Origin of the sequence: Marinobacterium arenosum, assembly GCF_019795155.1 — a bacterium.
In the GTDB taxonomy this organism is placed as follows: Bacteria; Pseudomonadota; Gammaproteobacteria; order Pseudomonadales; family Balneatricaceae; genus Marinobacterium_C; species Marinobacterium_C arenosum.
Genome location: NZ_JAILYN010000020.1, coordinates 1 through 57365, shown reverse-complemented (window position 1 = coordinate 57365; position 57365 = coordinate 1). Strand labels below are relative to the sequence as shown.

Here is a 57365-nt window from a genome sequence, read left to right as displayed (position 1 = left end):
TACGCCTCGGAAGGGGTGCTGCGCGTGACCACCGATCAGGGCACCTGGGTGGTTCCGCCCAGCCAGGCGGTTTGGATACCCGGCGGCATCCGGCACCAGGTGACAGCCGAGACCGATTGCACGGTCCGTCACCTGCATATCGACCCGACTGCGGCGGCCCGGTTGCCTGGGCAGTGCAGCGTGCTGGAGGTGTCGTCGCTGCTGCGTGAACTGATTTTGCGGGTCAGCCGGTTTGGCCGCCTGTATCCGGCTGATGGCCCGGAGCAACGGCTGGTGGCGGTCTTTCTCGATGAGCTCGGCGCGCTTCAGCCGTCGCTGCTGTACCTGCCGTTGGCGCAGGATCGCCGGGTTCGGCGGGTGATGGATGGCCTGATGCGCCAGCCCGATTCGGAGAAGGGCCTGGATGAGTGGGCCACCGAGGTGGGCGCCAGTGGCCGTACCCTGGCGCGGCTGTTTCAACGCGAGACCGGCATGAAATTCAGCGAATGGCGTAAGCAACTGCGGCTGCAGGAGGCGGTCAACCGCTTGGCGCGCGGCGAGCCGGTCACCGAGGTGGCGCTGGCGTTGGGCTACCGCAGCCCCAGTGCCTTCGTGGCGATGTTTCGCAAGACGCTGGGCAGCCCGCCGGGGCAGTATTGCCGCGATTGATTTTCTAGAGTTGTAAGTTAACAGTTTTGAGTTAACAGATAAGTGGCCCGTGGCGGGCGGCTGCTATCGCTCGAACCAGCCAAAGGACGCACAAAGCGAACCGCGATGGTGAAGATTCCGACGGAGCTGAACAATCCTGAATCTTGCCAGTTAGCGATCTATTAGCGCGTCGTCACCGTCGTCGAACTGGCATTGTGCCGTTTGAGAATCTCTTCGATCTCCGGCTCGGTTGCATCGGCGATCATCACTTTGATCTGCAGGTTGTCCTCATCGACGAAGATTTGCTCTTGCGGTATGCCGGTGACGATCAGATCGTCCCGGGCATTCTTGATCTGGTCGGCGGACTCATAGGTGCCGGTTACCGTCTTGGTCATCGGATGGCCCTCTTGCGATTAGGCGGTTCGATTGGCGTCAGTCCCATTCAAGGTAGATGCTGGCCGGGGAGGTGTCCAAGATCGCCGCTGATGCGGTGGTGCGCTGAAGTAGCGCGCAATGTTGATGGCGCCTGTCGCAAAGAGAGCAGAGAGCCTTCAGCTATCGGTCGGTCAACCTGCGATGCGAGTTTTCGCCGAGGTCGGCCTAAATTGACTGCCGACTACCGCCACCGGCGCTAGTCGGCAAGAGGGGGGATCCGAAAAGCGGACGACCGGCTCAGTCGTCCAGTACCACCATATCCGGGTGCTGCTTGAGGGTGTCGATCAGCAGCTGCATCTCCTCGGGGGTGCCGATGCTGATGCGCAGGTGGTTGTCGATGCCCGGCTTGCTGAAGTGGCGCACCAGCACGTTCTTGCTGCGCAGGTAGCCCATCAGTTCGGCGCCCTCGATATAGCGGTGCGCGGCGAACAGGAAGTTGGTCTTGGACGGCACCACCTTGAAGCCCATTTTTTCCAGCTGGCTGGCGGTCCATTCGCGGGTGTCGATGATCGCCCGGGTGGTCTGCTGGAAGTACGCCTCGTCCTCCAGCGCCGCCACGCTGCCGGCGATCGCCAGCATATCCAGCGGATAGGAGTTGAAGCTGTTTTTGACCCGTTCCAGGCCGTCGATCAGTTCCGGATGACCAATCGCGAAGCCAACCCGCAAGCCGGCCAGCGAGCGGGACTTGGAGAAGGTCTGGATCACCAGCACGTTGTCGTAACGGCGGCTCAGTTCGATGGCGCTGTCGGCGCCGAAATCGACATAGGCTTCGTCGACCACCACCAGCGAATCGCGGTTGCGCTCCAGCAGGGCTTCGATCTCGGCCAGCGGCAGGGCGCGGCCGGTCGGCGCGTTCGGGTTGGCGAAGATGATGCCGCCGTTCGGCTGCCGGTAGTCGTTCAGGTCGATGCTGAAGTCGTCACGCAGCGGCAACAGCTGGTAGTCGATGTCGTACAGCTTGCAGTAGACGTCGTAAAAGCTGTAGGTGGTCTCCGGCATCAGCAGTGGCTCGGGCTGGCGGAAGAACGCCATGAAGGTCAGCGCCAGTACCTCGTCGGAACCGTTGCCGACGAATACCCGGTTGCGCTCGACGCCGTAGTAGTCGGCCAATGCCTGTTTCAGGGCGCTGGAATCCGGGTCTGAGTAGAGCCGCAGCCGCTCCATCGGGAACTCCCGCAGTGCCTTGATCGCGCCGGGTGCAGGCGGGTAAGGGTTCTCGTTGGTGTTCAGCTTGACGAGGTTGTCCACCTTCGGCTGTTCACCCGGTACGTAGGGGGTGAGCTCCTTGATGGCTTCGCTCCAGTATTTGCTCATGGTGGTCAGCGCCTTCCGACGGTTGTCATGTCACAGTGTTTACAGGGGCGCCCAGCATAGCAGAGCGCCCGGAAGCAGAGAAGAAATCAGGGGTTGCTGGCCTTGATCCAGGGGTGGCCGGCCAGCGATTCCAGCATATGGTCGATAAACAGCCGGACGCGCGGGTTCAGGTGGCGTCGACTCGGATAGAGCGCGTGGATCTCGATCGGCGGCAGATGGTAAGCCTCCAGCACCGGCTGCAGCAGTCCCTGTTCGACCATCTCGGCGCAGTACTGGCGCGGCATTCGGGCGATCCCCATATCCTGCAGCAGAATCTCGCGCAGGAAGTTGATGCTGTTGGCATGCAGCCGGCCCTGTACCGGCACCGGCTCACCGTCGCGCCAGGTCTCGAACTGCCAGGTGTTGGCGGTGCGGTGCACGGTCATGCAGTTGTGCTCGGCCAGATCATCCGGTGTCTTAGGCACGCCGTGGCTGGCCAGGTAGGCGGGCGAGGCGTACAAGCCCATATCCAGCTCGGCCAGCTTGCGGGCGACCAGCGTGGAATCGGTCAGTTTGCCGACCCGGATCGCCAGGTCGATGCCGTCTTCGATCAGGTCGACCAGCCGGGTGCTCAGCTCGACGTCGACCTCCACCTTCGGGAAGCGCTTCAGGAAGCTGCCGACCACACCGTTCATGATGAACACGCCCAGCTCCGGCGGCATGGTCAGTTTCAAGCGGCCACGCGGTTCGGCATTGGTGGCGGCGACCTGCTCCTGGGTTTGCTCCAGTTCGTCGATCAGCGGCCGGCAACGGTTGTACAGCTCCATCCCCTCGTCGGTCAGCTGCAGTTTGCGGGTCGAACGCTGCAGCAGGCGTACGCCAAGGCTGTCCTCCAGCTGGGCGATACGACGGCTGATAGTGGATTTTTGCAGGCCGAGGCTGTCAGCGGCAGCGGTAAAGCTACTGGTTTCGACCACCCGGATGAACAGGCGCAGGTCATTCAGGTTCATACAGGACTCCGCAGGTGACGGGGAAGCTGACTATCATCCGAATTATTCAGAAAATCGCAACAGGTTATTGCATTTATTCCATATTGTTGCGCTTTGGGTGGGGGTATTCAAATAAGGTTTTGTCGGCAAATGAGGTGCGGGGTCTTGCGGCGGAGGGACCAGGGGCGTAGCAGCCCGCTCCGAGGGCGACACCCATCGGACCAGGCCAACCCCGTCGCGGTCAGTACCCAATGGGCATGCCAAGCCCGCTGCTACCGAGTTCTGTGGACCGCAACCCGCTTGGGTATCGCGGGCAACGGGGGAGTCATCTGAGCGCCGTGCAAGGTCGCGGCTGAAGCCCCTCCTATAACGGCGCCTTCTCAAGCCCTTCGAGACAAAAGGGCTTGAGAATCGAAAACAATCAATCCAGCACCGGCTCGTGCCAGTTGATGTTCTTCAGGAACTTGTGGGCCGGGTAGAACTTGCCGTCCTTGCCTTCCTGGTCCTTGGCGGACTTGACGTAGGCTTCCGGCAGTTCGCCGCCGGCGTAAACCTCCAGCCCCTTCTCCTGGCGGTAGAACGCCAGGGTGTCTTCGATCTCCTGCTCGGTCTTGCACAATTTGGACAGGTTGCTCTGCTGCACCGCCGCCATGTCGCGGTCGGCGTCGATGCCGAGGATATGCGCCATGCCGTAGGTGGTGACCAGCACGTCGGCGATGGCGTCGCGCACTTCGGCCAGGTTGTGGGTGTCGATCCCCTCGACCAGCTCGGCCATCTCTTCCTGGATCAGCTGCAGCTGCTTGGCGGCTTTCTGCCAGTCCGGCTGGCTCGGATCTCCTTTCTGGTTGCCGAACACGGTATTCAGGAAGGAGACGTCGGTAAAGTTGCTCATGGTAATCCGTCGTTTTTCAAATAAGTTGGTCGGAAAATGAATTGGTAAAGAATCACTGTTGGCGGGCGAACCGGTGGATCTGCTCGACCAGTGCGCGCAGGCCGTTGCCGCGCGACGGGCTGAGGTGGCGCAGCAGGTCCAGCTCGGCGAAATACCGGTCGATATCGAACGCCAGCACCTGCTCGGCGCTGCGGTTGTTCAGTGCCGCCAATACGATGGCGATCAGCCCGCGGATGATGCGCGCGTCGGAGTCGGCCAGGAACTCCAGCCGGCCGGCGTCATTGACCCGGCTGACCAGCCAGGCCTGGCTTTCGCAGCCGTGCAGCCGGTGATCGTCGCTCTTCAGGTGGTCCGGCAGTGCCGGCAGGTCGCGGCCGAGCAGCATGATCTCACGGTAGCGGCTGTTCCAGTCGCGTTTGGCCAGCAGCTGCTGGCGCAGTTGCTCGGCGTCTACCTGATGGCCGTAGGGCATCTCGGTAAACGGGTCGGCCGGGCAGACGGCGACGGTCTCGTGCTGGCTGTCGACGATCTGCTGCAACGCTTCGGCGAAGCGGTCGACCTCCTCCTGGCTGTTGTAGAACGCGAACGAGGCGCGCAGGGTGCCGGGCAGGCCGAGCCGCTCCATTAGCGGCATCGCGCAGTGGTGGCCGGTGCGGATGGCGATCCCCTGCTGGTCGAGCAGCAGGCCGACATCCTGCTGGTGCAGGCCGTCGAGCTGGAACGACAGCAGGCTGACCCGCTCGGCGGGCTGGCCGATCGGCCGGAAGCCGTTGATCTGGCTGCACTGTTCAAGACAGCGTTGCAGCAGTTGCTGTTCGTGCGCCAGCAGGGCGGGGCGGTCCTGCGCGCTCAGGTAATCCAGCGCCGCGGCCAGGCCGATGGCGCCGGCAATATTGGGCGTACCGGCTTCGAACCGGAACGGCACCCGGTTGTAACTTGTGCCGCTGAAGCTGACCCGCTCGATCATCTCGCCGCCGCCCTGCCAGGGGGGCATCTGCTCGAGCAGCTCCAGCCGGCCCCAGAGCGCGCCGATGCCGGTCGGGCCGAACGCCTTGTGGCCGGAGAAGGCGAAGAAATCGCAACCCAGCGCCTGCACGTCGATCGGCAGGTGGGCCGCACTCTGGGCGCCGTCCACCAGGGTGACCGCGCCGACCGACTTGGCGGCGCGGATCATCTCGGCTACCGGGTTGATTGTCCCCAGAGCGTTGGAGGCGTGGCCGACCGCCAGGATGCGGGTACGCTCGTTCAGCAATGCCCGGAACCGTGCCAGGTCCAGCTCGCCGTTGTCGCGGATCGGCACCACCCGGATGGTGGCACCGGTCTGCTCGGCCAGCAGTTGCCAGGGCACGATGTTGGCGTGGTGTTCCAGCTCGGTCAGCAGGATCTCGTCACCCGGCTGCAACCGGCTGCGGCCATAGCTCTGGGCAACCAGGTTGATCGCCTCGGTGGTGCCGCGGGTCCAGACGATCTCGCGGCTGTCCGGCGCGTTCAGAAAGCGTGCCACGCTGTCGCGGGCCTGCTCGAACAGCGCCGTTGCCTCGCTGCTCAGGGCGTGCGAGGCGCGGTGGACGTTGGCGTTGTGTTGGCGGTAGAAACGGTTGACCGCCTCGATCACCTCCCGGGGTTTCTGGGCGGTGGCGGCGTTGTCCAGATAGATCAGCCGCTGGCCGTTGACCCGCCGATTGAGCAGCGGGAACTCGGCGCGAAGCTTGCGCAGGTCAACCATTGTTGGCCAGAGCCTTGATCAGCCGGCTTTTCCAGCGGGCGTAGTACATGGCGGCGCTGAACAGCACGCCGACCAGGCCGCAGAAGGCCAGCCCCAGCCCCTGGGTGGCCGGGTTGCTGGCAGCCAGCACCGCCTGTACGAAGTACAGCAGCAGTACGAAGCAGAGCCAGGCGTGGCCGCGCGGTACGCCTTTGATCACCGTCGGCAGGAACGCCAGCAGCAGCGAACTCTGTACCAGCACGATGATCCATGGGTTGGCGCCCGGCACCGGCGCCAGCACCAGGTACCAGGCCAGGAACAGGGCCAGCAGGCCGAAGTAGCTCAGCAGGGTCAGCGAGCGGGTCAGGGTGACTTTGCTTTCGAGGGTCATCGATTGTCCAGCAGTTGCAGTGCCAGGCGGCCGAGCCGTTTGCCCTGTGCCTGGCAGAGTTTGATTTCGTGGTCGTCCAGCGCCCGGTCGCTGTCGCGGCCGGCCAGGTGGGTCGGGCCGTACGGGGTGCCGCCGCTCTCGGTGCTGAGCAGCTCGGTCTGCGAGTAAGGCAGGCCGGCCAACACCATGCCGTGGTGCAGCAGCGGCAGCATCATGCTCAGCAGTGTCGACTCCTGGCCGCCGTGCAGGCTGGAGCTGGAGCTGAACACGCAGGCCGGCTTGTCGATCAGCGCGCCGGACAGCCAGAGCGAGCTGGTGCTGTCGATAAAGTACTTCAGCGGCGCCGCCATATTGCCGAAGCGGGTCGGGCTACCCAGCGCCAGGCCGGCACAACCGGCCAGGTCCTGCTCGCTGCAGTAGAGCGCGCCTTCGGCCGGGATGCTGTCGGCCACCGCTTCGCAGTCGGCGGAGACCGCTGGCACTGTGCGCAAGCGGGCCTCGATGCCGGCCTGCTCGGCGCCGCGGGCGATCTGGCGGGCCATTTCGGCGGTGGCGCCGTGGCGGCTGTAATACAGCACCAGGATATAGGGCGTTGTGCTCATGCGATTTTCTTTATGGCTGATTTACAACAAGTCTAGGGAGTAACGGTCTCAGAGGATCTCCAGCACCGACTCCGGCGGACGGCCGATGCGGGCCTGGTCGCCGTTGATCACGATCGGCCGCTCGATCAGGCGCGGGAATTCGACCATCTTGGCGATCACCTGGTCTTCGCTCAGGCTCTGGTCGTCCAGGCCGGCCTGCTGGTACTCCTCTTCCTTGGTGCGCAGCAGATCACGGGCGTTGATGCCCAGCATCGCCAGCACCTGTTTCAGCTCGTCGGCGCTCGGCGGGGTCTCCAGGTACTTGACGATGGCCGGCTCGATGCCGCGCTCTTCCAGCAGCTGCAGGGTCTGGCGGGATTTGGAGCAGCGCGGGTTATGGTAGATGGTGACTTGGCTCATGACGTGGTCCTGTCGATCGGTTGTTGGGTTGTACGGCCGGGCGCGGATGTTGCGCACCGCATCGGCTAAGCTGCAGAGAAGCGCCGGCGCTCATCGATTCTAAATTCTGAGATGTGCGGCTATTGTATACGCCTTGCCGGTCGCCACAAAGGCCGGCAAGGTGGTGGTTAGTGCGGTGGTTAGTAAAGAAGGATCTGCCATGCGAGATGTACTCCAGAGTCACCCGGTCCGCTTCGTCGGTTACCTGTTTCGCCAGTTTATCGCCAACCAGGGGATTTTGAACGCCTCGGCGCTGACCTATACCACCCTGTTCGCGGTGGTGCCGCTGATGACCGTCAGCTACGCGATGCTGGCGGCGGTACCCAGCTTCCAGGGGGTTGGTGAGCAGCTGCAGGGCTGGATCTTCGACAACTTCGTACCGGCCACCGGCGCGGTGGTACAGGAATACATGCGTGATTTCGCCAGCCAGGCGCGCAAGCTGACCGGGGTGGGGGTCGCCTTTCTGCTGGTCACCGCGATCATGATGATGCGCAATATCGAGTCGGCCTTTAACCGGATCTGGCGGGTCAGCGAGGCGCGCAAGGGGCTGTCTAGCTTCCTGATCTACTGGGCGATCCTCAGCCTCGGGCCGATCCTGATCGGCGTCGGCCTGCTGCTGACCTCCTACATCGCCTCCATATCGGTGATCAGCACCGCCACCGACCTGGTCGGCCGGGCGCGGTTGCTGTCGTTGCTGCCGATGCTGCTGTCGGCGGCGGCCTTTACGCTGCTCTATGCGGCAGTACCGAACTGCCGGGTGCCGCTGAAGCATGCGCTGATCGGCGGGGTGGTGGTGGCCCTGCTGTTCGAGACCGCCAAGCGCGGCTTTGCGCTGTTCGTCACCCAGTTCCCCTCCTATGAACTGATCTACGGCGCCTTTGCCGCGGTACCGCTGTTCCTGGCCTGGATCTTTATCACCTGGACGCTGATCCTGCTCGGCGCCGAACTGACCCGTGCGCTGAGCGTCTACCGCCGCAGCGAGCGGGGCCGCAAGGTCGACCATCTGCATACCCTGATGGCGGTGCTGTACCGGCTCTGGTGCGGCCAGCAGCGGGGCGAGACCCTGTCGGACCGGACACTGCTGCGCCAGGTGGCCGGGCTGGATCAGTCGCGCTGGGACAGCTACCAGCAGCTGCTGCTGGGTGCCTCGTTGATCCGCCGCAGCGAGCAGGGCGAGTACCTGCTGTGCCGCGACCTGGATACGCTGTCGGTGGCCGAGCTGTGCGAGCTGCTGCCCTGGCCGCTGCCGCCGGGTGACGACGTGGCCGCCTTGGGCGGCTGGCAGCGGCAGCTCAACCAGCGGCTGAATGCCGTCGAGCATAGCCGAAAGGCGCAGTTGAATATTTCGCTGCAGCAGTTATTTTCTGAGGCAGACAACGCGCCGGCCGACGAGCAGGTCGTTACTCAGCAAAAAGGTAACTGATTCCGAGGAGAGACCGATGGCACAGATCTGCATACACGCGTTTATCACCGGCCGGGTGCAGGGCGTCTGGTTCCGCCAGTCGACCAAGGAACAGGCCGAACAGCACGGCTTGACCGGTTGGGTCCGCAACCTACCCGACGGCCGCGTCGAAGCCCTGCTGCAGGGCGACGAGCGCGGCGTGCGCCAGGTGGAAGCCTGGCTGAACCAGGGGCCGCCGCTGGCGACCGTGGCCGAGGTGCAGTCTGAACTGGTCGATCAGATGGAAGAGGTAGATGGCTTCGAAGTCCGTTAACTATTTCCGCAGGGTTTCTTTCCATCCCTCGTTTCATAACTGCTAATTGGGCTTAGATCGGCGGCTTTTTTATCTGCTGTGGTTGCTGATCGGCTGCCTTCCCTTGCTCGATGCCCCCCTCCTTCCCTTGATTTAGTCCTGTCGGTTTATAGTGGTTAGCGGCTGAACTTCCACTCAATAATCGGGTCGCATATGCACTTGGTAGTCGTGGATGGGAGTAGATGTGATGTCGGCCAGGTTGTATTACGTGCATGATCCGATGTGCAGTTGGTGCTGGGGGTTCAAGCCGGGCTGGGAAGAGCTGCGTGAGCGGTTGCCGGCGCAGGTCGAGGTGGTGCCGCTGTTGGGCGGCCTGGCGCCGGACAGCGATGCGCCGATGCCGGTGGAGATGCAGCAGTACCTGCAGCAGACCTGGCGGCGGATCGAGCAGATGCTCGGTACCGAGTTTAATTTCGATTTCTGGCGTCAGTGCCAGCCGAGGCGCGATACCTGGAAGGCCTGTCGGGCGGTGATCGCGGCGCAGCACCAGCAGCAGGGCGAGGCGATGACCGGGGCGATCCAGCGGGCTTACTATACGCGGGCGCTGAATCCGTCGGAGCCGGAGACGCTGTGCCAGTTGGCCGAAGAACTGGCATTGGATGTCGAGCGGTTTCGGGCCGATCTGAACGATCCGGCGACCCAGGATGAGTTGGAGCGGCAGATGGCGCTGGCCGACCGTTTGGAGGTACAGGGATTTCCGTCGCTGGTGCTGGTGGTTGGCCAGCGGGCGGTGCCGATCCGGGTGGATTACCGGCAGCCGGAAACGATGCTGGCGGCGATCGAGACGCTGTTGGCGCAGGAGGAGAATTGATCCTGTACGGTATCGATGGCTTGCCGGAGCGTGGTTGAGGCTGAGGGCAATGATCATCGATTGGCAGCCCTGCGGGCTCCTGGTCGGCAAAACCTACCCGGCCGGAGCCAACCCTACAGGTCTGCTCTGTAGCAGGCCACGGTCTTTAAAAGAACCGTCGAGGGTCGCGACTGAAGCCGTTCTTACACGTTTTACTTAGTGTTGGCGTCCCGGATAACGCCCTGCAGGTTGTGCTTGGCGTGCAGGGTCGCAGCTGGGCGAATGTGAAAAAACAAATCAGTCGCGGTAGCGTTGCTGGTTGCGGTAGACCTTTTCCGGGTACCAGACCTTGCCGTAGGAGCCGTTGTAGCGTGCCAGTGCTTCGGTCAGGTCGCCGCCGGCGCGGTCGAGGTAGACCTTCAGGATGGTGCAGCCGTAGCGCAGGTTGGTATGGATGTTGGTCAGGTTGTCGTCGGGACGGCCGATCTCGTTCTTCCAGAACGGCATCAGCTGCATCAGTCCCTGAGCGCCGACCCGCGATACCGCGAAGCGGTCGAACAGACTTTCGGTATGGATCAGTCCCATCACCAGCGAGATCGGCAGTTGCTGGCGTTTGGCCTCGGCGTGGATCGCCTTGAGCACCTTGATCCGCTCAATCGGGTCCGGCAGGTAGCCGGCGATCCGGCCGGACATATCGGTCAGCCAGACTTCGGCGATAAAGCGGTCGTCGAAGCTGTCGGCCTGGGCGAAGGCGTGTTTCAACGCGGCCCGAAGTTGCGGGTCCGGCTCAGGCGTTTCGGCCTGGCTCCAGGGCGTGGCCAGCAGCAGTAACAGGGTAAGGATAAGGCGCATAGCGGCGAGTATAGCCGATCCGATCGGCGCTTTTCAGGTCGTGTGTGCTTGGCCGCTGTCGGTCAGCTGTTATGATGCGCGCCTTCTGATCAAGCTTTATCCCATGAGTATCTCAACAATGGCGATCGCCCCGAACCCTTCCGTGGTCAGCATGCCGGCCGAGCCGGCCGGTTGCCTGACCGTACTCGATTTCCTGGTGTGCAAGTTCCCCCATATCCCGGTCGAACTCTGGCAGCAGAGGATGGCTGAGGGCAAGGTGCACTGGGCGGATGGCACGGCAATCGGGCCGGACTCGCTGTTCGCGCCGCAGCAGCGGATCTTCTATTACCGCGAGGTGGCGCAGGAGCCGCAGATCCCGTTCGAGGAGCGGATTCTGCACCGGGACGATCAACTGCTGGTGGCCTGCAAGCCGCATTTCCTGCCGGTGGTGCCGCGCGGTATCTATGTGCAGGAGTGCCTGTTGAACCGACTGCGCCGCCGCACCGGCATCGACAGCCTGGCGCCGATCCACCGAATCGACCGGGAGACCGCCGGGCTGGTGCTGTTCTCGGTCGATCCGGACAGTCGTGGTCTCTACCAGCGGCTGTTTGCCGATGGCAAGGTGAAAAAAGGCTACCGGGCGGTGGCGAAGTTGGCCGATGGGGTGCGGGCCGGCTATCGCTGGACGGTGGCTAACCGGATGGTGACCGGCTCGCCGCGTTTTCGGATGCAGGTGGTTGACGGCGAGGTGAATGCCCGCTCGGAGATCCGCTGTGTCGAGGAACGTGATGGGCGGGGGCTGTTCGAACTCAGTCCGTTGACCGGCAAGACCCATCAGCTTCGGGTGCATATGAGCGGACTCGGCATGCCGTTGCTGAACGAGCGCTACTATCCGGAGCTGCAGCCGAAAACGCCGGACGATTACAGCCGGCCGCTGCAGTTGCTCGCCCGAAATATCAGCTTCGTCGATCCGCTGACCGGCCAGCTTCGCGAATATCGCAGCGAACGCAGCCTGGCCTGGTGAGTTTTTTAGGTTCTTCGCGGATTAGATACATCAGGCGAACAAGCGGCGTGGGCACAAAAAACGTGCCCACCCTACAAGGCTTTCCACCCGATGATTGGCTCAGCCTGATTTCTGGTAAGTGCCGACCAGTTCCGCTTCGGCGATCACGTGTATCCGCATGGCGGCTTCCAGCTGCGCCTTGTTGGGCGCGTCGTCCAGTCCATCCAGCACTTTGTCCAACGCGTAGAGCTTGAAGAAGTAGCGGTGGCGGCCGATTGGCGGACAGGGACCGCCATAGCCGACCCGTTGCCAGTCGTTCAGCCCCTGGCCGGCACCGTCTGGCAGCAGGTCTTCGGTTACCGCCTCCGGCAGCTCCTCGGTCTCCGGCGGCAGGTTGTACAGCAGCCAGTGCGCCCAGGTCATCTTGGGTGCGGCGGGGTCGGGGGCATCGGGGTCGTCGACAATCAACAGCAGGCTTTTGGCGTTGGAGGGAACATCGTTCCACTGCAGCGGCGGCGACAGGTCCTGGCCTTCACAGGTGTAGCGACGTGGGATTTCACCATCCTGGGCGAAAGCGGTGGAGCTGAGTGTCATGGTCATGCCGGTCTCCGATACGGTTGATGGATATGTTGCCGAAGCCCGTGGGGCAGCGATGGCCGCATGCCCAGCGGTAGTTTCACTATAGTCGTCAGATGGCAGCGCGGCGGCGGCAAAAAACAGCTGTTTTCCCGAGAATATATCGGTGATGTAGCGGCGGCGGGGCACCGCCACCGGTCGCTTTAAAAGCGGCTTCCGGGTTTTGTCGATGGCCGGCTTTCAGCTGTTGAAAATATGCCGGAAGAAGATATCCGATCTGAAATACGCGGCGGTTCGGTCTCGCTGCTAGCTGAAATTTTCACTTTTTTATCAATTAATTATTGGGGCTATGCCGAAAGTTAACCGGATGTTGTGAAAACGGCATTGGAGCTGATGCGGGGGTTGCTTCTAAGATCGTAGCCATCGTAAGAAACAATAATAAGTCGCTGAGACGTATACCAAGGAGCGTACCCGATATGCATCTTGCTCGTTTTCCACGTTTACATTTTGCTCACCTGGATACACCGCTGGAACCCTTGACCCGGCTGAGCAAGCAGTTGGGCGGTCCGAATCTCTGGATCAAACGCGATGATTGCACCGGCCTGGCCGGTGGCGGCAATAAAACCCGCAAGCTCGAGTTCCTGATGGCCGATGCGGTTGCTCAGGGGGCCGACACCATTATCACTCAGGGGGCGACACAGTCTAATCACGCCCGCCAAACCGCCGCTATCGCCGCCAAGATGGGCATGGCCTGTCACGTCCTGCTGGAAGATCGTACCGGGGCCAAAGACGTCGATTACAACTACAACGGCAACGTGATGCTGGACCAGCTGTTCGGTGCACCGTTGAGCAAGTACCCGGCCGGTACCGACATGAATGCGGCGATGATTGGATTGGCCGATGAGCTGCGCGCCGCTGGCAAGGTGCCCTATATGATTCCGGGCGGTGGTTCCAACCCGGTCGGTGCACTCGGTTATGTGAACTGCGCGCTGGAGCTGCTCAACCAAGCCAACCGTATCAGCCTGTGTATCGATCGGGTGGTGCATGCCACCGGCAGCGCCGGCACGCAGGCCGGCCTGGTGACCGGTTTTGCCGGCAGTAACAGCCTGATCCCGGTACTGGGAGTCGGGGTGCGTGCGCCGCGTGAAGTCCAGGAAGCGAACGTATTCAAGCTGGCATCGGAAACCTGCGAGCTGTTGGGGATTCCGGGTGCGGTCAAGCGTGACCAGGTGGTTGCCAACTGCGACTATATCGGCGAGGGCTACGGTTTCCCGGCCGAGAGCACGCTGGAGGCGATCGAGCTACTGGCGCGCACCGAAGGTATTTTGCTGGACCCGGTATATTCAGGAAAAGGCTTTGCCGGCCTGGTCGATCTGGTTCGCCGGGGCCACTTTAGAGACGGTGAAAATATTGTTTTCGTACATACCGGCGGCAGTCAGGCGCTGTTCGGCTACCGGCAGGCCTTTAATCTGCCGGCTTACGACTGATAGCGCGCTTGCAACGAATGGAATTCATTCCGTTTGATTGACGCGCTATCTCAGGACCTTCTCATTGCAAGCGTAGAATTGACAAGGATGTTCCTGGGAAAGAGGAGATGATCCTCGTTCCCCCCTCCCTGTCCCCACATCGGGCATTATCCTGCCCAATGTGGGTTTTTTTTAGTTCTTCGCGGATTAGCTATATCAGTTGAACAAGCGTCGCGTCGGCACAAAAACGTGTCCGCCCTACAAGGCTTGTTCTGTAGTGGGCCGCCCGTTAAATAGATGACTGTTTTATGGATTGGGTTGGCATATTGGTTGTGGTCGCCCCGGTTGTCTGGGCTTGGTAGCAGATTAAGCGCCGACCAGCTGTTGCCAGAAAGCGTTCACTTCATCCGTTCTGGGGACTTTGTGTCGATATAGAATGATTTTCATCTCGACGGTCGGTAGCTGGCTCAGCTGTACCAGATCGCCACGCTGCAGCTCCTCCTCAACCAATCGAACCGGCAACCATGACATGCCGAGGTCTTTCAGCAGCATCGCCTTTATACCTTCCGTTAACGCGGTCTCGCAGACCAGTTCAAAACGGGGTGTTGCCGGTAGTTTGCCGAGGCACTCCTGTTGGATCAGGCGGCCAAAGAAGGATTCTGGTGGGAAGCCGATCAGTCGCATCTGCTCGCTGTTTTCCGCGGCTTCGCCGGCCGAGGGACTGCATACGGGAATTAGCCGGTCGGTACCGATCTGGTAGCTGACAATCTCCGGCTGTTCCAGTTCGGGGAAGATATTGGGGACGTGGTAACAGAGTAGAAAGTCGCTTTGGCCGGCCAGGAAGAAATCGATGCAATCATGCAGATTGCTGGCATTCACCCGTATGGCGCTGCCCGCCAGATAGGGGGCTATCTGTATATACCAGTCGGGAATGAATGTGGAGCCAAGCGAGTGCTGGGTTGACAGTATCAGCGTGTTATTGCGCTTGGACTGCTGCTGCATTTTAGAGCGCATATTGTAGAGCGTTTGCAGGCAATCACGCATTGGACTTACGGCGTCTTCGCCGAGAGGCGTCAAGCGGGTCGGAAAGGAGCTTCTGTCGACCAGATCGACACCTAGCCAATTCTCCAGCGATCGGATACGCCGGCTGAAGGCCGGCTGGGTGACAAATCTGCTTTCGGCAGCCTTGGTAAAACTGCCGTGTTCGGCCAGGGCCAGAAAGTCTTCGATCCACTTAATATCCATTGTTTATTGTTACCCGCTAGAACTTTTTAATATAGCATCTGGCTATGCCGTTAAGTATGTGCTTCATGCATAATTGGCATTAGATTGTCGACCTTATAGTTTATACATTGTAGTTGATCCGTAAACAACAGATGAATTGTTCGTTATTAATACAGCTGCTTGGTAGGGCGTATAGTCACTATGCTATCTGGGGGGGGCTAATATTTCTTATCTGGTGTGTTATTGATTGGTAATGGATGATTTTTAAAAGCTGTTATTTATACGGGTTGTTAATTTAGTTGCCGTACTTAAGTGTCGTTTGTACTCTTCTCGATCTCACGGGAATGTTCGGGGGCATTATGCCCCCTTTTTTATGAGTCGAGCGCCGTATGGTTTTAATCTGGCACAACCGCTACATAAAAGTCAGCCAAAATCACCTCGTGTTTATGCTTGGGAATGCTCGATGAAGGTATCGCATAAGGTTGCAGTGGTTTCCTCTATTATTGTCTTTCTGACAATTTCGGTTCTGTCGTGGCTTCAGTACCAAACGGTCAAGGAGGTGCTGTATGAAAAAGCATCCGACCAGATTGATGAATCTACCGGGGTGTTGGCGAACCAAATAACCAGTTGGCTGAATGGCAAGTTGGCGCTGATCGATATGATGGCGGGTGTTATCGATCAGGACTTCAGCCTCGGGACTATCCGGCGCACCTTCAGTGCGCCGGTGCTCAAGGACGAGTTTCTGCTGATCTTTGGCGGCCTGGATAAGGATGGCAAGCGGATCGATAACGATTCCAAGAAGAACCCGGCGGATTGGGATGCCCGCAAGCGTCCCTGGTATCCGCAGGCCAAGGCGAACAGCCAGGCAATCCTGACTGAGCCCTACACCGCATTTTCCAGCGGCAAGCTGTTGATCTCGGTGGTTGCCAATTTCTATGACAAGGGGGAATTCCAGGGGGCTTTCGGTGGTGATATCACCCTGGAAACCATCTCCGCAGCGGTCAACAAACTGGACTTTCACGGCAGCGGTTACGCTTACCTGCTCGATGCCAACGGCAAGATCATCAGCCATCCGGATTCGAAGCTGAACGGCAAGCCGATCTCTGAACTTTACGTCAGCGAACAGCCGCGGTTAACTGCCGAACTGCAGGAGCTGAGTATCGGCGAAACCCGCATATTTACGAAGTTTACTCCGCTTGAAAAACTGCGCGGCAAAAACTGGCTGATCGGCGTGGTACTGGATAAAGAGCGGGTGATGGCCGAGGCGACAACCTTTGGCTGGGTGGCGATCTGTGCCTGCCTGATCAGTGCGCTGCTCTGTTCGCTGGTACTGATGCTGGCTATGGGCCGCCTGCTTCGCCCGTTGCAGAACCTTGGCGAATCGTTGAGTGAAATCAACGCCGGTGAAGGAGATCTGACCAAGCGGATTGAGATCCGCTCGGCGGATGAGTTTGGTAAAGTATCCAGTGAATTTAACCATTTCATCGCCCACCTTCAGTCCCTGATCCGAGACGTCAAGCAGAGCTCAGCGAGTATTCGTGGCCAGGTGGAACAGACATCGGAATCGGCATCGGATTCAGCGCAAAACCTTAACCAGCAGCTGCTTGAACTGGATCAGTTGGCCGCTGCAATGACCGAGATGGCGGCCAGTGCGCAGGAGATCGCGGCCAACGCCCAGGGCGCCGCCGAAGCCGCCGGCGCGGCAGACCAAGAAGCGGAACATGGCGCCAGCCTGGTATCGGGTACCGCAGAGTCGGTCGAGCGGCTGGTTACCGAAATGGAGCAGGCGGTGGCCTCGGTGAACGAGTTGGCGCGCTACAGCAATGAGATCGAATCGGTGCTGCAGGTGATTACCGATATTGCCGAACAGACCAATCTGCTGGCGCTCAATGCGGCGATTGAAGCGGCTCGCGCCGGTGAGCAGGGGCGAGGCTTTGCCGTCGTCGCGGATGAGGTACGTGGGCTGGCGTCGCGTACTCAGCAATCGACCGATGAAATTCAGAAGATGATCGACCAGTTGCAGTCCGGCGTGCGCAAGGCGGAGCAGACCATCAGCAGCAATTGCCAGCGGGCGACCGAACTCAGAGGGGCGGCCAACGAAGCGGACAGCGCGTTGACCAACATCCGTGGCAGTATCGGCCAGATCACCCAGATCAACCTGCAGATCGCGGCCGCCGCCGAACAGCAGAGCGCCACCGCAGGGGAGGTCGATCGCAATACGACCAACATCCGCGATATCAGTCAGTCGGTGTCAGAGGTGGCGCTGCAGCAATCCCGGCGCTGTGATCTGATGGTCAAACTGACCGCTGAGCAGAGTGATGTGCTGAAGCATTTCGAGGTCTAGCGGGTAGCGTTCTGGCAGTGGGGAGAGGCGAGGAGTCTATGGCGGAAAAAATAGTGGGTATCATTGGCGGTATGGGGCCTGAAGCGACGGTGGATCTGATGAACCGGGTGATTGCCGCCACCCCGGCGGCTGATGACGCCGACCATCTGAGAATGATCGTGGACAACAATCCCAAGGTGCCCTCACGGATCAAGGCGCTGATTGAGAAAACGGGTGAAAGCCCGGGGCCCTGTATGGCAGAGATGGGGCGACGTTTGCAGCGTTATGGCGCCGATTTTCTGGTGATTCCCTGTAATACTGCCCATCACTATTATCAGGATGTGGTTGATGCGGTCAGTATCCCGGTATTGAATATGGTCGAGTTGACGGTGGATCGGGTGTGTGCCGAGATCCCCCATATCAGGAGGGCGGGGGTGTTGGCATCGACCGCTGTGTTGATGGTCGGTTTGTATCACCGCTTCTTCGCGGTTCGTGATGTGAAGACCCTGTTTCCGCAGCCTTATGCTCAGGATGAGTTGATGGCGCTGATCCGCAAGGTGAAAGCGGGCCGCCATGATGCGGCAGCGTTGGCCGCATTCAAACTTGCGGCAGAAAACCTCAAGGCACAAGGGGCCGAGTGCCTGATCATCGCCTGTACGGAACTATCCGTCGTGGCGGCCGAACTGAAGATTGGTCTGCCCGTATATGATGCATCTCAGCTGCTGGCCGAGGAAATTGTTCATGTCGGGCTGGCGTCGCAACCAGCGTGCCTTTGACAGAAGGTTGCCTTGGGTTGATACCGCGTCCATTGTCAGGCAGCTTGGAAAGAACGCATCATTCCGCTGCGCTGCCTTTCGCGCATCTGGCCGTTCTAGAGCTAGCAGAGAACATAAGGGACTAATTTGCAGGTACCCTAAGCCGAAGCCTCCTTTCCTTGCTGGGTAAGTGTTTATTCAAGCCCTGTCGATAGTGAAATAAATCTATTCCTCTGGCTGAGCAGAATCAGTCCGTCTATTAATCAAAGATTTCATAAGTGTTGCGTTCTTGAACGTAAATGCCGTATTAGTCTTTCTGTGTTTTGCAGGTAAGTGAATTGATAAAAATGAAGGTGCTTTTACAGTTGAAAGAAAACTATGCATTTTTGGTATTTTGCGATGTTTAATAAGCAATAGCTGGCGAGCACTGTTTATTATACGTTGATTTCGCAGGAATGAGTGACGAGTGCCCTGCTGGGGATTTCCTTATAAATGTTGAGAGAAAGCCATATGTATAATAAAAAACGACTACATTCAGCTGTGCTGGCACTGATGATCTCGACCGGAAGCGCAATGGCGCAGCAAGATCCGGCTATTCTGACCGAAAACCTGTTTCAGGTGCCGAACTGGACGGCGATAACGCCGGGCAGTGCCGAAAAGCGGTTTACGGAATACGAGGAAGTGGCCGGGTTTCTGAAAAACTACCGGGGGAATTCGCGGGTTACCATCGACTCTATTGGTAACAGCGAGCAGGGCCGGGAGATCTGGAAAGCCCACTTCAAAGGTGCCAATAACGGCAATCCGGTGCGGATCATGGTAATCGCCCGGGTGCATGGCAATGAGCCGGCCGGTACCGAAGGGGCGCTGCAGGCCATTCACGAGCTGGCCCAGGGTGAACTCACCGGCTTGCTGGATAAGATCGAAGTTGTGGTGGTGCCGGTATCGAACCCGGACGGTGCCAGTGTCGACCGGCGGCGGACTTCATCCGAAATCGATATCAATCGAGACTACGTGCTGTCCAATGGTGTCGAGACCCGCGCCATTCTGGCGGAGGTCAACGCGTTCGATCCGCATATTTTCATCGATATGCACGAATTTACCGTTTGGGGGCGGTTGGGCCCGAAGAGCATTCCCTATGACATGCTGACTGCCAGTGCCAACGAGCCCAATATCGATCCCAGGTTGACCGCATTATCTACCGGCCTCTACCAGGGGAATATCGAGCGACAGCTTGAAGCCCATGGGTTGCGCCACAGTGAATACCGCATCATCAATGAGGGGGGTAAGGGGATCAAGGTGAAGGAGTCGGGCACCTCGTTTGGCAGCGCCAAGAATTTCATGGGGATGCCGGGGCGTATATCGCTGCTGTTCGAAGGCCGCGGTATAGGCTTGAAGGAGCAGAACCTGGAGCGCCGCACCTACGCCCAATATCTCGCCCTGCAGGCGGTGCTACAAACAGCGCACGAAAATGCCGATAAGACCCTGGCGCTGATCAACGACAGCCGCGCTTACAACCGGGCGCTGTCGGTGTGGCAGCTGGAACGGAAAGGGATCTATCAGAAATCCAGCTATCGGCTTGCCAACGGAGAGACCGGTCGGATTGAGACCTTCGAGGTCGATTTCGTGAACCGCCGGGACGGGAAACCAGTGTTCGAGGAACAGGTGCCGCGTTACTACATCATTCCGTCAAGCCAGCGCCGGGTCATCGAGACACTGGAGCGGATCGGTGTGGGCTACCAGCGGCTCAAGCAGGACGTCACGCTGGAGGTCGAGGTGCAGACGGGAAGCAACTTCAAGCAAGCGGGCAAGGTCTATCAGAATATCCATCGCTACACCTTCGACGTATCGCTGGATAAACAGCAACGCACCTTCGCGGCAGGGGATGTGGTGGTCGATACCCGCCAGTCGGCCAAGTTGATGGCGATGACCCTTGAAGCACGCAGCCGTGGCAGTTTCGCCGTGTTTGGTATGTTTGGTCAGAACGAGGGACTGGAGGTGCCAATCTACCGCTATCATGGTGATTCCCTGCTCTGAGGGTTCAGCTAATATTGAAAAAGCCCGCCCCTGTGATAGAAGGGGCGGGCTTTTTGTCGAATAGCGGTGTGGTCGGCGACGTTACTGGCTTGGCTCCGTGCCAACCAGTTCCGCGAAGCGCAGCAACTGTATCGGTGGAAACAGTTCCAGCTTGCGAGCCACATCGATATTGATGAACACCGAGAAGCGGCTCAAGGCGGAGATCGGTAGCGAGCCGGGTTGTTTGCCGTCGAACAGTACTTTCTCGGCTTGGCTGGCGGCCAGGCGGCCGACGTTGTAGTAGCGGTTGGCAACCGCCAGCAGCCCCTGGGATTTGGTGACCATCGCCTCGTAGGCGCTGGCAACCGGCAGCCCCTGGTCGGCGGCGGCCTGGGTGAACTCGTCGCGCTGCTGGCGGTTGTAGGAGCTGGAGCCGACGTAGATCACATCGACCCGCTCAGCCGTCATCTGTTTCATCAGGCCCGGCAGCTGGCCATCCAGCGGGTTGCCCTTCTCGTCCACCGCATAGGTGCGCGTGACCAGCTCGAAGCCCATGGTCTCGGACAGGGTTTGCAACTGTTCGGTATTCAACACCGAGTTCAGCTCGGAGGGGCTGTAAATCACCCCGATCCGTTTGGCGTCCATGTAGTCCTGCATGGCGCGGATCTGCACCTCTTCCGGCACCCGGTTGCGGATACCGGTGACCAGCGGCCGGCCGCTCTGTTCATACGACTTGACGATGCCGGCGCTGACCGGATCGGCCACCACCATGAACATCGCCGGGATGTCGCCCAGTTGGCTCTGGTTGCTGCCGTCCTTGATCGGGCCGATGATCGCCTTGCTCACCGAGGTGCCCCAGGTGACCACCAGATCGGGCTTCATCTCACGGGCCTCGGCCAGGAAACCGGCCAGTTTGCTTTTGTCACGTCCGGCATCACGCAGGATCAGTTGCGCCGGCAGTTTTTTGTCTTGCAGGTATTGCTTGAAGCCCTGGCAGGCCTCTTCGCAGCCGCGCCAAAGAACCATGTAGATGCGGGCTGGCTGGGCCTCGGAAAATGCCGCGCTGGCGGACAGGCTGAGCGACAGCAGGATGGCGGTAATCAGTAGCTTGAGTTTCATTGTGCAAGCGCTTCCTTCTTGGCTGCCACTTTCAGGTAGATGCCCATCACGATACCGGCGATGACGATGCCGGTGCCGATGATCGCCATCGCCTTGCCGTAGTCGTAAACCGCCAGCAGGCTTGCCACCATCACCGGGCCCAGCACGCTGCCGATCCGCTCGGAAGTGCGCAAGATACCCAGCGCGGCGGTGCGGCCGACCTCCGGCGTGGCCTCGGCGGCTTCCATCGCCGCGGCGATCAGCGGCGCCTTGAGAATCGAGTGGGCGGCACCCATCATCGCCACCGCCAGCAGCATGGTCATGACCGAGGCTTCGCCGTACAGCGAGATCAGTATCGCACCGGACAGCACGGTGCCCAGGATAACCAGCTCCACCATCTGGCCGCTGCGGTCGGCCAGCCGCGAGGCGAGCGGGCCCAGCGGGATGATGATCAGCGAGTAGACCATCATGATCCGGCCGATCTCCGACTGGCTGGCGTCCAGCGATACCAGGTACAGCGGCACCAGGTAGTAGAGGAAGCCGGTCAGGATGATCTTGGCCGGGATGGCGCAGAACAACACGATGCAGACAAAGCGAATATTGCGGACCAGGGCCAGTGCGCTGCCTTTCTCGGCAGCGGCGGCTTTCTTGCTTTTCTTGTCGACGTCATCCGACAGCATCAGCCAGGCCAGCAGGCCGGCGAAGCTGGCCAGCGCCGCCGACAGCAGGAACACCGGCTGGTAGCCGATCCGGTCGGCGATAATGCCGCCCAGCGCGGTGCCGCACATGGTGGCGGTCATCAACACGCCGACAAATACCGCCATCCCCTTGGCACGGTTCTCCGAGGTGACGATGGCGGCGATATAGCCCTGGCAGCTGATGGTGATGATCGCGTAACCGAAGGCGGTGACACCGCGCCAGAAGATGATCTCATAGACGCTGGCGGCCAGGGCGCAGCCCAGGTAGCCCGCCAGGGCGGGAATCAGCCCCCAGAAGAACAGCCGTTTGTTGCCCCAGCGATCGACCCAGCCACCGGCAAAGGGGGTGGCGGCGGCGATCACGAACATGAACACCGAGATCGGCAGGCCGACCATGATGTCCTTGTCGAACCAGGGGTTGGGTTCGTAGTATTCGGCCACGAACAGCGGCATGAAGGATTTCTGCAGCTCTTCGGCGAAGGCGAATACGAACAGCGGTATGCGGGCGTCGGTGATGCTGCCCTGTTTATCGCGCAATACCTTCAGCAGGTTAAACTGGTCGGCCAGCTTGCGCAGCCGACTGCCGAGCCCACGCTTGTCGTTCTGCGGAATATCGTCCGGTTCGGAGATGATATCACTACGGCCATTGGTGGCCTGATCCAGTGCCGCGCGGAAGCGCTGCTGCAACTGTTGAGAGTCTTTGTTGAGCTGGCCGATGAACGAGCCGATGGAACCTTTGCCGGCCAGGTTGTCATTGACCGAGAAATCCCCGCCGGCTTGTCGTTGCAGAATGCTTTCCGAGCGTTGCAGCGGGCCGGAGACGTAAAACATCACCAACACCATCACCACTTCGAAGGACACCAGCAGGACCGCCACCAGCACGATGGCGATATCGAAGAACACGTCGGTCAGCTGGGTTCGGATATAGCCGGTATCCAGGCCGACCTGGACCGCGCCATAGCTGTTGCCGCCGTCGGTCAGTGGCAGGTACAGGTTTTCGGCTTCGTTACCGGCCTGGTCGCCCAGCGGCAGCAGGCGCATCAGGTCCTGGCCCCCCTCGATCAGCCGGTTGAAAAAGCTGGCCTGCAGTGCCAAGTCCGAACGCAGCTGCTGGTCCGGTTCGCGGGTCAGCGTCTGGGCGTTTGCCGAATTGCCGCCGCGGTAGAGGATATCGCCGGCTTGAGTGGTGACCAGGACGTAAACCAGCTCCGGATATTTTGCCGCGGTCTCCTCGAGATAGAGGTCCATCCCCTTGATCCGGTCGAACGGAACCCCCACCTTGACTGCCAGCTCAATATCCTCGCGAACCACTTCGGCGACCGCTTCCGCTTTCTGTAGCAGGCGGGGCTTCAGCGCAATATTGAATTCAGTCAGCGTATAGACCGCGCTGATGATGGATGCCAGCAGGGTGCTGAGTAGAGTGGTCAGAAACAACCGGCGGTTGATAAAGCCGGTCAGGCCCTCGCTGCGCTTAGTCATGGATGGTGCTCTTCTTATCGAGTTCGGCCTGCTGATCGGCTGCCGGGGAGGGGTGTTTCACCTCGCTGGTCATCGCATCCAGCTCCTGGTTCAGTTGCTTCTTGATCCGGTTGCTCTGGTCGATCTGTTCGGCGAAGCGGAACGCCATGGAGCCCGGCTTGAGCTGTGGTTGCGGCGGGGAGGGGTGGTTCTTTTCCTTCGGCAGCTGTGACGAGATCAGCTTGAACACATCGTTGACGTCACCGAAGCCGAACCGAACCGCGATGAAGATCAACACGGCAAAACCGCCGAAGATCATCACCGTCATCTCCAGCAGGTGCAGTTTCACCTGCGCCAGTACGCTGCCGTAGCTGGACTTGTCATAGGCGATGACAATGCCGCCCATCAACTGCTCGGTGCCGTCAAACAATTGCAGGCCGCTATAGAGCGTGTCTGTCTCCTCCAGCGACCAGAAGGGTTCGTCGCCTTTAAGGGCCCGGCGCAAAATCTGTGCTGAATGTTCCCGGGGGAGGCTCTTGCTGTCGGTGGCGAACAGTACTTTGCCCTGAGGATCGATCACGTAAAGTGCCGAGACCTGCTCGTCACGTCCCTTGGCCCGCTGCATCAGTTCGGGCAGGTTGTCCATTTCGCTCAGCGGCAGGCCAAGCTGTTCGGCCCGGATGATAGAGCGTTCAAGCGATGTTGACATCACCTGTAGTTGCGAGGAGACCACCGTCGACATCAGGCTGGTGAACTTCATGTAGTTCATCAGGTACAACAGCCCCAGGACGCTGACCAGAATGATCCAGATGGTCATGACCAGCTTCAGGTGTACTTCAAGAAATGCTTTCATCGGGGGCCCTTCGATTAAACCCAGGTATTGCAGTCGTCATATTGAGTGCAGATATCAACCCGTAGCTTGGTACTTGGCTGCACGCTATCGCCGTTCGAATGGTTTTTAATCACTTTTCGCCGGATCAACTAAGCCGTCATCGCTATTAACGCTCAATCAAACGGGCGCTTGACCGTTGCAATGGCATCAAGTGTGGATTCACCGGAACCAGCTGCTTGGTCATCAGCTAGGTTTTGGCAGGATAACATAGCAGCGCACTTCTGATTAAGGTAATTCCACTCAAGAGTACTTGTTTAAGATAGCTCTAATTTAGAGTCTTTGAAGGTTTTATAGAATGTTACCGTCAGGTTGTCTTGTTGTTACATTTGGTAGGAATTGTTGTATATGTGAGCGCTTTGTTTGGTGGTTTAGGTTCGAGCGACAAGGCTGTTCGCAGCCGGATTTTCGCTTATTTCAGGCTTGGTTCCAGGCTTTAGTGGAGTGAAAGTACAGCGAGTCATTCAGAGTGTTTAAACAATTGTCTAATTGTTAAATTATATGAAACAATTGAATGACATTTTTTGGCTGATTTTGTTAACTGGGGGTGGGTATACTCCTTAAGTTGATGCTCTACTACGTGATATCGGCAGCGACAGCGGTCGACATCCGGATGTGGCCAGGGATACCGATAACAATGATGTCTGGGGAAAAAGGGAACTGTTAATGGGGATACTGGTTGATCCACAGAGCAGTAACCTGGTGGTTAGTGACACCAAGGGAAATAGCTATGTGCTGGTGCGGCTGAAGTATTGGTCAGCGCTGTCGCAATTGGCTGAATTGGAGGCCGATGTTCAATGTGTCGATGTCGAGGCGTCCTCCTGGCTTGGTGAAACCCTGACCTGTGATGTCTTCAGTACGCCCGGTACCGGGCGCTCCGCAGATCGCTCATTCAAGGGTGTGGTCACCGGTGTGCAGACGCTGCTGTCGGATGATCCGCAGCGCTATTCCGTTTTCCGTCTGAGAATTCAGCCCTGGCTGGCACTGTTGGCCTATAGCCGTAATTATCGTGTGTTTCAGGAGCAGTCCACCAAGGAGATTGTCACCTCTATTTTCGATGAGCTGGGGTTCAAAGGGCAGTACAAAGTCGATGATATGCCCTCCACCAAGCGCGAGTACTGCCTGCAGTTCAACGAGACAGACCTGGAGTTTGTCAGTCGCTTGCTGGCCGAAGAGGGGGTGCATTACCACTTCGGCGTGGATGACGAGTCCAATACGCTGATTCTGCATGATGCGGCCAAGCCTTTTGCAACGACCGGCAAGTGTTCGCTGGACGACTGCAACTCGCCCTCCGGCAATTATGAAGTCATCGAGAATTGGGCGCCGCGACATAAGTTTCACGCCGCTACGCTGGAGCTGGCCGGTTACGATTACAGTCAAAGCAAGCTGGTCAGCAGTAAAAGCAAGTCGTCCAAATACAAGCTATCTTCTAATACCAAGCTAGCCGATTATCGTTACCCGGCGGCCAGCATTAGCGGCGCCATTGATGATCTGGCCAAGCCGTTGGTCGAAACCCAGCGCGCACAGCTGGATTCGGAATACCACCTGGTGGATGGCCAGACCAACAGCGCCGAACTGGCGGTAGCCCGCTACCTGGAATTGGCGGCGCATCATGATAGCAGTCAGCTGGGCGACTACCTGGTGGTCGCGCTCGAACAGGAATTCGTGGTTGAGAAAGGGAATGCATTTGGCCAGTACTGCACCTTCACCTGCACCCCGCAGGATCATCTCTACTATCCGGCACGGCTGGAGAAGCCGCGTGTCTACGGCATGCAGAGCGCGGTCGTAGCCGGCAAGACCGATGCCGAGCCGGCATCGGACGCCGAGGGGCGGATCCGTATCCAGTTTCACTGGGATACCGAAGCCAGTGGCGACAAGACCAGTTGCTACGTCCGGGTGGCACAGTCGATGGCCGGCAACGGCTATGGCTTGCAGTTTATCCCCCGCGCGGGCCAGGAGGTGTTGGTCAGTTTCCTGGATGGCGACCCGGATCAACCGCTGGTCACCGGTAGTCTGTACAACAGCAAGCACAAGCCGCCCTATCCGACGGCCGATACCACCCAGTCCGGTATCAAGACCCAGCTGAAAGGGCAGTCGAACGAACTGCGCTTCGACGACAAGAAGGACAATGAGCAGCTCTATCTGCACGCTGCCAAGGACCTGCTGATCGAGGTGGAGAATGACGCCGATGAGAAGGTGACGGCTGAGAAACGCATCGCCGTCACCAAGGATATCAGCGTCAAGGGCGAGAAGAACTACAGCCTGGAAACCAAGGAAAATATCACTCTTACTACCGAGAAAGACTACAGCCTGACCGCCACCGAAGCGATTTCGGGCAAGGGTAAGACGATCAAGCTGGAAGCCAGCGATAGTCTGGAGCTGGTGGTCGGCGGCAGCAAGCTGAAGATGACCGACTCCAAGATCGAGATTGAGAGTGAAACCATCAGTTTGTCGGGCAGTTCCAAAATCGAGCTGGATGGTGGCGACATAGCGCTCTCCGGTGGCTCCGTGGATCTCAAATCCAGCAGTGCGATGAGCCTGAAATCCAGTTCTTCGATGAGTTTGAAAGCCACCTCGGACCTGGCAGCGTCGGGTTTGAATGCGGAGCTGAAGGGCAGTGTGGGGGCGACGGTGAAAGGCTCGGCCACGGCGGAGATCAACTCCAGTGGCAGTACCACGGTTAAAGGCTCGATAGTGATGATCAACTGATGCTGAAGAAAATCCCTTACCCGCAAAGTCAGCCGGTTCTGCAGCGTTTCGAACTGTCGGAAGAGGCTGCGACCGTCGTTTCCGGCGAGATGGCGCCGCTGCAGGTGATCGAGGCGCTACAGGCGAACGACCTTTATATCGATCTGGTCGGCTTTCTCTGTCATGCGCTGCCGATGCGCGAAACGATCTGGTGGGCCTGCCTGGCGCTGGAACAGCGGATGTCCGACTGGACAGCCGAACAGCAGAGGGTGATCGCCGACTGCAAACGCTGGGTGCAGCATCCGGATGAAGCCAAGCGTCGGCTGGCCGAGCAGCAGGCCGAGACTTTGGGGCACAAGTGCGCACCCGGCTGGCTGGCGCAGGCGGTGTTCTGGAATGGCAGTGGCAGCCTGGGCGAGCCGGGTCAACCGGTGGTGCTGCCGCCGGAGTTCCTCTATGCCAAGGCGGCCGCCGGGGCGATCAATACCGCGGCGGTGATTCCGGAATGGCGGGGTTCTGATGAATTTAATCGGCGGGCGGTTGCCATGGCGCTGGACCTGGCTCAAGGCGGTTCCGGGCAGGCGGCAAAAAACGGATAGGGAGAAAAGGCTATGCCCTGTGCAGCACGATCGACGGATATGCATACCTGTGCGTTGGTAACGGGGACGGTGCCGCATGTCGGTGGGCCGATTTCCGGGCCGGGCAATTTGCAGGTGTTGATCGGCAAAATGCCGGCTGCGTGCATCGGGGAGCTTTGTACCTGCGTTGGGCCACCGGACAGCATCGTCAAGGGCAGCGCCACGGTATTGATTGGCAAGAAACCGGCGGCGCGAATGGGTGATACCACCTCCCATGGCGGTGTCATCGTCGCCGGTTGTCCGACGGTCATGATTGGTGGCTAACGGGGTCCGCGACTGGGCTGTTTGGGCGCGGCGCGAGGGGCAATGGATTGAGTTGCAAAAAGCGCCAGCCCGAACGTGAAACGCGCGGCGTGCATTAAGAATTGAACAATAGGAACTGTAACAATGCCGGGTACTAGACAGCTTCGACAACCGATCAGAACACGAAACCAGATCAACACAGCGCATTTGACCCTCTCGCTGGATGATAACGATGCGGCAGCGGAGGCGATTGATTATCAGGTTGAACGGCAGTTGGACGAGCTATACGGCGATGCCGTGGCGGGCGACCGTATGCTCAGAAAATTCATGTCACGTGTTTCCAAGAACTTTTCCGGCGCTGCGTCTATTAAAACGGCTCCGCTGAAAGCTCGTGCAACGGCCAAGGCCAAGCTGACCCGGCAATTTCCGCGCAAAGAGGTCGAGCAACTCAAGGATATCGCCCGTGCCACGCTGGAGTTCAAATCATTTGAAGACATGTATGCCGCACGCGATTACATACGTGATCAGCCGGAGTTCCAGAGCTTCACAGCTGCTGCGCAACGAGGGGCGTTGAAAAACCGGTACCGTCCCGCGATCAGAGGGGGGATGGGGCCGACCGATCAGGGTTATCGGGATATCAAATTTTTCCTGTGGATGGATATAGGTGGTGGTCGCGGACATATCGTCGAGCTGCAGTTGAATGTCACCCGGACCCTGAAGGCTAAATCCATCGGGCACCCGTTTTACGACATTATCCGTATCGGCGGGGATCTTTGGGATCCGGCGGCACCGAACTCCGACCTGCTGGTGCCAAGGGAAACGGTGAAAAAGGTCGGTCCCAAGCTGGTCCACGCCTGCAATGAGTGCATCCGGCGTGAAATACAAGCGGCTGCAGCGCGTAAGGTGCTCGAGCTGGTCAAGAACAACTTTTATGTTGCGAGAACAGTCACCAACAGCCGCGGCGAACAATACGTACGTCGTTATGAGTTGAAAGATAGAAGCGTGATGCTGAGGTTCAACAATCCGGCTCAGATCGAGGCCGGTCGAGCATTGCTGACCTGCAGCTCGGCGGCTTACCGCCATTACAAGGCGCTGGGCTTGAAATACCGCTTCACTGGGCGGCCGGACGAAGTCTGGGGCCGCGTGTAACGACAGATTTCGAAGGAGTGCTGTGAGAGTGGCGCTGATTGAAGAAATAAACAGATATCGAGTCGATTGCTGATGGAACATTTGCTCAATCCAGTCACCGAAAGCGCCCCCTGCGGGGAATATCTGAAAGGTAACCGCACGCTCTACCGCGGTTTGCGCAACAGCTTCAATATGGCGCAATCCTCGTTCAGGCAGCTGATCGAGTCGCCCGATGCGATATCCGACGAGGCATTGCTGGATGCCAACCAGAACAACTGGCAGGAGCTGGCCCGGCAGTGCGAGCAGACGCTGGCCGAAACCTCGAAGGATGTCGAGGTGTTCTGTTGGCTGGCGACCGCCCAGCTGTTTGCCGGATCGCCGTTGGCAAATCTGGCGGCGGTATTGGAAACCTTTGCCGAAGCCGTCGAACGCTACTGGGCCGACCTTAACCCGAAGCCGCCGGAAGATAAGCTCAAGGCGGATGACGAGGCGGGCCGCAAACAGGAGTGGGCGGAGAACCGGATCAAGCCGCTGCTGCAGCTGATCGGCGATACCCAGGACAGTGGCCTGCTCTACATGCCGCTGCAGATGATCCCGCTGGTCGGCGGTATCGACTACAGCCGTTATTTCTCGGCCGAGAAAAAGGGCGCGCTCGCCGAGCTGAAGACCGAGGCGCTGCAGGCGTTTCCGGCTGAAAAAGCGGAGCTGACCGAAACGGTCCTGTCGTTGGGGCGTATTCTCGACAGCCTCGAACTGCTGGAGAGCCGGATCGCGGATAAATGCCGCCAGGACGGTGCCAGCGGGCCGAGCTTTCGGTTCGTCAAAGAGAGTATCGAGCGACTGATCGGCGCCCTGCGATACATGGTTGGCGACAGCCTGACGCCCTGGCCGCTGGACAAGGTCGAGGAGGCCGCGACCCCGGCTGCTGCCGACGTTGAACCGGATGTCGACGGTGAGGTTGCGGAAACAGCAGCGGCAGATGCCAATCCAGCTGCTCAGCCGATGGCCGTGTCCGGGGTGGTCAGCCTTGCTGCCAGCGGCGAGATCTACAACCGCGACCAGGCGTTCCAGGAACTGCGCAAGATTGCTGATTTCTTCAATCGCACCGAGCCGCACAGCCCGGTGTACATGCTGCTGGAGCGGGCGATCCGTTGGGGCTACATGTCGTTGCCGGAACTGCTGAACGAGATGGTCGGCGACAACAGCGCGGTGATGGGGCGAATTACCCAGCTGGCGGGCCTGGAGAGCATCGACAAGACCGAGATTCCTGCAGCACAGATCAGCGTGCAGGAACTGATGCATAAGCAGCAGGCAGTCGGCAGTGCGCCGCTATCCGAACCCGCTCCGCCCCCAACACCGGTGAACGGTGAGGCGGCGCCGGCCGTGAATTTTCCGTCGGAGCCGGAGGCTTCGTCGGTGCAACAGAGTGATGCATCCGAACCTGGCAACAGTGACAGCGGTTCGGGCATAGCCAGTTTTGAATGGTAGTAACCAGAGTTTAAATCTGTCGCGAATGCGGCACTTTACATAGCAAGGAGAGAAAAATGGCTTCAATCTATATGCGAATCGACGGGCTCGACAGCATTAAAGGTGCGGCAACCGTTGCAGATATCGGCGGTAAGAAAGGCTTCTTCGCCATCGATCATGTCAGCTGGGGCGCGGACCGTGGTGTGGGCATCAACGTGGGTAACGCCAACAACTCGGACAAGGGGATGGCGGCGCTGGGCGAGATCCAGATCAACCGTACCTCCGATGGCGCTTCTCCGCACCTGACCACCTTCCTGTTCTCGCCGGGTGCCGATGGCAAGACCATCGATATCGTGATGACCAAGCCGAACCGCGAAGGCGGTGGCATGGATCCGTACATGGTGATCACCCTCGAGAAGGCGCGCATGTCCCACTACAACATCTCCTGCGGCGACGGCGAACTGCCGCACGAGCAGTTCAACCTGACCTACGCCACCATCAGCAAGGTCTATTACACCGAGTCCGACAGCGGCAAGATCGAGAAGGGCGATACCGTCAAGTTCGATACCACCACCGGCAAGCTGGAATCCAAAGCTTCCTAACCCTTAGCAACAAGCCAGGAGGTTGATCGTGGCCTTGAATTCACAACATAAACGCGTCAGCAAGAACCGCGTCAGCATCACCTATGACGTGGAGACCAATGGCGCCCTGGAAACCAAAGAGCTGCCGTTCGTGGTCGGTGTGATTGGCGATTTCTCCGCCCACAAGGATGACCGTGAGGAGCTGGAAGATCGCACTTTCTACCAGGTCGATAAGGACAACTTCGACACCGTCATGAAGCGGGTCGGACCGGAGCTGAAGCTGAAGGTCGACAATACGCTGAGCGACGACGGCAGCCAGTTCGAGGCTGCGCTGAAGTTCAACTCCATGAAGGACTTCGAGCCGGATGCCATCATCGGCCAGGTCGATGCGCTGCAGAAGCTGGCCGACACCCGCGCCCAGCTGAAAACCCTGCTGGCCAAGGCTGACCGTTCCCGCGATCTGGAAAAACTGCTGAAAGAGGTGCTGCAGAGCGCCGACACCATCAATGCTCTGTCCAGCGAGCTGGGTATCGAGTCCAAGGGAGGTGAGGAATGAGTACTGAAGAACTGGTCAACGAATCCCAGGCGGTTGTCGAAGAGGGTGGCCTGAGCCTGCTGGACCGTGCGATCGCCGCCACCTCGCAGACGCCGGCCGATACCACCAAGGAGCTGTTCTCGGTATTGGCCGAACAGGCGCTGAGCGGCACCGTGGTATGGGACAAGAACGTCACCAAGACCATCGAGAACGCCATCGCCGAGCTGGACAAGCAGATGTCCCGGCAGATGTCCGAGATCATGCAGCAGGATGAGTTCCAGCGTCTGGAAGGCTCCTGGCGCGGACTGAACAAGCTGGTACGTGAAAGCGAGCTGGGCCCGACCCTGAAGATCCGCCTGGTGGACTTCCAGCAGGAAGAGCTGCTCGATCAGTTCGAGGACGCTCCGGCGGTGGACCGTAGTCCGCTGTTCGACGCGCTGTACCAGAAAGAGTTCGGCACCGCCGGTGGCGAACCCTATGGTCTGCTGATCGGTGATTACAACTTCTCCCATAAGGATGAAGATGTGGCGCTGATGCGCTACATGGGCGAGGTGGCTGCAGCCAGCCATGCACCGTTCCTGGCGGCGGCAAGTCCGGAGATGTTCGAATTCGACAGCTTCGAGACCTTTAATGAAGGCAAGCCGGTGGCGGCCGGTTTCGACTCCCCAAGCTATGCCGCCTGGAACGCGTTCCGTGAGAGCGACGATGCCCGTTACGTGGTACTGACCATGCCGAAGACGCTGGCGCGTCTGCCGTATGGTGACAAGGGGTTGGGCACCAACGCCTTCCAGTACGAAGAGCTGGCCACCGATGCGGTGGGCAATCCGCGCCCGACCGACAACAGCCAGCTGGTGTGGTCGAATGCTGCCTACGATCTGGGCCTGAAGATGACCCAGGCATTCACCGCGTTCGGCTGGTGCACCGCGATCCGCGGCCTGGACAACGGCGGTAAGGTGGAGAACCTGCCGAACCTGACCTACCAGTCCGACGCCGGCGACCTGCAGCAGCAGTGCCCTATCGAGGTCAACCTGACCGACGAGCGTGAGAAGGAACTGAGTGACCTGGGCTTCCTGCCGCTGGTGCACTACAAGAACACCAACTACGGTGTCTTCATCGGCAGCCAGACCACCCAGAAGCCGAAGACCTACACCGATCCGGATGCGACCGGCAACGCCGCTATTTCCGCGCGTCTGCCGTACATCATGGCCAGCAGCCGTATCGCTCACTACCTGAAGGTAATGGGTCGCGACAAGCTGGGCTCCAACCTGGAAGCGCCGGATATCCAGCGTGACCTGCAGGCCTGGATCGACCAGTACACCAACTCCGGTGCCATGGGCAACGCAGAACGCTCCAAGACCCCGCTGTGCGAATCACGTATCCAAGTGGTTGAACAGCCGGGCCGTCCGGGCGCTTACTCCGCTGTCGCACACCTGCGTCCGTGGTTGCAGCTTGAAGAGCTGACCACCTCGGTGCGTATGGTTACCAAGATTCCTGGCTAAGGAATTGGCCCGCCCCTCGGGGCGGGCCGTCTATCACTCAGATGTTTAGTCCTGACTGGCAAAATGAATTCAACGGGTTGGATCCTCAACAGGAGGATTTCCTGCGCCGTGCACTGGCGTTGCTCGCCGAGTGGGATCCTGCGCTGCTGGAAAACCGGCAGCTGCTGCGTGCACGCTTGAATCGCCTGATTGCCGAACTGGATCTGCAGCTGTCCGAACAGCTGTCCGAGATTATGCATCAGCCGGCGTTCACCGAACTGGAGGCCGGCTGGCGCAACCTTAAATCCCTGGTCACGCTGCCGGTAAATTACCAGCGGGCCCGGGTCAAGCTGCTGGATATCAGCTGGCAGGAGCTGTCGCAGGACCTCAATACCTGCAACACCCTGCGCAGCAGTACGCTTTACAACATGATCGGCAACCGCGAACTCAACACCCTGGGCGGTTTGCCGTTCGGCATGGTGGTGGTCAACCACGATGTGTCGATGGAGATGGGGATCGACGACGATTACGACGATCTCTACACGCTGGAGTTGCTCGGCCAGCTCGGTTCGCTCTGCCTTTGCCCGTTCATCATGTCGCCGGCGGAAGATTTCTTCGGCGAAATCGATGCCGGTTGGTTGTCCGACGTGCAGCGTATCGAGAAGATCCTCGAGGGGCCGGATTACACCGGCTGGCAGCGGTTGCGTGAACAGACTGCGGCGCGCTTTATCGGCCTGGCGATGCCGAAGATCCGGCTGCGACCGGCCTACCGTGACCGGCGTATCGGCTTTATCTTCAATGAGCGCGTTGGAAGGCGACCGGGCCTGTGGGGCAGTGCCGCCTTCGCCTTCGCCAGTATCGCGTTGCGCGAGTTCAACCGGCTGGGCTGGTTCGGCTTCATGAAATCCCGTTGGCAGGAGCGCTACCAGGGCGCGCTGATCAATCTGCCGGCGGCGGCCTCTTCCAGCCAGCAATCGCCGTTGCGGAACCCGCAGCCGAACGTGCGTCTGTTCGGCAACCTGGCCGGCTTTTACGCCAAGCAGGGGTTCGTGCCGATCAGCCACAGCCCGCTGACCGACAAGTACTACTTCAATGGCAACAATTCGGTCTGGAAGCCGGGCCCGAAGGACGATGACCAGGTGGTCTGTCAGCTGCAGACCACGCTGATGATCTGCCGCATTGCGCACTATCTGAAGGTTCAGATCCGCAGCATGATCGGTAACTTCCATAGCGCCGCCGAATGCGAGCTGTTCCTCAGCCAGTGGCTGGACAACTACAGCAGCAACGTGGTGTCCGGCGACGAGGATATCCTGGCCCGGTACCCGTTGAAGAAAGGCAAGGTGAAGGTCAAGGAGATCGACGGCAGTCAGGGGCGCTATGTTTGCGAGGTGCTGGTGCAGCCCCAGTACCAGTTCGATCATTTCTTCGGCGAGGTGTTGCTGACCACCGACTTGGCGCCGCCGGCCGCAGAACGGGTGGGCAACTAACATGGTGTTCTGGAATACCTTCCTGGCCGAGGCGCCGGTCGCCGATGAGCACGAGGCGCTGGTGGCGTCGGTACGCTATCAGCTGAGCCGGCTATTGGAATCGGAAGCGCCGCTGACCACGCTGCCGGCCAAGCTGGCGCAGGTCGAGCGCTCCAACATGCGGTTCGGGCTGGATTGCCTGCAATCGATCAGCAGCCAGATGGACAAGGACCAGTTCGCCCGCCAACTGGAGAGCTGGATTAAGTCGTTCGAGCCGCGCCTGGTTGATGTCAGCGTCGAGGTGTACGAACGCGACGAGACCAACAACGCCATCAACTTTTCGTTGCTGGCCCGACTGAAAACCGACCGGGGGCTGCATGCCCTGGTGTTCGATTCCAATATGAACCTGGCAGACCAGAAGGTCGATATGGAGGGGCAGGATCTTGTCTGATCAGTTGATGCGTTACTACGAACGCGAGCTGGCCTATGTCCGCAAGGCGATGGCGGGCTTCGCGGCGCGCTTTCCGGAACAGGCGGCGCAGCTGCAGATCAACCAGAACAGCATCGAAGATCCGAATATCACCCGGCTGATCGACGGCATGGCGCTGCTGACCGCGAAAACCGAACAGCGGCTGGATGCCCAACTGCCGGAGATCGTCCAGGGTTTGCTGTCGATTCTATACCCGGGTTATACCGAGCTGGCGCCCAGCTACAGCGCGTTGACGCTGGAGCCGGACCCGGAGCAGCTCAATGAAAATGTCTGCCTGCCGGCTGGCAGCCGGGTTGCGGTGCCGCTGCCCGGTGGCGGCGAGTGCCAGTTCAGTACCCGGGCCGAGCTGAATATCTACCCGTTCACGCTGACCGCGGTCAGCGCCGAGGCGGCACCGTTCAATTTCAACGTGCCGGGCCAGCTTAACAATGCCGAGGCCGTTATCCAGCTGAGCCTGGCCTGTTGTGACCCGGAAGGGCTGTTCAGCCAGTTGCAGGTTGGCGATTTTGACTTCTATGTACGCGGCTTCGAGCAGAACGCCGCCAGCCTGATCGAGCTGCTGCTGACCCGCACCGAAGCGATCAGCCTGTCCGACCGCGAGGGATTGAACCACCGCCTGGTCGATGCCGGCCGGATGCGCAGCCGGCTGGCCGATCCCGGCTTCCAGTGGCTGCCCCGTTACGGCAACCAGTTCGAGGGCTTCGACCTGCTGCGGGATTACTTTACCTATCCCGACAAGGGCGCCTATTTTCGCATCGACGGTCTGGGCGAGGAGCTACGCCGGTTCGATGAAAACGAGGTGGTGCTGAACCTGTTCGTCCGGCAACTGCCGGCCGAATTCCTGCGACTGTTCGATGCCAGTGTGTTCCGGCTGAACACCGTGCCGGCGATCAACCTGTTCGAGCAGCAGGGCGAGCCGCTGAACTATGATTTCTCCCGGTTGAGCGTACCGGTGGTGGCCGATGCCTACGCCGATTCCAATCTGGAGGTGGTGTCGGTGGCGGAGGTCCGCGAGGTGCTGCCCGATGGCGAACGGCGGCTGCGGCCGCTGTATGAAGCCCGTTACCGCCAGCCGGACGAAGTGCGACAGTGGCAGGTGCGCCAGCGCTGGGACGAGATCGGCCAGCGGCGGGTGGAGCTGACGCTCAGCAGCCAGGAGGACGAACTGCAGCAGGCCGGTTCAATCGTGCTGGCGCTGGATCTCTGGTGCAGCAATGGCCGCAGCCCCTGTACGCTATCGGCCGGCAGCGAGGTGGAGAGCCTGGCGGCGATCGACCTGCCCGGGCCGCTCAAGCTGCTGACCGCCCCGACGGCGCCGCTCTATCCGGCACTCGATAACTCGCTGAACTGGCGCTTCATCGCGCTGCTGAACGCCAACTTCTCATCGCTGTTGCAGACCGATCGCCCGGTGCAGGCGCTGCAGGAGGTGCTGACGCTGTGCAGCCACGGTCGTACCTGTCGCCAGGCGGAGGCGATCCGCGATGTGCGCTATGAACAGCAGGTGGCGGCGATGCATGTCTGCGGCGCCAACATCTTCGCCACCGGCACCGAGGTGACTCTGACGCTGGATGCGGAGAGCCTGGGCAGTCAGCAGGCGCTGTTCAGCGAGGTGATGAACGCCTTCTTCCAGCAGTTCTGCAGCTTCGATCGTTTCATGCGGCTGCATGTACGCCACTTCGGTGATGATACCAACGTACGCAGCTTCAAGCCGGTGCACGGGAGCCAGCTATGTCTCTGAGCGCCGAGCTGCAGCGTCAGCCGCAACGGTTCGATTTTATCCAGGTGATCCGCCTGCTGCGCCGCATGGCGCAGAGCCGCGATCTGCAGCTCAGTGCCGAGCCGATGCCGGATGGCACCGCCCGCGAGGTGCAGGCGATCGAGCACCGGGGCTCGGAGAGTCGTATCCGGCTGGGGCTGGAAGCGCTGTCCGGTGCCCGCGGGGTGATACCCAACTATCTCTACGAGGAGCTGCTGGCCAGCCTGCATCAGGAAGACCCGGCGCTGGAGCAGTTCCTGGATATCTTCAACCAGCGTTACTACCGGCTGCTGCATGGCGAGCTGGAGAAGGGCAATCTGCTGGTGCGCGAAGAGCAGGAGCAGGTGGATGCGGCTTCGTTGGTGCGTTTGCCGCAGCGCGATTGCCTGACCCGGCTGGCGGCGTTGCCTGGCCATCGGGCGGGGGATCCCGACCTGCTGCGTTACAGTGTGCTGCTGGGATTGAAAGTGCGCAGCCTCAGCGGCCTGCGCCAGCTGCTGTCCGATTATTTCCAGCTGCAGGTCCATGTGTCGGTGCTGGATAGCAGCCGTTACCGGTTGCCGGCCACCTCGCTGACCCGGTTGGGTGGGCGTGATGCCCGCAATAACCGACTGGGCCAGGGGGTACTGCTGGGCCGTCACGGCACCTTGCACTTCCATCGGTTGGAGGTGCGGGTCGAACCGCGTGATCGCTCGGAGTTCGTCGCTCTGCAGGCCGACCCGGAGTTCGCCGGACGGCTGCGTGAGCTGGTCCGGGCGTATCTGCGGGAAACCACGGATCTGAAACTCTATCTGTACGTCAAGCGTGCTTTTATCGCGCAACCACAGCTCTCCTGCCGGCCAGAGACGGCCGTGCGCCTGGGGGAGGCCAACTGTCTCGCGCCCCAGGCCAAGCCTGGGGAATACCGCAAAATTCTACTTCAGTAAGGAACAACGTCATGTCGCAGGTAAAGCTGAGCAATCTGGTAGGAAAACTGGAGACGGGGCTGAGAGAAGCTCTGGAGCAGGCGGCCGGTGCGGCCATGAACCAGCAGGTGCCGGCCATCGAGGTGGAGCACTGGCTGGTACAGATCCTCAATGGCAAGGATGCGCACATGGCGCAGTTGCTGGAGCAGCAGCAGATCGATCAGCAGGGCCTGCTGGCGGAACTGACCGCCCGGCTTGAGCGGCTGCCGAAAGGCTCGGAAGGGCAGCCGACGCTGAGCAAGAACCTCAGCGACCTGATCGAATCCGCCTGGCTGCTGGCCTCGGTCAACTTCAACCAGTCGCAGATCCTGAGCCTGCACCTGGTACTGTCGCTGCTGCAGCCGGATGCGTTCGGCATCCGTACGCTGACGCTGAAGGCGCTGGAAAACGTGTCGCTGGAAGCGCTGCAGGCGCAGATCGCCAAGCTGAAGGTTGCGGGTGCGGCACTGGCGACAGCTGGCGGCAGCCCGGCGGCGGCTATGCCTGTTGAGGGGGGCGCGCTGGACAAGTACACCGTCAACCTGACCGAGCAGGCCCGCGACGGACGGATCGACCCGATCTCCGGCCGTAACAGCGAAGTCCGCAAGGCAATCGATATCCTCTGCCGTAAGCGTCAGAACAACCCGATCCTGGTCGGCGAGCCCGGTGTCGGCAAGACCGCGGTGGTCGAAGGGCTGGCGCTGCGCGTGGTGGCCGGCGAGGTACCGGCGGCGCTGCAGGGGGTGGAGATCCACTCGCTGGATCTCGGTCTGTTGCAGGCCGGTGCCAGCATCAAGGGGGAGTTCGAAAACCGTCTGAAAGATGTGATCAACGAGGTGAAAAACTCGCCGACGCCGATCGTGGTGTTTATCGACGAGGCTCACACCCTGATCGGTGCCGGCGGTACCGCCGGCCAGAACGATGCCGCCAACCTGCTGAAGCCGGCGCTGGCGCGCGGCGAGTTCAAGTCGATCGCCGCCACCACCTGGGCCGAGTACAAGAAATATTTTGAAAAGGACCCGGCGCTGACCCGCCGTTTCCAGGTGGTCAAGGTCGAGGAGCCCTGCGCCGAGGATGCGATCCAGATGCTGCGCGGCGTGGCCGAATCGCTGAGCCTGCACCACGGGGTGTTCATCCGCGAGGATGCGATCGATGCGGCGGTGAACCTGTCGATCCGTTACCTGCCGTCACGCCAGCTGCCGGATAAGGCGATCAGCCTGCTGGATACCGCCTGTGCGCGGATCGCGCTGACCCAGGGGGCCAAGCCCGAGGCGGTGGAACAGCTGGAGCAGAAGATCCGTTACCTCAACAGCGAGCTGGCGGCGCAGCAGACCGAACAGGCGGTGTTTATCGTCGGCGCCGAAGTGATCAGCGCGCTGAAGGAGCGTATCCAGCTGCTGGAAACCGAACTGGGCACCCTGAACCAGCGTTGGCAGCGAGAGCAGGCACTGGTCGAACGGGTCCGTGAATTGAAGGAGGCGTTGCGCCAGGGCTACAGCGAAGGCCAGGTGGATGCTGGCAAGCAGGCCGAGCTGCTGGCGCTGATGGATGAGCTGCAGGATATCCAGCAGGATCAGCCGCTGGTGCATGCGCTGGTCGATCAGCAGGCGATCGCCACGGTGATCTCCAACTGGACCGGCATTCCGGCCGGCAGCCTGGTGCGTGACGAGGTCGCCAAGCTGCTCACCCTGGAGCAGGAGCTGCACAATCGGGTGATCGGCCAGGACGCCGCGATCAGTGAACTGGCCAAGAGCATCCGGATCTCCCGTGCCGGGCTGACCGACAGCCGCAAACCGGTGGGGGTGTTCCTGATGTGCGGTCCCAGTGGCGTCGGTAAAACCGAAACCGCGATGGCGCTGGCCGACCAGGTGTTCGGTGGCGGTGACAACCTGACCGTGATCAACATGACTGAGTTCAAGGAGGAGCACAAGATCTCCATGCTGCTCGGTTCGCCGGCCGGTTACGTCGGTTTTGGCGAGGGCGGCGTGCTGACCGAGGCGATCCGCCGCAACCCCTACTCGGTGCTGCTGCTGGACGAGATGGAGAAGGCCCACCCCGGTGTGCACGACCTGTTCTACCAGATCTTCGACAAGGGTCATATCAAGGACAGCGAAGGGCGTACGGTCGATTTCCGCAACACCATCATCATCATGACCTCCAACGCCGCCGACCAGGCGATCTGCGATGTCTGCGAGGAGTCCGGCGTACGGCCGGACAATGCGGAGCTGGTGGAGCGGATCCGGCCGGAACTGCAGCGCTTCTTCAAGCCGGCGTTCCTGGGCCGGGCGACCATTGTGCCGTACTATCCGCTGAACGATGACGAACTCAAGCAGATCACCGAGATCAGCCTGAACCGGATTCGCAGCAAGCTGGCCGACCAGTACGGTGCCAGCTTCGAATGGGACGAGGCGCTGGTGGCGTTCGTGGTCAACCGCAATACCGACCCGACCACCGGTGGCCGCGCGGTGGAGCAGATCATCAACCGTTCGCTGATGCCGCGCCTGGCGGAGCAGTGCATCACCCGGCTCAGTGAGGGGCTGGCGGTATCCGAGGTTCGGGTCAGCGCCGAGAATGGTGACATTGTGCTGACGATCAACTGATGACCGGGCTGAAAAGACGGCTTAATGAAAAACAAAACAATTAACAACGGTCTGCTGGCATTGGCGGCCGGCTGGGTGCTGACACTGTCGGCACCCGCCGCCCAGGCGGTGGAACGACTGAAGCTGGCCACCCAGCACTGGCCGCCCTATCAGACGCTCGAAGAGGGCCGTATGGGCGGTGTCGCGGTGGAGCGGGTGCAGTGTGCCTTGCGGCGGATGGGGCAGCCGTACGAGCTGCACATGATGCGCTGGGACAAGGCGCAGCTGCTGGTGGAAACCAACCAGATGCACGGCTTCTTTGCCGGCTCCGCCAATTCCGTGCGGGCGCGCTATGCCGAGCCGTCGATTCCGGTTGTCACGTTGGCGCTTACCTGGTTTGTCGCCCCGGGCGTGACCCTGGACCTGGCGGATGAGTCGGCCAAGTACCAGGCCCGCTACAGTGCCAAGTTCAACACCAGCAAATGGCTGTTCCTGAAAAAGAACGGCTACAACGTGGTGAAAAAGCCGCGCGATGCCGATGCCTTGCTGCAGATGCTGTGGCAGGGCGATGTGGATGTGGCGCTGGAATATGAGCAGGTGTTCGAGTATTCGATGAAGAAACTCGGTATCCCGACCGATTATTTCCGCCGCGTTGCCGATCGCCGACGGGATCAGAACGTTCATTTCTCCAAGGAATTTCTGAAGCAGAACCCGAACTTCCTGGGCGCCTTCAACCAGGCCCTGGAACGCTGCATAAAGAGTTGACTATGACGATTAATTTACAACTGGTCGAAGTGCCCGAGAACGAGCAGATCGTCAATCGCCAGGTCTCGCTGCCCGATAGCGGCGGTACCATCGGCCGGGCGTATGACTGCACCCTGCAGCTGCCGGATTTCAACCGCCAGCTGTCCCGCGTGCACGCGGAGATCGTTCGGGACCCGCGCGGCGGCTATCAGGTGACCGACCGCAGCACCAATGGCCTGCTGCTAAACGGCCAGTTGCTCGGTCGCGGGCGTCATCTGCCGGTCAGTGACGGCGATATCCTGACGATGGGGGGCTATACGCTGCTGATCAGCGATATGTCGTCGCTGTTCGCCACCAGGCCCGAGTCCGCCTCCGAACCGGAGGTGCCGGCCGGTCGCCGTGAACCGGTATTCAACCTTGATGATCTGGAGGCCGATGACCTGGGCTGGCCACTGGATGACGAGGCCTCGAAACCCGCGGCGCCTGACAGCGCGTCTATGTTCTCGGCCGAAAACGTGATGGCCGACGACCGGTTCGGCCATGACCCCTTCGATGACGAATTAGAGATGAAGCCGCCGGGCAGCGGCGCCCGTGCCGACGTGGTCACGCTGGACCAGCCGGAACAGCTGGACAACAGCCAGCGGGTTATCAGGGATAGCCTGGCCAAGCTGACCCAACTGGTAGAACAGCAACAGCGGATGCAGGCGGAACCCTATGGCCACGACAAGCTGATGGACTGCCTGCAGCGGACCCTGGATCGGTTCCTGGAGGAGCTGAGCCCCGGCCATCTGGAAGAGATATTCAGCGACTACACCGGCGGTTGGGGCAGCAAGGAGAAGAAGTACTGGCGGCTCTATCGCAAGCAGTTCAACCGCAAACTGGATCGCAAGGAGTTCCATCACCGGTTCACCGCGTTGTTCGTCGAAGAGATGCGGGGTAAGGGATGAAACGACTGATACTGTTGTCGGCAGCGCTCTGGCTGCTGTTGTCGGGCTGTTCGTCGCAGCAAACCTCGCCCACCATGACCTACAAACTGCCGATTACCGTCCAGATTGACGCAGAGGTCAATCCATACGGTGACGGCGAATCGCACCCGATCGTGCTGCGGCTCTATCAGCTGACCGAGAACGGCGCTTTCCAGAACGCCCCGTTCATCGACCTGTTCAAGAAAGACCGTCAACTGCTCGGTGGCTCGCTGGTGGATGTGCTGTACCTGGAGCCGCAACTGCCGGGGCAAACGCAGCAGATGGAATTCGATATTCAACAGCAGACGCGCTATCTCGCCGTGTTGGCCGAGTTTGCCGATTACGGCAACGCCAGCGGCAAGTCATTGGTACAGCTGGGCCAGGATCCGCAATCGGAGCCGATGATAATCAGCGTCAGCGGGCTGCGGGTTTCCATTGACAGGGAACCGGCCAAGCCTTGGTGGAAAATTTTCTGAAGGGGAATCCCGTGAGACGGCATCGCAAAGTAGTCTGGAGCGAGGGGATGTTCATCGCTCCGCAGCATTTTCAACAGCAGGACCGCCATGTGCACCACTACGTGGAACAGTATGTGGCGGCAGCGGGGCACGGCAAACGCTATGGCCTGAGTGAACTGCAGATCGACCGTGAACGGCTCAAAATCGGCAAGATCGCCGTGACCGGCTGTAGGGGGATCTTTCCCGACGGTACCTTCTTCGAGTGTGACCGCGAGCTGATGCTGGAGGTGCCGGAAACCACGCTTGAGAAGAAGATCTACCTGGCGCTGCCGATGGCGGTCGAAGGGGAGGTCGAATACGGCGAACAGGGTGAAAACCGGCGTTATGTGCAGGACCAGGTGACGCTGTTCGACACCAGCGAGGCCGGCAACAACGGCGTCGAGACCCGAGTCGCCCAGGCCAATGTCCGGCTGCTGATCGAAGGAGACGATATCACCGGTCTGACCGTGATGCCGTTCGCCCGGGTGCTGGAACGACGCGAGAGCGGAGCGCTGGTGCTGGATCAGGGCTTTATTCCCGCCTGTATCCAGTATGGCGCCTCCTCGCAGATCACCGAGCGGCTGAAGGAGCTGCAGGTGCTGATCGAAACGCGGGCCAACATGGTGGTTCAGCGGATCGAGGCCGGTCAGGAGCGCAAGAGCGAACAGACCCTGCTGCGCGAATACCTCTGGCTGCAGACGCTGAACCGCTGGGTCCCCTGGTTCAGCGCCACGCTGGAGAATCCGGCCATCCCGACCGATGAGGTCTATCTGCAGCTGGCAACGCTGTCCGCCGAACTGTGCAGTTTCGTGCCGGCGGTGGCCCAGTCGGCAGCACCGTTGCACAGCCACGAGATGCATGCCGCGTTCAACCCGCTGTTCTCCCGCTTGCGCGATCAGCTGTCGCTGGTGCAGAGCGACAGCGTGCTGGAATACGTCTGGGATGACCAGCTGTTCGAAAAGCGTCGTCTACTACGCGCGGCGGTGCCGGATATCTACGCGATGGACAACCATCGCTTCGTGCTCTGTGTCGAGTCCAGCATTGGTGCCTCGGCACTGGCGCAACTGTTCCCAAGCGCCTGCAAGCTGTGCGGCCTGAGCCAGATCGCCGAACTGGTGCGCAATAGCCTGTCAGGGGTCACCCTGAAGGCGCTGCCGGTAGCGCCGACCGAGCTCAAGCCGCGTGCCGACGTGGCCTATATCGAGATCGATACCCACCATCCGTACTGGCTGGAGCTGGTCGAGAAGCGTGAGCCGCTGGCGCTGCATGTGGATGGTCGTATCCCTGATCTGAACGTCAAGCTCTATGCGCTGGGGTAAACGCTGATGGCGATGGATTATCTGGATGAAGCCACGGTCGAGGTGGCGCAGCCGACAGGGAACCGGGATGATGCCGGCCAGTCGCGTGCCCTGCTGCTGGCCGGCGCAGCACCGCTGAAAAATCAGCAGCGCAACCTGCACGAGTTGCAGCAGTTCGCCAGCTACGATAACCAACTGCTCAATGCCGGTGCCGAACTGTTGTCGCTTTGCGTGACGGTGTCGCGGATGCCGCAGCCGGACGATTTGCACCGTTTCCGCCATGGGCTGATTAGCTCGATCAGCGAGCTGAAGCAGCGCATCGCTGCGCTCGACTATCCGCCGTCGGTGGCGGACAAGACCTGCTTTTTGTTCTGCATCGTGCTGGACGAGATGATCCTGCACAGTGAATGGGGCGAAAGCTGTGGCTGGGAGAACCAGACCCTGCTCAGCGAGCTGTTCGGCGTGCGCGACGGCGGTGAGCAGTTTTACCGGGTGGCCGACAAGGCACTGAGCCAGCCGAATCTGCTGATCGACCTGCTGGAGCTGATCTACCTGTTCCTGAAGGTCGGTTTCCGCGGCCAGTACCACCTGAGCGGGCGTGAGCGCCTGGATGCGCTCTATCACCAGATTGAATCCGTGGTGTTGACCAATCGGCCGCGGGTGCCGTTTACCACCGTTACCCCGGTCGAGCTAAGCAAAGTGCGCAAGCCCGGCCGACCGGCCCATTTCGGCCGCCAGGCTTTGCTGTTTTTCGCTGGCGTGGCGCTTTCCTGGGGCGCTGCCTCCTACTGGTACCAGAACAGCTACGATCAGCGGGCGCGGGATTTCCTCGGCCTACCCGAATTCAGTAAGCAGTACCTTGACGTGCCCGAAGAGGAGGAGGTCGTCTACGTCAGCACGCCTGAGGAGATGGCACGGGCCGCCCGCGCGTATGGTCGACCGGCGCCTGCCGGGCAGAGCGCGCCCCAGCCCGCGACGTCCGCTGTCGGCGCACCGGCGCAAGGTCAGCCCAATTGGATCGTACAGCTGGCGACCTTCGACCAGCAGGCGCTCGCAGACCGTTTTCTTGCCGAGAACGATCTGCATCAGTTGGGGGCTCGGGTGGAGCCTTGGAACAATCTTTACCGGGTGTTGATCCCGGCTGGTGACCGTCAGCAGGCCAAACGCTTGGCGGAGCAGGCCCGGGGGATGGGTATACGTGATGCGTTCATTATTTCTAAATGATAAGGCGGGTATGTCGGATGGAGTCTCCTAAGCTGGCTGTCTGGCCTTTTATTCTATTGGCATTGTTACTGGGTGGCCTGTGCTGGGGCGCAGCCTGGCTGCTGGAATGGTGGCACTGGAACACGCCAGCGGTGGCGGCGATCAGTGGCCTGTTGTCGCTGCTGAGTGGTGTGTTGCTGGGTTGGCTGGGCTGGTTTTTGCGCCGCCGCCAGCTGCTGAACCGGCCCAGCGAAGCCGAGGTTGCCGAAAAACAGCAGCGCCAGTTCCGGCAGCGCCTGCTGCTGGCGAATTTTGAAAAGGCCTGGCGCCACCAGAGTCGCGGTGGTCGCGGACCCTACGATACCCCCTGGTATTTCCTGGTTGACGAGCAGTTGGAGGCTGATCGCGTACTGCTGCAGCAGATGGGATTCGAACAGATCGTCTCCGAATCCATCGGCGATGATCAGACGATGCCGGTCAGCTTCTGGATCAGCGATCATGCGGTGCTGGTGGCGCTGCATACCGGCTTTGGCCCGGATGTCTTTACCCCCTGTCTGGCAGCGCTGCTGAAACGGTTGAAAAGCCAACGTCCGCGCCAGGCCGCCAATGGCGTGATGCTGGCGCTGCCGGTGGCCAAGTTGTTGGAGAGCGGTCACGACCTTCTGGAACAGACCGCCAAGCGGCAGCGGCTGTTGCTGCAGCAGCTCAACCAGTCGCTGGGGCTGGATCTGCCGATCTACTCGCTGTTTACCGGGATGGGCCGGCTGAAGGACTTCTGCCAGTATTTCGCCACCTTCGACGACCAGCGGCTGGAGGAGCCACTGGGCGCGATGATGCCGGTGGCGGCCAAGCCGGGCTACGATACGGGCTGGTTCCTCGACTCGTTCGACCGCATGCTGGCCAACCTGGCGGCCCAGGTCACCCCAGCACTGAAGGCCCAGCTGAGCGCCGAGTACCGTGATTCCATCCTGGCGGGCCCTTACCAGTTCGGCCTGCTGCGTGCCGAGCTGGAGGATTATTTCCGGCAGCTGTTTCTGGACAATCAGTTCGAGGAGCGGCCGCTGAATTTTCGCGGCTATTTCTTCACCAATGCCGATGCCCAGGCAATGCCGGTTGACCGGTTGACCATGTTGCTGGCTTCCCGGCTGGGGCTGTCCGGCTTGCCGGCTGAATCGGAAACGACAGTCGGCCGCAGCCTGTTCGCCAAGCAACTGCTGCGTCGCGGCATTCTGCCCGAAGCAGCCTTGGTGGGAGTCAACCGCCGCCGGGAGGGGCTCTACAATGGCCTGCGGATCGCCTATACCGGCGGACTGAGCCTGCTGTTCCTGCTGTTCCTCTGGTTGCTGAAGGCAAACTTCGACTACTACCAGCGGCTGGACCGTCAGGCGGTGGTTCAGCTGGACAGCTACAAGCAGAAGCTGCTGGCCAGCAAGCCCAACCCTGACGATCTGACAGCGTCGATCTTCGGCCTGTCGGACCTGCGCGACATCAGTCGGATCTATGACCAGTCCACGCCCTGGTACGTGCTCTCCTGGCTGCCCGATCCCGGTATCGGTCGGGCGGTCGAGGGCGCCTATCAGCAGGAGCTGGAAGGGGTGCTGTTGATCGCGTTGCGGGATTACCTGGTGAAGGACCTGTACGTATTCAACAAGCTCGACGACAAGGTGCATAGCCTGGAGCTGTATAACCTGCACCAGATGCTTTATGACCCGCAGCGCGATCAGCTCGAACCGCTGGTCGATTACTATGTGGAATCCCTGCAGCAGGAGGGTGAGGGGGATGTGGCAACCCTGGAGCGTTTCCGCCTGCTGATCCGTGATCTGCTGAAACCGGGCGTGGTGCCGCCGCCGGAGGACGATCCGCTGATCGAATTGGTCCGTGCATCGCTCAGCTCGGAAGATCTCGGCGACCTGCTTTATCAGCATATCCTGCAGCAGCCGGCGTTCAGCCGCCGGGTCGATATGCGCAGCCAGCTGGGGCAGAACTATCGCCAGGTGTACGCTTTTAGTGATGGTTTTGGTGGCTATCTGGTGCCCTATATCTTCACCCGTGAAGGCTTTCAGGAGCTGATGACCGGTACCGGTTTCGAACTGGCGCGCGAGGCGCTCAAGGATTACGAGGGGGTGGTGGGCCGGATCAGTAACGAGACTGAGCTGAGCCGGGTCAATCGCAAGCTGAAACGGCGCTATATCGAAGATTACATCGGTTACTGGCAGCGGTTGGCCAGCAATGTTCACTGGCAGCCGACCAGCGACTGGGGCGATACCCGTCAACAGCTGGAGGTGGCCGCCGAGCCGCTGTTCTCGCCGGTCAAGCGTTTCTACAACTTGGTCAGCTACCACACCGACCTGGCCGCGGCGTTGAACGAAACGACTGGCGGAGAGGAGGCGGCCAAGAAGAAGGCGCCCAAGGTTAAAGGCAAGCTGGGCGGCGTGGCCAAGAAAGCCCAGGGGCCGCTGGAAGAGCAGCGTGCCAAGGAGCAGCAACGCAAGCTGGAGGAGCAACGCCAGAGTGCACTGAAGATGGCGGACGCGATCGCCCAGCCGTTCGTGCCTTATCATCGATTGATCCAGCTGGATGACGCTGGCCGGAGCAACCTGGATGTCGCTTTGCGCCAGATCAGCCAGACGTTGGAGTGGGTCAAGCAGGCGACGATCAGCAAAGCGCGCGGTCGGTTCTTCCTGGATCAGCTGGTGGCTGCCGAAAGCGTCAGTCCGCTGGCCCAGATGCAGACCCTGGCGCAATCCTACCGTGACGAATTGTTGCGCGACCTGCTGCAGGGCAGTGCCGAACAGCTGAACCAGCTGGCGCTGAACGATGTTCGCCAGCTGCTGAACAAGCACTGGTCGCGCGATGTATTGGGTTATTACAGCAGCCAGATCAAGCCGTTCTACCCGTTTGAGCACCAGGCACGACTGGATGTCGGGTTGAAGGCGTTCAAGGAGTTTTTCGGTCCGCAGGGGTTGGCTGCCTCCTTCAGCGACAGTTTCCTGAGCTATTTCAACGTGCAGGAAAACAGTGATCCGGTGCTGAACAGCTTCCTGCCGGGACGTTACCTGGCGTTGGACGAGCGCTTCTGGAATGCGATGGAGGAACTGTCGCGGATCCGTAAGACCTTCTTCACCGCCGACAATGTCGGTCTGCAGTTCTCGCTGCGGGCGCAGGGGATGAGTGCCGGGATGACCGAGTTCTCGCTGCGTAGCGAAGGTCCGCTGTACGTCTATCGCAATGGTCCCGCGCTCTGGAGCCAGATGAGCTGGCCGATTCCCGATAGCCAGTCCCGGCAGATCGAGATGAAATTGAAAGGCGGCGACCATGTGGTGGCCCACCAGACCTATCCGGGTATCTGGAGCTGGTTCCGGTTGGCTGAGGCGCTTAATGGCGCGCTGACACCGGGCAGTAGCACCAGCTACCTGGTTGCCGGTTCGGAAGAGCAGGTGGCAAGATTGCAGATCCGGGTGGAGGGCGATACCAACCCGTTCGTGGCCGGCTTCTTCGCCAACCTGGATCTGCCGGAGCAGCTCTGAGTTGACCGAACCGGTCAGTGCGTTCTGGCATCGGCTGCCGGTGGCCGGGGAGTACCAAGGTACTGCCGAGGCCATCGGCGAAAACCTGTGGCGGCAACGTCACCGGGCCAGTGGGCGCTGGCACCGCTTCAAGGTCGCCAGCGGCGACCGACGCCGTTATTTCCTGACTAACGAAGCCCGTTGGCTGCAACGGTTGACGGGGCTGCCACTGGCCCGCTGTCACGGCCTGTACGATAGCGGTACTGAGCTGGTGCTGGTGACCGACCATCTGCCTGGCGAGACGCTGGCTGCGTTGATCCGTAACCGGGGCGCCTGCTTTGGCGGCCATCAGCAGCTGCTCCGGCAGCTGTTCGAGGCGCTGGCGAGTTGCCATCGCCAGGGAGCCGTACATGGCGATCTGAAACCCGGCAATCTGCTGTTCGACGGGCAAGCGCTCTATCTGCTCGACCTCGCCAGCGCCGCCTCCTGCGGGACTAGGATCGCCAGTCTGCCGTACCGTTCCTACAGTCCCTCCTATTCGCTACCTGGCCAGCAACAGGGTTGGGGCGTTATCGATCCGTTGATGGACTGGTACGCCTACCTGGTGATATTGCGACTGACCCTCGGCGGTGATCTGGCCCGCCCGGATTGGCAAACCGTTGAACCGGCAAGTCGATGTTTCGCCGGTTGGATAGCCCGCAGCGACCTGCTGCCCGGGATGCGCCAGCGGCTAGCAGATGCGATGCGTCTGCTGGACCGTCAAAAGCATCTGCTGACGAACTGTGTTTGACCGCCCGAGGTCAGATTTCGAGGTGCCTGGCGTGGGGCGAGGTCCGGGCCCTTATCTATAATACTCCCAGCTCATTGCGTCCCAGATCACAGAGATAATGGTGCGCCAATTGTGTGATTTGTAATCAAAATGGAACTGGAAGTGTAACATTTAGTTAAGTTGCTGGATTATTGGCGGCAGACGATTAAAATCCAGCGGGAATTGATCACTCAAAATCATTGCACGGCCGAATAATAACAATCATGAATCATTCACCCTGTTTCTATAAAGATAGCCAGGTCCTGGTGGTAGAGGGCGATCAGACCGCCGCCAATGGGTTGGCTAACTATCTGGTGGAGCAGGGCTGGGTGGTCTCTGAGGCCCACACCGGCATGTCCGCCCTGGCGATGGTACAGCAGCAGCCATTCGATCTGGTGATTCTCAATCTGCAGTTGCCCGATACCGATGGTCACTACCTGTGCCGGGAGATCCGCGCCTGCTGTTCGGCCGGGGTGATCGTGACCAGTGCCTGTAACGATGACGTTGAACGTATTGTCAGTTACGAAAGCGGCGCCGATGTGTTCTTCCCCAAGCCGCTGTCGCTACGTGAGTTGCACGCCTGCGGCAAGAATATCCTGGCACGACTGAATCGCCAGGGGCCCGGCGTGCAGCAGGTTGCCAGCCGTTGCCTGTATGCCAATGAGTACTGGCACTTCAACGAGGAGACCCAGGTACTCGGCAACATCCACGGCGGCGTGGTCAACCTGACGCGCAACGAATCCGTGGTGTTGCAGACGTTGATCGCCAATGCCGAGCGGGTGATGCCGCGGGACGAGTTGCTGAAGGCGCTCGGCAATCGCGAGTGGAGCTACAGCGACCGAACCATCGATGTGCTGATCGCCCGCCTGCGCAGCAAGTTCAAATCGCTGGGAATTGATACCGGCTGCCTGGTTACCCAGTACGGTATCGGCTACATGTTTATGGAGCTGGCGCCAGCGACTTAGCATAAGTCAACAGACTCCGAAGATATGTCACCCTTAGCCGCATGCTGGCTTTAAAGCGGTGTTTGACAGGCGTATTGAACGGGCACTGCTTTCAATTCTGTTGCGCTTGGTTTTATTTGAAAATCGTTCTGTTCACTGTATCAGTTAATTACCATTGGCCGGGTGGTGGTTGATTCTTGAGCGATTGCTTTGTTTTTTTAAATTAATGACGGATCGTCATATTCTGCTGGCTATAATTGGGGCGGCTTTCTATAAATTCAAAAATTTGCTTGGTTCCAGACAAAAAAGCCCGCCAGTAGGCGGGCAAGGTCGTCTTTTGTTTCTGATTTTGGACGTCGCCGCGTCGCTCAGCGGACTGCCTGTAACGTCTGCTGGGCCAGGCGGGTGATGGCCGGCCAGTCGCCTGCGGCGACCAGTTCGGCCGGGGTCAGCCAGGTGCCGCCGACGCACATCACGTTATCCAGCGCCAGGTATTCCGCGGCGCTGTGGGCGCGGATGCCGCCGGTGGGGCAGAAGCGGATATCGGCGAACGGCCCCTGCAGAGCCTTGAGGGCGTTGACGCCGCCGGCGATCTCGGCCGGGAAAAACTTGAAGCGCCGGTAGCCGCGGGCGATCCCCTCCATCATCTCGGAGACGGTATGGATGCCGGGCAGCAACGGAACTTCGGCGCCGCTGCCGTAGTCCAGCAACTCGGCAGTGGCGCCGGGGCTGACAATAAAACTGGCGCCGGCGTCGCAGGCCGCCCGGTACTGCTCGCCATTCAATACGGTACCGGCACCGATGCGGGCCTCCGGCAGCGCCCGGGCGATTGCCTCGATGGCATCCAGCGCGGCGTCCGAGCGCAGGGTGATCTCCAGCACCGGCAGGCCGCCGGCGACCAGGGCTTCGGCCAGCGGCAGGGCGTCCTCGACCCGCTCGATGGTCAGTACCGGGATTACCGGCGCCAGGGCGCAGAGATCGTCGATCTGGGCGGTGGTTTGGGGTGGCAGCATAGTGTCTGTCATGTGATGTCCTGATATGCGGTTAACGGGTGGTGCCTGCTGTTGCTCAGGGCGCCCAGTACAGGGTTAGCGGCTGCTGTAGGAACAGTCGGATCGGCATCTCAGCTACCTCGTCGCCGGCCAAAGCACGGGCCAGGGTTTCCAGTTTGTCCTCACCGGTCAGGTGAAGGACCCGCTGCCTGCTCGCCAGCAGCCGCTGGGCGGTAAGCGTCATCCGTTCGTGCGGTGCGGTGCCGGGGATAACCGCTGCACAGTGGCGCTCACTGTCCAGCGCCTGTTGCAGCTGCTCGGCGCAGGGGAACAGCGAGGCGGTATGGCCGTCGTTACCCATGCCGAGAATTGCCAGGTCCAGTGGCTGTTTAACGTGCTCCAGCCGGCGGTTGCAGGCCTCGACCGACTCGGCGGCGCTGCCGTCCGGCTGCCAGAGACCGACAAAGCGGGCCGCGGCAGCCTGGTTCTGCAGCAGGTGTTGGCGCACCAGCCGTTCATTGCTGTCTGGCTGGTCTGGGCTCAGCCAGCGATCGTCGACCAGGGTGACCTGTACCCGTTGCCAGTCCAGCGGGCTCTGGCTCAGCCGTTCGAACAGGGCGATCGGGGTGCGGCCGCCGGATACCGCCAGCGCTGCCTGCTGGTCCTGCTTGATCGCCTGTTCAAGCTGTTGGCTGATGTCGGTTGCCAGGGCTTCGGTCAGCGTGGCGCGGTCCCGGAAGGCACGCAGTTCCAGCTGCGCCGGCAGATTCAGTTCATTCGGATTCATGCCGGCTCCAGCCCTGTTCGGCGATCAGTTTGTCCGCACTGTCCGGCCCCCAGCTACCGGCCGGGTAGGGTTCGGGCGGGTTTGGTTGTTGTTGCCAATGGGCCAGCAGGCGGTCGCACCACTGCCAGGCATGTTCGATCTCGTCGCGGCGCACGAACAGCGACTGGTTGCCGTGGATCACCTCCAGCAGCAGCCGCTCGTAGGCGTCGGCAATACGCCGGCTGCCGAAGGCTTCGGCAAAGTTCAGCTGCATCGGGTCGTTGCGCAGCGCCATGTCGCGGTCCAGTCCCTGGTGTTTGCTGAACAGGTTCAGCGCGATCCCTTCGTTGGGTTGAATGCGGATGATCAGGCGGTTGTCGCCAGCGACCGGGTCGGCGGCGAACAGCGCATCCGGTTGCGGTTTGAAGTGCACCACGATCTGCGAGCACTTGGCCGGCAGCCGCTTGCCGGTACGCAGGAAGAATGGCGTATCCTGCCAGCGCGGATTGTCGATCTCCACCTTGAGTGCCACGAAGCTCTCGGTGCGGCTGGCGGTATTGGCGCCGTCCTCCTCCAGGTAACCGGGTACAGGCTGATTGTCGATCTCGCCGGCGCTGTACTGGCCGCGCACTACATGAGTGTTCAGCAACGCGCCTTCGAGCGGCTTCAGTGACTTCAGCAGGGCAACCTTGGCGTCGCGCACCGCATCGGCATCCAGCGAGGCCGGGGGATCCATGGCGGTCAGTGTCAGCAGCTGCAGCAGGTGGTTCTGCACCATATCGCGCAGCTGGCCGGCGTCGTCGAAATAGCCCCAGCGACCTTCGATACCTACTTTTTCGGCCACCGTGATCTCGACGTGGGAGATATGGCGGCTGTTCCACTGGCTGCTGAAGATCGGGTTGGCGAAACGCAGCGCAATCAGGTTCTGCACCGTCTCCTTGCCCAGGTAGTGATCGATCCGGTAGATCTGGGATTCGTCGAAGAAACCGGCTACCTGGTCGTTGACCTCGGCCGAGGAGGGCCGGTCATGGCCGATCGGTTTCTCCAGTACCACCCGGCAGCGCTCGTGCAGGCAGTTGGCTTCGGCCAGCGCCTGGCTGATCGGCCCGTACAGCGAGGCCGGAGTGGCGTAATAGAAGATGCAGTGGCGTTTGTGGTCCAGCCGACTGGCCAGCGCCTTGAAACCGGCCGGGTCGTTGAAATCGAGCTGCAGGAACGACAGCCGCTGCAGGAAGCGGGCGCTGCAGGCGGTGTCCAACTCTGCTTCCGGTACAAAGCGCTGCAGGCTGGCGGCGCAGATATCGCGGAAACCGCCGTCATCCAAGGCGGTACGGGCCAGGCCCAGAATACGGCAGTCATCGGGCAGCAAGCCGGCGCGCTCCAGTTGGTAGATGGCGGGGAGCAGCTTGCGCTGGGCCAGGTCGCCCAGCACGCCGAAGAAAACAATATCACTGGAGGAGTCAGCCGGAGCCATCTTGGAAACCCTTTTATGTCGTTATCTAACCTAAGTTCTGGCAATCTTAGAGCGCCTTGTCGCGATGGTCAATGCAATATATTTGGAAAATTACTACATATCAGTCAATTTAGATTCCTTGGATGTGTTGCCGTCACGGTGCTGAAGCCGTTCGACCCGGTTGGCAGTGCGGCAAAACGAGCGGTATAGTGGCTGCCAGGGATGGAAATGTAGTTAATTAACCACGGCGAAGTGCTTTCAATGTCAAACAGTATGAACCTGCTGGACCAGATCCGTCAGCGGCTGGATTCGCTCAATAAATCGGAACGCAAGGTGGCGGAGGTGATTCTGCGGGATCCCAAGTCGGCAACCCGGCTGAGTATCGCGGCGTTGGCGCAGGCGTCCACGGTCAGCGAGCCGACGGTCAACCGGTTCTGCCGTAACTTCGATACCGCCGGTTATCCCGACTTCAAGATCCAACTGGCGCAGAGCCTGGCGGGTGGCATGCCGTACGTCAGCCGCAACGTCGAGCAGGACGACAGCACCGAGGAGTACACCGACAAGATCTTTACCGCCACCATCGCGGCGCTGGATTCCTCCCGCAAGGGCGTCAATCCGGCGCTGGTGACCCAGGCGGTGGACTACCTGATCCAGGCCAAGCAGATCGCGTTTTTCGGGCTGGGCGCGTCCGGGCCGGTGGCGATGGATGCCCAGCACAAGTTCTTCCGCTTCAATCTGCCGGTGACCGCCTATGACGACGTACTGATGATGCGGATGGTGGCGGCGGCGGCGCGCACCGGTGATGTGCTGGTGGTGATCTCCTATACCGGCCGCACCCGCGAGCTGGTCGAGATCGCCCGCATCGGCCGCGAGAGTGGCGCCACGGTGATCGGCATCACCGCCGAGGGCTCGCCGCTGGCGCAGGAGTGCACGGTGCTGCTGGCCGCGCCGACGCCGGAAGATACCGACGTCTATATGCCGATGACCTCGCGAATCGTCCAGCTGACGCTGTTGGACGTGCTGGCCACCGGGGTAACCCTGAGGCGTGGGGTCGATTTTCACACCCACCTCAAGAAGATCAAGGACAGCCTTCAGGCAACCCGCTACCCCACCGAGTAGCCACCGGATGCCGCAACATAGGGGAGGGCCTTCCCCGACAACCTGCCGGAGCTTTTCAGGCTAGGTCCGACAGGCAGCTATGCACCGCATAACAATAAAACAGAAGTGCAACAGGCTTATGTGCAATCGAAAACAGATCATCGTCGTTGACGATGACCTCGAGATCCGGGAATTGCTGACCCGATATCTGGAAAACAACCGCTTCCAGGTCACCGCGCTGGAGCGGGGCGAAGCGTTGATCCAGCTGCTGCAGCAGGGCCAGAGTGCCGATCTGGTGGTGCTGGATATCATGCTGCCGGGCGCCGACGGCTTCGAGATCTGCCGCCAGCTGCGCACCTTCTCCCAGGTGCCGGTGATCATGCTGACTGCCAACTCCGACGAGATGGATCGGGTGGTCGGTCTGGAGCTGGGCGCCGACGACTACCTCGCCAAGCCGTTCAATCCGCGCGAGCTGCTGGCCCGTATCCGGGCGATCCTGCGCCGCACCGAAGCGGCGCCGCCCAGCGGCAGCGAAGGGGCGCGCCGCTACTGTCGCTTTGCCGGTTTCGAGCTGGATACCGCCAACCGCCGGCTGCGTGATGCCGACGGGGCGATCGTCAGCCTGTCGGGTGCCGACTACAACCTGCTGACCCTGTTTCTAGGCCGGGTGGGTGAAATCCTCAGCCGTGAGTTGATCGCCGAACAGACCCGCGGCCGCGACAACCTGCCAATGGACCGCTTCGTCGATGTCCATGTCAGCCGGTTGCGTCAGCGGCTGGGCGACGACGCCCGCAGGCCGACGCTGATCAAGACCGTGCGCGGCAAAGGCTATGTGCTGACCTCAACCCTCGAGCAGAGTGATGAATCGATTTTTCCGGCCTGACGGATTGCGACCGCGATCGCTTTCCGGCCGTATCCTGTGGGTGCTGGCGTTGGGGGTGATCCTGGCGCAGTTGATCTCCGGCGCCATCTGGTGGGCCCAGTGGCGCGCCGATAGCGAATTGCGGGTGCGCGAGGTCTCCCGCCATATGGCGTTCAGGGTGGCATCGACGGTGCAGTTTTTCACCTCGCTGCCCAACGCCTACCGCCATGTGGTGCTCGACCAGCTGCGGGACATGGGTGGCACCCGTTTCTTCGTCACCCTGAACCGCGAATTTATCCAGGTTAACGATCTGCCCGACTCGATGCTCAAACAGGCGGTGCTGGACGAATTTCACCGTGCGCTGGAGCGCCAGTTGGGAGTGCAGCCGGAGCGGGTGCATATTGCTTTCTCCTGGCCGGATGACCTGCACGTGCTGAACAACGAGACCCTGCTGGCCGACCTGCCGGCGCGCTGGGCCGACCTGAGCCTGCTGGTGCGGCCGATTGATACGCCGATCCTGGTGATCCAGCTACCGATCAACGACAAGGAGTGGCTCTACCTGGCCACGCTGATGCCGGATGCGGAGTTCCTCGACAGCAGTTCACCGCTGTCGCCGGAGCGGCTGATATCGCTGCTGATATCGCTGCTGACGGTGATGCTGTTCGGGGTGCTGATCGTGCGGATGCTGGTGCAGCCATTGCGCAATCTGGCGAAGGCGGTGATGCAGTTTGGCCAGGGCGAACTGACCCCACTTCCGGAGAAGGGGCCGCAGGAGGTGGTGGCCGCCGCCCGCGCCTTTAACGGGATGCAGACCCGTATCCAGCGCTACCTGGATGATCGCGAACGGCTGTTCGCATCGATCTCGCATGACTTGAAAACACCGATCACCCGGCTGCGGCTGCGCGCCGAGATGTTGGAGGACGACGCCGCGCGTGAGGCGTTCAGTCGCGACCTGGAAGATCTGGACCTGATGGTCAAAGGCGCACTGCAGAGCGTCAAGGAGACCGATATCCATGAGAACCGGGTCGAGGTGGATCTGTGGCGAATGCTGGAGCGTATGCGTGAAAGTGCCGCGCTGGCGCAGATGTCGATCAGCCTGGCGGGCGAGCAGCAGTACCCCTATGTCGGCAAGCCGCTGGCGCTGAAGCGCTGTATCGGCAACCTGCTGGACAACGCGCTCTACTACGGCGTCAGCGCCAGCGTGACGCTGCTCGACAGCCCGGAGGCGCTGCGCATCCTGATTCGCGATCAGGGCCCCGGCATCCCCGACGATAAGCTGGACCGGGTGTTCCAGCCCTATACCCGGCTGACGCCGGACCACTCCGGCCATCCCGGCATGGGGCTGGGGCTGTCGATCTCGCGCAATATCGCCCGTGCCCACGGCGGCGAAATCAGCCTGCGCAACCATCCGGACGGCGGTCTGGAGGTGGAGCTGCTGCTGCCTCGATCTTGATCTGGTCTCGGTGCTGTCTTTCTATCTGTTCATATTGTCGCCCACGGAGTGGGCTGCTACGAAACGCGCAATCCTGTAGCAGCCCACTCCGTGGGCGATATATCCGGGCTACGTGAGTTCTGTCGCGGTCGGAGCACGCTGCTACGGGGGCCGAGCTTCGTAGCAGCACGCTCCGAGGGCGATATATCCGGGCTACGTGAGCCCTGTCGCGGTCGGAGCCCGCTGCTACGGGGGCCGAGCTTCGTAGCAGCACGCTCCGAGGGCGATCTATCCGGGCTACGTGAGCCCTGTCGCGGTCGGAGCACGCTGCTACGAGGGGCTGAGCTTCGTAGCAGCACGCTCCGAGGGTAATATATCCGGGCTACGTGAGCCCTGTCGCGGTCGGAGCCCGCTGCTACAGGGGGCTGTTCTTTGTAGATACCATCTCTCGATTCCGGCCACAACGGCCTTTTACGGCAGTTGTGGTTGGAATTCTTGCTGGTTTTTCACCACACCGAAACAGATGTGTACCAGCTTGCGCATGGCGGCGCCCAGCG

At 60.6% G+C, this 57365-nt stretch carries 50 protein-coding genes (1 of these 50 running past the window's edge); 33 read left to right on the top strand and 17 right to left on the bottom strand.

Annotated elements, in window-relative coordinates:
- A protein-coding gene (locus tag K6T12_RS10940) for an AraC family transcriptional regulator (RefSeq protein WP_222222379.1) crosses the window boundary here: on the top strand, positions 1–648 show its 3' portion. Its footprint begins 150 nt before the window's first position; 648 of the gene's 798 nt are visible here — the last part of the coding sequence; the start codon falls outside the window, past its left edge; its stop codon occupies positions 646–648.
- A gap of 161 nt (positions 649–809) precedes the next feature.
- On the opposite strand, the gene K6T12_RS10935 is transcribed toward K6T12_RS10940, so the two are convergent.
- From K6T12_RS10935 to arsC, 8 genes are all read right to left on the bottom strand, one after another.
- Positions 810–1022, bottom strand: coding sequence for a hypothetical protein (locus tag K6T12_RS10935; protein WP_222222378.1), 213 nt, complete (start codon positions 1020–1022; stop codon positions 810–812).
- Positions 1023–1299: 277 nt separating this feature from the next.
- Complete coding sequence (gene hisC / locus K6T12_RS10930) at positions 1300–2376, bottom strand: histidinol-phosphate transaminase (RefSeq protein ID WP_222222376.1); 1077 nt, start codon at positions 2374–2376, stop codon at positions 1300–1302.
- Between the two features lie 86 nt (positions 2377–2462).
- The gene (locus K6T12_RS10925) at positions 2463–3365 is read right to left on the bottom strand and encodes a LysR family transcriptional regulator (RefSeq protein ID WP_222222374.1); all 903 of its coding nucleotides are present in this window, start codon (positions 3363–3365) and stop codon (positions 2463–2465) included.
- Between the two features lie 400 nt (positions 3366–3765).
- Positions 3766–4236: a nucleoside triphosphate pyrophosphohydrolase family protein gene (locus K6T12_RS10920; RefSeq protein WP_222222372.1), complete on the bottom strand. Its 471-nt coding sequence runs from the start codon at positions 4234–4236 to the stop codon at positions 3766–3768.
- 52 nt (positions 4237–4288) lie between these two features.
- A complete protein-coding gene (locus K6T12_RS10915; protein ID WP_222222370.1) occupies positions 4289–5962 on the bottom strand; it encodes a SufS family cysteine desulfurase in 1674 nt (557 codons plus the stop codon).
- Positions 5955–6332 carry a DUF2069 domain-containing protein gene (locus K6T12_RS10910; RefSeq protein WP_222222368.1) on the bottom strand — a complete coding sequence of 126 codons (378 nt, stop codon included), beginning with the start codon at positions 6330–6332 and terminating at the stop codon, positions 5955–5957. The genes K6T12_RS10915 and K6T12_RS10910 overlap by 8 nt, the downstream gene beginning before the upstream one ends.
- Positions 6329–6934 carry an NAD(P)H:quinone oxidoreductase gene (gene wrbA / locus K6T12_RS10905; protein WP_222222366.1) on the bottom strand — a complete coding sequence of 202 codons (606 nt, stop codon included), beginning with the start codon at positions 6932–6934 and terminating at the stop codon, positions 6329–6331. The genes K6T12_RS10910 and wrbA overlap by 4 nt, the downstream gene beginning before the upstream one ends.
- A 48-nt stretch (positions 6935–6982) precedes the next feature.
- Entirely contained in the window at positions 6983–7333 is a 351-nt protein-coding gene (arsC, locus tag K6T12_RS10900; protein WP_222222364.1) for an arsenate reductase (glutaredoxin), read from the bottom strand.
- 199 nt (positions 7334–7532) lie between these two features.
- Between arsC and K6T12_RS10895 the strand changes: the two genes are divergently transcribed.
- The 3 genes from K6T12_RS10895 (at position 7533) to K6T12_RS10885 (ending at position 9937) form a co-directional block, all read left to right on the top strand.
- The gene (locus K6T12_RS10895; RefSeq protein WP_222222362.1) at positions 7533–8795 is read left to right on the top strand and encodes a virulence factor BrkB family protein; all 1263 of its coding nucleotides are present in this window, start codon (positions 7533–7535) and stop codon (positions 8793–8795) included.
- A gap of 16 nt (positions 8796–8811) precedes the next feature.
- On the top strand, positions 8812–9087 hold the full coding sequence (locus tag K6T12_RS10890; RefSeq protein ID WP_222222360.1) for an acylphosphatase: 276 nt from the start codon (positions 8812–8814) through the stop codon (positions 9085–9087).
- A 226-nt stretch (positions 9088–9313) separates the two neighbouring features.
- Positions 9314–9937, top strand: coding sequence for a DsbA family protein (locus tag K6T12_RS10885; protein WP_222222358.1), 624 nt, complete (start codon positions 9314–9316; stop codon positions 9935–9937).
- A 276-nt stretch (positions 9938–10213) separates the two neighbouring features.
- Here the strand turns inward: K6T12_RS10885 and K6T12_RS10880 are convergent, their stop codons facing one another.
- Positions 10214–10768 (bottom strand): lytic transglycosylase domain-containing protein, encoded by a 555-nt coding sequence (locus tag K6T12_RS10880; protein WP_222222356.1) that lies wholly within the window; start codon positions 10766–10768, stop codon positions 10214–10216.
- Between the two features lie 103 nt (positions 10769–10871).
- On the opposite strand from K6T12_RS10880, the gene K6T12_RS10875 reads away from it, so the two are divergent.
- The gene (locus K6T12_RS10875) at positions 10872–11771 is read left to right on the top strand and encodes an RluA family pseudouridine synthase (RefSeq protein ID WP_255611670.1); all 900 of its coding nucleotides are present in this window, start codon (positions 10872–10874) and stop codon (positions 11769–11771) included.
- Between the two features lie 99 nt (positions 11772–11870).
- Here K6T12_RS10875 and K6T12_RS10870 read toward each other — a convergent pair whose 3' ends face one another.
- On the bottom strand, positions 11871–12350 hold the full coding sequence (locus tag K6T12_RS10870; protein WP_222222354.1) for a YbhB/YbcL family Raf kinase inhibitor-like protein: 480 nt from the start codon (positions 12348–12350) through the stop codon (positions 11871–11873).
- A 452-nt stretch (positions 12351–12802) separates the two neighbouring features.
- Between K6T12_RS10870 and K6T12_RS10865 the strand changes: the two genes are divergently transcribed.
- Positions 12803–13813, top strand: coding sequence for a D-cysteine desulfhydrase (locus tag K6T12_RS10865; RefSeq protein ID WP_222222352.1), 1011 nt, complete (start codon positions 12803–12805; stop codon positions 13811–13813).
- Positions 13814–14158: 345 nt separating this feature from the next.
- On the opposite strand, the gene K6T12_RS10860 is transcribed toward K6T12_RS10865, so the two are convergent.
- On the bottom strand, positions 14159–15037 hold the full coding sequence (locus tag K6T12_RS10860; RefSeq protein WP_222222350.1) for a LysR family transcriptional regulator: 879 nt from the start codon (positions 15035–15037) through the stop codon (positions 14159–14161).
- Between the two features lie 538 nt (positions 15038–15575).
- Here K6T12_RS10860 and K6T12_RS10855 point away from each other — a divergent pair.
- The 3 genes from K6T12_RS10855 to K6T12_RS10845 all read left to right on the top strand — a co-directional run bounded on the left by K6T12_RS10855 (position 15576) and on the right by K6T12_RS10845 (position 20128).
- Complete coding sequence (locus K6T12_RS10855; RefSeq protein WP_315853596.1) at positions 15576–17360, top strand: methyl-accepting chemotaxis protein; 1785 nt, start codon at positions 15576–15578, stop codon at positions 17358–17360.
- A gap of 38 nt (positions 17361–17398) precedes the next feature.
- Positions 17399–18115 (top strand): aspartate/glutamate racemase family protein, encoded by a 717-nt coding sequence (locus K6T12_RS10850; RefSeq protein WP_222222346.1) that lies wholly within the window; start codon positions 17399–17401, stop codon positions 18113–18115.
- A 552-nt stretch (positions 18116–18667) separates the two neighbouring features.
- On the top strand, positions 18668–20128 hold the full coding sequence (locus K6T12_RS10845; RefSeq protein WP_222222344.1) for a M14 family zinc carboxypeptidase: 1461 nt from the start codon (positions 18668–18670) through the stop codon (positions 20126–20128).
- Positions 20129–20209: 81 nt separating this feature from the next.
- On the opposite strand, the gene K6T12_RS10840 is transcribed toward K6T12_RS10845, so the two are convergent.
- From K6T12_RS10840 to K6T12_RS10830, 3 genes are read right to left on the bottom strand one after another with little or no spacing between them, the layout of a single operon-like run.
- On the bottom strand, positions 20210–21226 hold the full coding sequence (locus K6T12_RS10840; RefSeq protein WP_222222342.1) for an ABC transporter substrate-binding protein: 1017 nt from the start codon (positions 21224–21226) through the stop codon (positions 20210–20212).
- Positions 21223–23382: an MFS transporter gene (locus K6T12_RS10835; protein WP_222222340.1), complete on the bottom strand. Its 2160-nt coding sequence runs from the start codon at positions 23380–23382 to the stop codon at positions 21223–21225. The genes K6T12_RS10840 and K6T12_RS10835 overlap by 4 nt, the downstream gene beginning before the upstream one ends.
- On the bottom strand, positions 23375–24214 hold the full coding sequence (locus K6T12_RS10830) for a PDC sensor domain-containing protein (RefSeq protein WP_222222338.1): 840 nt from the start codon (positions 24212–24214) through the stop codon (positions 23375–23377). The genes K6T12_RS10835 and K6T12_RS10830 overlap by 8 nt, the downstream gene beginning before the upstream one ends.
- 702 nt (positions 24215–24916) lie before the next feature.
- Between K6T12_RS10830 and K6T12_RS10825 the strand changes: the two genes are divergently transcribed.
- The 21 genes from K6T12_RS10825 to K6T12_RS10725 all read left to right on the top strand — a co-directional run bounded on the left by K6T12_RS10825 (position 24917) and on the right by K6T12_RS10725 (position 50226).
- Positions 24917–26959: a type VI secretion system Vgr family protein gene (locus K6T12_RS10825; protein WP_222222336.1), complete on the top strand. Its 2043-nt coding sequence runs from the start codon at positions 24917–24919 to the stop codon at positions 26957–26959.
- Positions 26959–27537: a DUF6931 family protein gene (locus K6T12_RS10820; RefSeq protein ID WP_222222334.1), complete on the top strand. Its 579-nt coding sequence runs from the start codon at positions 26959–26961 to the stop codon at positions 27535–27537. Before K6T12_RS10825 ends, K6T12_RS10820 begins: the two co-directional genes overlap by 1 nt.
- Before the next feature lie 39 nt (positions 27538–27576).
- Positions 27577–27840: a PAAR domain-containing protein gene (locus tag K6T12_RS10815; RefSeq protein ID WP_255611669.1), complete on the top strand. Its 264-nt coding sequence runs from the start codon at positions 27577–27579 to the stop codon at positions 27838–27840.
- A gap of 186 nt (positions 27841–28026) precedes the next feature.
- The gene (locus K6T12_RS10810) at positions 28027–28968 is read left to right on the top strand and encodes a hypothetical protein (protein WP_222222330.1); all 942 of its coding nucleotides are present in this window, start codon (positions 28027–28029) and stop codon (positions 28966–28968) included.
- Between the two features lie 72 nt (positions 28969–29040).
- Entirely contained in the window at positions 29041–30435 is a 1395-nt protein-coding gene (locus K6T12_RS10805) for a type VI secretion system protein TssA (RefSeq protein ID WP_222222328.1), read from the top strand.
- 56 nt (positions 30436–30491) lie between these two features.
- Positions 30492–31016 (top strand): Hcp family type VI secretion system effector, encoded by a 525-nt coding sequence (locus K6T12_RS10800; RefSeq protein WP_222222326.1) that lies wholly within the window; start codon positions 30492–30494, stop codon positions 31014–31016.
- Positions 31017–31044: 28 nt separating this feature from the next.
- A complete protein-coding gene (gene tssB, locus K6T12_RS10795; protein ID WP_222222324.1) occupies positions 31045–31551 on the top strand; it encodes a type VI secretion system contractile sheath small subunit in 507 nt (168 codons plus the stop codon).
- Positions 31548–33029 (top strand): type VI secretion system contractile sheath large subunit, encoded by a 1482-nt coding sequence (gene tssC, locus K6T12_RS10790; protein ID WP_222222322.1) that lies wholly within the window; start codon positions 31548–31550, stop codon positions 33027–33029. The genes tssB and tssC overlap by 4 nt, the downstream gene beginning before the upstream one ends.
- A 77-nt stretch (positions 33030–33106) precedes the next feature.
- Complete coding sequence (locus tag K6T12_RS10785) at positions 33107–34495, top strand: type VI secretion system contractile sheath domain-containing protein (RefSeq protein WP_255611667.1); 1389 nt, start codon at positions 33107–33109, stop codon at positions 34493–34495.
- A gap of 1 nt (position 34496) precedes the next feature.
- On the top strand, positions 34497–34925 hold the full coding sequence (gene tssE, locus K6T12_RS10780; RefSeq protein ID WP_222222317.1) for a type VI secretion system baseplate subunit TssE: 429 nt from the start codon (positions 34497–34499) through the stop codon (positions 34923–34925).
- On the top strand, positions 34918–36702 hold the full coding sequence (gene tssF / locus K6T12_RS10775; RefSeq protein WP_222222315.1) for a type VI secretion system baseplate subunit TssF: 1785 nt from the start codon (positions 34918–34920) through the stop codon (positions 36700–36702). The genes tssE and tssF overlap by 8 nt, the downstream gene beginning before the upstream one ends.
- Complete coding sequence (locus K6T12_RS10770) at positions 36693–37646, top strand: type VI secretion system baseplate subunit TssG (protein WP_222222313.1); 954 nt, start codon at positions 36693–36695, stop codon at positions 37644–37646. Before tssF ends, K6T12_RS10770 begins: the two co-directional genes overlap by 10 nt.
- An 11-nt stretch (positions 37647–37657) precedes the next feature.
- Positions 37658–40264 (top strand): type VI secretion system ATPase TssH, encoded by a 2607-nt coding sequence (gene tssH / locus K6T12_RS10765; protein WP_222222311.1) that lies wholly within the window; start codon positions 37658–37660, stop codon positions 40262–40264.
- Positions 40265–40288: 24 nt separating this feature from the next.
- A complete protein-coding gene (locus K6T12_RS10760; RefSeq protein WP_222222309.1) occupies positions 40289–41008 on the top strand; it encodes a substrate-binding periplasmic protein in 720 nt (239 codons plus the stop codon).
- Between the two features lie 2 nt (positions 41009–41010).
- Positions 41011–41934: an FHA domain-containing protein gene (locus tag K6T12_RS10755; RefSeq protein ID WP_222222307.1), complete on the top strand. Its 924-nt coding sequence runs from the start codon at positions 41011–41013 to the stop codon at positions 41932–41934.
- Entirely contained in the window at positions 41931–42428 is a 498-nt protein-coding gene (tssJ, locus tag K6T12_RS10750; protein WP_222222305.1) for a type VI secretion system lipoprotein TssJ, read from the top strand. Before K6T12_RS10755 ends, tssJ begins: the two co-directional genes overlap by 4 nt.
- Positions 42413–43765, top strand: a complete 1353-nt coding sequence (gene tssK / locus K6T12_RS10745; RefSeq protein WP_315853597.1) for a type VI secretion system baseplate subunit TssK — start codon at positions 42413–42415, stop codon at positions 43763–43765. Before tssJ ends, tssK begins: the two co-directional genes overlap by 16 nt.
- Positions 43766–43771: 6 nt before the next feature.
- The gene (gene icmH / locus K6T12_RS10740) at positions 43772–44968 is read left to right on the top strand and encodes a type IVB secretion system protein IcmH/DotU (protein ID WP_222222301.1); all 1197 of its coding nucleotides are present in this window, start codon (positions 43772–43774) and stop codon (positions 44966–44968) included.
- Positions 44969–44985: 17 nt separating this feature from the next.
- Complete coding sequence (gene tssM / locus K6T12_RS10735) at positions 44986–48474, top strand: type VI secretion system membrane subunit TssM (protein ID WP_222222299.1); 3489 nt, start codon at positions 44986–44988, stop codon at positions 48472–48474.
- Position 48475: 1 nt separating this feature from the next.
- Complete coding sequence (locus K6T12_RS10730; protein WP_222222297.1) at positions 48476–49243, top strand: protein kinase domain-containing protein; 768 nt, start codon at positions 48476–48478, stop codon at positions 49241–49243.
- A 242-nt stretch (positions 49244–49485) separates the two neighbouring features.
- Complete coding sequence (locus K6T12_RS10725; protein WP_222222295.1) at positions 49486–50226, top strand: response regulator transcription factor; 741 nt, start codon at positions 49486–49488, stop codon at positions 50224–50226.
- Positions 50227–50573: 347 nt separating this feature from the next.
- On the opposite strand, the gene K6T12_RS10720 is transcribed toward K6T12_RS10725, so the two are convergent.
- From K6T12_RS10720 to zwf, 3 genes are read right to left on the bottom strand one after another with little or no spacing between them, the layout of a single operon-like run.
- On the bottom strand, positions 50574–51230 hold the full coding sequence (locus K6T12_RS10720; RefSeq protein ID WP_315853595.1) for a bifunctional 4-hydroxy-2-oxoglutarate aldolase/2-dehydro-3-deoxy-phosphogluconate aldolase: 657 nt from the start codon (positions 51228–51230) through the stop codon (positions 50574–50576).
- 43 nt (positions 51231–51273) lie between these two features.
- Positions 51274–51984 (bottom strand): 6-phosphogluconolactonase, encoded by a 711-nt coding sequence (gene pgl, locus K6T12_RS10715; protein ID WP_222222293.1) that lies wholly within the window; start codon positions 51982–51984, stop codon positions 51274–51276.
- Positions 51971–53437: a glucose-6-phosphate dehydrogenase gene (gene zwf, locus K6T12_RS10710; RefSeq protein WP_222222291.1), complete on the bottom strand. Its 1467-nt coding sequence runs from the start codon at positions 53435–53437 to the stop codon at positions 51971–51973. The genes pgl and zwf overlap by 14 nt, the downstream gene beginning before the upstream one ends.
- A 240-nt stretch (positions 53438–53677) precedes the next feature.
- Here zwf and K6T12_RS10705 point away from each other — a divergent pair, with 240 nt between their 5' ends.
- The 3 genes from K6T12_RS10705 (at position 53678) to K6T12_RS10695 (ending at position 56829) form a co-directional block, all read left to right on the top strand.
- On the top strand, positions 53678–54535 hold the full coding sequence (locus K6T12_RS10705; protein ID WP_315853594.1) for a MurR/RpiR family transcriptional regulator: 858 nt from the start codon (positions 53678–53680) through the stop codon (positions 54533–54535).
- Positions 54536–54653: 118 nt separating this feature from the next.
- On the top strand, positions 54654–55397 hold the full coding sequence (locus K6T12_RS10700) for a response regulator (protein ID WP_222222289.1): 744 nt from the start codon (positions 54654–54656) through the stop codon (positions 55395–55397).
- Positions 55375–56829, top strand: coding sequence for an ATP-binding protein (locus tag K6T12_RS10695; RefSeq protein WP_222222287.1), 1455 nt, complete (start codon positions 55375–55377; stop codon positions 56827–56829). The genes K6T12_RS10700 and K6T12_RS10695 overlap by 23 nt, the downstream gene beginning before the upstream one ends.
- Positions 56830–57365: the final 536 nt, after the last annotated feature.

Bases quoted from the DNA above. Each gene is read 5' to 3' on its own strand.
- K6T12_RS10935 (WP_222222378.1), bottom strand. From the start codon at position 1,022: ATGACCAAGACGGTAACCGGCACCTATGAGTCCGCCGACCAGATCAAG.
- hisC (WP_222222376.1), bottom strand. From the start codon at position 2,376: ATGAGCAAATACTGGAGCGAAGCCATCAAGGAGCTCACCCCCTACGTA.
- K6T12_RS10925 (WP_222222374.1), bottom strand. From the start codon at position 3,365: ATGAACCTGAATGACCTGCGCCTGTTCATCCGGGTGGTCGAAACCAGT.
- K6T12_RS10920 (WP_222222372.1), bottom strand. From the start codon at position 4,236: ATGAGCAACTTTACCGACGTCTCCTTCCTGAATACCGTGTTCGGCAAC.
- K6T12_RS10915 (WP_222222370.1), bottom strand. From the start codon at position 5,962: ATGGTTGACCTGCGCAAGCTTCGCGCCGAGTTCCCGCTGCTCAATCGG.
- K6T12_RS10910 (WP_222222368.1), bottom strand. From the start codon at position 6,332: ATGACCCTCGAAAGCAAAGTCACCCTGACCCGCTCGCTGACCCTGCTG.
- wrbA (WP_222222366.1), bottom strand. From the start codon at position 6,934: ATGAGCACAACGCCCTATATCCTGGTGCTGTATTACAGCCGCCACGGC.
- arsC (WP_222222364.1), bottom strand. From the start codon at position 7,333: ATGAGCCAAGTCACCATCTACCATAACCCGCGCTGCTCCAAATCCCGC.
- K6T12_RS10895 (WP_222222362.1), top strand. From the start codon at position 7,533: ATGCGAGATGTACTCCAGAGTCACCCGGTCCGCTTCGTCGGTTACCTG.
- K6T12_RS10890 (WP_222222360.1), top strand. From the start codon at position 8,812: ATGGCACAGATCTGCATACACGCGTTTATCACCGGCCGGGTGCAGGGC.
- K6T12_RS10885 (WP_222222358.1), top strand. From the start codon at position 9,314: ATGTCGGCCAGGTTGTATTACGTGCATGATCCGATGTGCAGTTGGTGC.
- K6T12_RS10880 (WP_222222356.1), bottom strand. From the start codon at position 10,768: ATGCGCCTTATCCTTACCCTGTTACTGCTGCTGGCCACGCCCTGGAGC.
- K6T12_RS10875 (WP_255611670.1), top strand. From the start codon at position 10,872: ATGAGTATCTCAACAATGGCGATCGCCCCGAACCCTTCCGTGGTCAGC.
- K6T12_RS10870 (WP_222222354.1), bottom strand. From the start codon at position 12,350: ATGACCATGACACTCAGCTCCACCGCTTTCGCCCAGGATGGTGAAATC.
- K6T12_RS10865 (WP_222222352.1), top strand. From the start codon at position 12,803: ATGCATCTTGCTCGTTTTCCACGTTTACATTTTGCTCACCTGGATACA.
- K6T12_RS10860 (WP_222222350.1), bottom strand. From the start codon at position 15,037: ATGGATATTAAGTGGATCGAAGACTTTCTGGCCCTGGCCGAACACGGC.
- K6T12_RS10850 (WP_222222346.1), top strand. From the start codon at position 17,399: ATGGCGGAAAAAATAGTGGGTATCATTGGCGGTATGGGGCCTGAAGCG.
- K6T12_RS10845 (WP_222222344.1), top strand. From the start codon at position 18,668: ATGGCGCAGCAAGATCCGGCTATTCTGACCGAAAACCTGTTTCAGGTG.
- K6T12_RS10840 (WP_222222342.1), bottom strand. From the start codon at position 21,226: ATGAAACTCAAGCTACTGATTACCGCCATCCTGCTGTCGCTCAGCCTG.
- K6T12_RS10835 (WP_222222340.1), bottom strand. From the start codon at position 23,382: ATGACTAAGCGCAGCGAGGGCCTGACCGGCTTTATCAACCGCCGGTTG.
- K6T12_RS10830 (WP_222222338.1), bottom strand. From the start codon at position 24,214: ATGAAAGCATTTCTTGAAGTACACCTGAAGCTGGTCATGACCATCTGG.
- K6T12_RS10825 (WP_222222336.1), top strand. From the start codon at position 24,917: ATGGGGATACTGGTTGATCCACAGAGCAGTAACCTGGTGGTTAGTGAC.
- K6T12_RS10820 (WP_222222334.1), top strand. From the start codon at position 26,959: ATGCTGAAGAAAATCCCTTACCCGCAAAGTCAGCCGGTTCTGCAGCGT.
- K6T12_RS10815 (WP_255611669.1), top strand. From the start codon at position 27,577: ATGCATACCTGTGCGTTGGTAACGGGGACGGTGCCGCATGTCGGTGGG.
- K6T12_RS10805 (WP_222222328.1), top strand. From the start codon at position 29,041: ATGGAACATTTGCTCAATCCAGTCACCGAAAGCGCCCCCTGCGGGGAA.
- K6T12_RS10800 (WP_222222326.1), top strand. From the start codon at position 30,492: ATGGCTTCAATCTATATGCGAATCGACGGGCTCGACAGCATTAAAGGT.
- tssC (WP_222222322.1), top strand. From the start codon at position 31,548: ATGAGTACTGAAGAACTGGTCAACGAATCCCAGGCGGTTGTCGAAGAG.
- tssE (WP_222222317.1), top strand. From the start codon at position 34,497: ATGGTGTTCTGGAATACCTTCCTGGCCGAGGCGCCGGTCGCCGATGAG.
- K6T12_RS10770 (WP_222222313.1), top strand. From the start codon at position 36,693: ATGTCTCTGAGCGCCGAGCTGCAGCGTCAGCCGCAACGGTTCGATTTT.
- tssH (WP_222222311.1), top strand. From the start codon at position 37,658: ATGTCGCAGGTAAAGCTGAGCAATCTGGTAGGAAAACTGGAGACGGGG.
- K6T12_RS10760 (WP_222222309.1), top strand. From the start codon at position 40,289: ATGAAAAACAAAACAATTAACAACGGTCTGCTGGCATTGGCGGCCGGC.
- K6T12_RS10755 (WP_222222307.1), top strand. From the start codon at position 41,011: ATGACGATTAATTTACAACTGGTCGAAGTGCCCGAGAACGAGCAGATC.
- tssJ (WP_222222305.1), top strand. From the start codon at position 41,931: ATGAAACGACTGATACTGTTGTCGGCAGCGCTCTGGCTGCTGTTGTCG.
- icmH (WP_222222301.1), top strand. From the start codon at position 43,772: ATGGCGATGGATTATCTGGATGAAGCCACGGTCGAGGTGGCGCAGCCG.
- tssM (WP_222222299.1), top strand. From the start codon at position 44,986: ATGGAGTCTCCTAAGCTGGCTGTCTGGCCTTTTATTCTATTGGCATTG.
- K6T12_RS10725 (WP_222222295.1), top strand. From the start codon at position 49,486: ATGAATCATTCACCCTGTTTCTATAAAGATAGCCAGGTCCTGGTGGTA.
- K6T12_RS10720 (WP_315853595.1), bottom strand. From the start codon at position 51,230: ATGACAGACACTATGCTGCCACCCCAAACCACCGCCCAGATCGACGAT.
- pgl (WP_222222293.1), bottom strand. From the start codon at position 51,984: ATGAATCCGAATGAACTGAATCTGCCGGCGCAGCTGGAACTGCGTGCC.
- zwf (WP_222222291.1), bottom strand. From the start codon at position 53,437: ATGGCTCCGGCTGACTCCTCCAGTGATATTGTTTTCTTCGGCGTGCTG.
- K6T12_RS10705 (WP_315853594.1), top strand. From the start codon at position 53,678: ATGTCAAACAGTATGAACCTGCTGGACCAGATCCGTCAGCGGCTGGAT.
- K6T12_RS10700 (WP_222222289.1), top strand. From the start codon at position 54,654: ATGTGCAATCGAAAACAGATCATCGTCGTTGACGATGACCTCGAGATC.
- K6T12_RS10695 (WP_222222287.1), top strand. From the start codon at position 55,375: ATGAATCGATTTTTCCGGCCTGACGGATTGCGACCGCGATCGCTTTCC.